Origin of the sequence: Neorhizobium sp. T25_13 (assembly GCF_002968675.1) — a bacterium.
Classification (GTDB): Bacteria; Pseudomonadota; Alphaproteobacteria; order Rhizobiales; family Rhizobiaceae; genus Neorhizobium; species Neorhizobium tomejilense.
The window spans coordinates 1-42,929 of record NZ_PVBI01000023.1 but is presented as its reverse complement, the minus strand read 5'-3'; the positions used below and the strand labels follow the sequence as shown (position 1 = coordinate 42,929).

Annotated in this window: 36 protein-coding genes, 1 tRNA gene and 1 pseudogene; 22 read left to right on the top strand and 16 right to left on the bottom strand. The window is 62.8% G+C overall.

All coding sequences use genetic code 11. The features are described from left to right. Positions 1-44 precede the first annotated feature (44 nt). The 3 genes and pseudogenes from C5J22_RS29215 to C5J22_RS29205 form a co-directional block, all read left to right on the top strand. Positions 45-194, top strand: a pseudogene (locus C5J22_RS29215) (cyclase family protein); the annotation flags it as partial. 65 nt (positions 195-259) lie between these two features. Next, positions 260-1,849, top strand: a complete 1,590-nt coding sequence (locus C5J22_RS29210) for an NAD(P)/FAD-dependent oxidoreductase (RefSeq protein WP_105441112.1) — start codon at positions 260-262, stop codon at positions 1,847-1,849. Positions 1,850-1,878: 29 nt separating this feature from the next. Then, the gene (locus tag C5J22_RS29205) at positions 1,879-2,388 is read left to right on the top strand and encodes a MarR family winged helix-turn-helix transcriptional regulator (protein ID WP_105441115.1); all 510 of its coding nucleotides are present in this window, start codon (positions 1,879-1,881) and stop codon (positions 2,386-2,388) included. 5 nt (positions 2,389-2,393) lie between these two features. Here the strand turns inward: C5J22_RS29205 and C5J22_RS29200 are convergent, their stop codons facing one another. From C5J22_RS29200 to C5J22_RS29185, 4 genes are all read right to left on the bottom strand, one after another. After that, a complete protein-coding gene (locus C5J22_RS29200; RefSeq protein WP_105441111.1) occupies positions 2,394-3,764 on the bottom strand; it encodes a virulence factor family protein in 1,371 nt (456 codons plus the stop codon). Continuing rightward, entirely contained in the window at positions 3,761-6,343 is a 2,583-nt protein-coding gene (gene mprF, locus C5J22_RS29195) for a bifunctional lysylphosphatidylglycerol flippase/synthetase MprF (RefSeq protein WP_105441110.1), read from the bottom strand. The genes C5J22_RS29200 and mprF overlap by 4 nt, the downstream gene beginning before the upstream one ends. 100 nt (positions 6,344-6,443) lie before the next feature. Continuing rightward, a complete protein-coding gene (locus C5J22_RS29190) occupies positions 6,444-7,991 on the bottom strand; it encodes an indolepyruvate oxidoreductase subunit beta family protein (protein WP_105441109.1) in 1,548 nt (515 codons plus the stop codon). 3 nt (positions 7,992-7,994) lie between these two features. After that, positions 7,995-10,151: an indolepyruvate ferredoxin oxidoreductase subunit alpha gene (locus C5J22_RS29185; protein WP_105441108.1), complete on the bottom strand. Its 2,157-nt coding sequence runs from the start codon at positions 10,149-10,151 to the stop codon at positions 7,995-7,997. A 297-nt stretch (positions 10,152-10,448) separates the two neighbouring features. On the opposite strand from C5J22_RS29185, the gene C5J22_RS29180 reads away from it, so the two are divergent. The 15 genes from C5J22_RS29180 to C5J22_RS29110 all read left to right on the top strand — a co-directional run bounded on the left by C5J22_RS29180 (position 10,449) and on the right by C5J22_RS29110 (position 27,364). After that, entirely contained in the window at positions 10,449-12,791 is a 2,343-nt protein-coding gene (locus C5J22_RS29180) for a bifunctional salicylyl-CoA 5-hydroxylase/oxidoreductase (RefSeq protein WP_105441107.1), read from the top strand. 10 nt (positions 12,792-12,801) lie between these two features. Further along, positions 12,802-13,614 carry an SDR family NAD(P)-dependent oxidoreductase gene (locus tag C5J22_RS29175; protein WP_105441114.1) on the top strand — a complete coding sequence of 271 codons (813 nt, stop codon included), beginning with the start codon at positions 12,802-12,804 and terminating at the stop codon, positions 13,612-13,614. A 43-nt stretch (positions 13,615-13,657) separates the two neighbouring features. Beyond that, a complete protein-coding gene (locus tag C5J22_RS29170; RefSeq protein WP_105405354.1) occupies positions 13,658-14,104 on the top strand; it encodes a cupin domain-containing protein in 447 nt (148 codons plus the stop codon). 59 nt (positions 14,105-14,163) lie between these two features. Further along, a complete protein-coding gene (locus tag C5J22_RS29165) occupies positions 14,164-15,006 on the top strand; it encodes an enoyl-CoA hydratase family protein (RefSeq protein WP_105441106.1) in 843 nt (280 codons plus the stop codon). Beyond that, positions 15,006-16,181: an acyl-CoA dehydrogenase family protein gene (locus tag C5J22_RS29160; protein ID WP_105441105.1), complete on the top strand. Its 1,176-nt coding sequence runs from the start codon at positions 15,006-15,008 to the stop codon at positions 16,179-16,181. Before C5J22_RS29165 ends, C5J22_RS29160 begins: the two co-directional genes overlap by 1 nt. An 8-nt stretch (positions 16,182-16,189) precedes the next feature. Next, a complete protein-coding gene (locus C5J22_RS29155; RefSeq protein ID WP_105441104.1) occupies positions 16,190-16,621 on the top strand; it encodes a thioesterase family protein in 432 nt (143 codons plus the stop codon). After that, positions 16,599-16,994, top strand: coding sequence for a RidA family protein (locus C5J22_RS29150; RefSeq protein WP_046637978.1), 396 nt, complete (start codon positions 16,599-16,601; stop codon positions 16,992-16,994). The genes C5J22_RS29155 and C5J22_RS29150 overlap by 23 nt, the downstream gene beginning before the upstream one ends. Positions 16,995-17,002: 8 nt before the next feature. Next, complete coding sequence (locus C5J22_RS29145; RefSeq protein WP_105441103.1) at positions 17,003-18,964, top strand: 3-hydroxyacyl-CoA dehydrogenase NAD-binding domain-containing protein; 1,962 nt, start codon at positions 17,003-17,005, stop codon at positions 18,962-18,964. Positions 18,965-19,287: 323 nt separating this feature from the next. Further along, complete coding sequence (locus C5J22_RS29140) at positions 19,288-20,892, top strand: ABC transporter substrate-binding protein (protein ID WP_172746817.1); 1,605 nt, start codon at positions 19,288-19,290, stop codon at positions 20,890-20,892. Then, entirely contained in the window at positions 20,892-22,046 is a 1,155-nt protein-coding gene (argE, locus tag C5J22_RS29135; RefSeq protein WP_105441101.1) for an acetylornithine deacetylase, read from the top strand. Before C5J22_RS29140 ends, argE begins: the two co-directional genes overlap by 1 nt. Positions 22,047-22,056: 10 nt before the next feature. Then, positions 22,057-23,028 (top strand): ABC transporter permease, encoded by a 972-nt coding sequence (locus C5J22_RS29130; RefSeq protein ID WP_046637975.1) that lies wholly within the window; start codon positions 22,057-22,059, stop codon positions 23,026-23,028. Further along, on the top strand, positions 23,025-23,969 hold the full coding sequence (locus C5J22_RS29125) for an ABC transporter permease (RefSeq protein ID WP_105441100.1): 945 nt from the start codon (positions 23,025-23,027) through the stop codon (positions 23,967-23,969). Before C5J22_RS29130 ends, C5J22_RS29125 begins: the two co-directional genes overlap by 4 nt. Beyond that, entirely contained in the window at positions 23,966-24,955 is a 990-nt protein-coding gene (locus C5J22_RS29120; RefSeq protein WP_105441099.1) for an ABC transporter ATP-binding protein, read from the top strand. The genes C5J22_RS29125 and C5J22_RS29120 overlap by 4 nt, the downstream gene beginning before the upstream one ends. Beyond that, positions 24,952-25,959, top strand: a complete 1,008-nt coding sequence (locus tag C5J22_RS29115) for an ABC transporter ATP-binding protein (protein ID WP_105441098.1) — start codon at positions 24,952-24,954, stop codon at positions 25,957-25,959. The genes C5J22_RS29120 and C5J22_RS29115 overlap by 4 nt, the downstream gene beginning before the upstream one ends. 16 nt (positions 25,960-25,975) lie before the next feature. Continuing rightward, positions 25,976-27,364 (top strand): M20 family metallopeptidase, encoded by a 1,389-nt coding sequence (locus C5J22_RS29110; RefSeq protein ID WP_105441097.1) that lies wholly within the window; start codon positions 25,976-25,978, stop codon positions 27,362-27,364. Between the two features lie 15 nt (positions 27,365-27,379). Here the strand turns inward: C5J22_RS29110 and C5J22_RS29105 are convergent, their stop codons facing one another. From C5J22_RS29105 to C5J22_RS29090, 4 genes are all read right to left on the bottom strand, one after another. Beyond that, complete coding sequence (locus C5J22_RS29105; protein WP_105441096.1) at positions 27,380-28,096, bottom strand: anti-sigma factor domain-containing protein; 717 nt, start codon at positions 28,094-28,096, stop codon at positions 27,380-27,382. Further along, positions 28,093-28,635, bottom strand: a complete 543-nt coding sequence (locus C5J22_RS29100; protein ID WP_105441095.1) for a sigma-70 family RNA polymerase sigma factor — start codon at positions 28,633-28,635, stop codon at positions 28,093-28,095. Before C5J22_RS29100 ends, C5J22_RS29105 begins: the two co-directional genes overlap by 4 nt. A gap of 146 nt (positions 28,636-28,781) precedes the next feature. After that, the gene (locus C5J22_RS29095) at positions 28,782-30,005 is read right to left on the bottom strand and encodes an MFS transporter (protein WP_105441094.1); all 1,224 of its coding nucleotides are present in this window, start codon (positions 30,003-30,005) and stop codon (positions 28,782-28,784) included. Between the two features lie 162 nt (positions 30,006-30,167). After that, positions 30,168-30,866, bottom strand: a complete 699-nt coding sequence (locus tag C5J22_RS29090; RefSeq protein WP_105441093.1) for a thioredoxin family protein — start codon at positions 30,864-30,866, stop codon at positions 30,168-30,170. 96 nt (positions 30,867-30,962) lie between these two features. Here C5J22_RS29090 and C5J22_RS29085 point away from each other — a divergent pair, with 96 nt between their 5' ends. Continuing rightward, positions 30,963-32,183, top strand: a complete 1,221-nt coding sequence (locus C5J22_RS29085; protein WP_105441092.1) for a helix-turn-helix domain-containing protein — start codon at positions 30,963-30,965, stop codon at positions 32,181-32,183. A gap of 9 nt (positions 32,184-32,192) precedes the next feature. Beyond that, complete coding sequence (locus tag C5J22_RS29080) at positions 32,193-32,825, top strand: PQQ-binding-like beta-propeller repeat protein (protein WP_105425723.1); 633 nt, start codon at positions 32,193-32,195, stop codon at positions 32,823-32,825. 60 nt (positions 32,826-32,885) lie between these two features. Here C5J22_RS29080 and C5J22_RS29075 read toward each other — a convergent pair whose 3' ends face one another. The 7 genes from C5J22_RS29075 to C5J22_RS29045 form a co-directional block, all read right to left on the bottom strand. Then, positions 32,886-33,854 (bottom strand): ABC transporter ATP-binding protein, encoded by a 969-nt coding sequence (locus tag C5J22_RS29075; RefSeq protein WP_105441091.1) that lies wholly within the window; start codon positions 33,852-33,854, stop codon positions 32,886-32,888. Between the two features lie 3 nt (positions 33,855-33,857). After that, the gene (locus C5J22_RS29070) at positions 33,858-34,868 is read right to left on the bottom strand and encodes an ABC transporter ATP-binding protein (protein WP_105405336.1); all 1,011 of its coding nucleotides are present in this window, start codon (positions 34,866-34,868) and stop codon (positions 33,858-33,860) included. 2 nt (positions 34,869-34,870) lie between these two features. Beyond that, positions 34,871-35,788, bottom strand: a complete 918-nt coding sequence (locus tag C5J22_RS29065; RefSeq protein WP_105441090.1) for a dihydrodipicolinate synthase family protein — start codon at positions 35,786-35,788, stop codon at positions 34,871-34,873. A gap of 10 nt (positions 35,789-35,798) precedes the next feature. Then, positions 35,799-36,710, bottom strand: a complete 912-nt coding sequence (locus C5J22_RS29060) for an ABC transporter permease (RefSeq protein WP_205837241.1) — start codon at positions 36,708-36,710, stop codon at positions 35,799-35,801. Beyond that, the gene (locus C5J22_RS29055; RefSeq protein ID WP_105441088.1) at positions 36,676-37,635 is read right to left on the bottom strand and encodes an ABC transporter permease; all 960 of its coding nucleotides are present in this window, start codon (positions 37,633-37,635) and stop codon (positions 36,676-36,678) included. The genes C5J22_RS29060 and C5J22_RS29055 overlap by 35 nt, the downstream gene beginning before the upstream one ends. Positions 37,636-37,708: 73 nt before the next feature. Then, a complete protein-coding gene (locus tag C5J22_RS29050; protein ID WP_105441087.1) occupies positions 37,709-39,295 on the bottom strand; it encodes an ABC transporter substrate-binding protein in 1,587 nt (528 codons plus the stop codon). Positions 39,296-39,326: 31 nt separating this feature from the next. Beyond that, positions 39,327-40,064 (bottom strand): FadR/GntR family transcriptional regulator, encoded by a 738-nt coding sequence (locus C5J22_RS29045; protein WP_205837240.1) that lies wholly within the window; start codon positions 40,062-40,064, stop codon positions 39,327-39,329. Positions 40,065-40,191: 127 nt separating this feature from the next. Here C5J22_RS29045 and C5J22_RS29040 point away from each other — a divergent pair, with 127 nt between their 5' ends. Together C5J22_RS29040 and C5J22_RS29035 are read left to right on the top strand one after the other, a co-directional pair. Then, entirely contained in the window at positions 40,192-41,145 is a 954-nt protein-coding gene (locus C5J22_RS29040) for a dihydrodipicolinate synthase family protein (RefSeq protein ID WP_245440579.1), read from the top strand. Positions 41,146-41,162: 17 nt separating this feature from the next. Further along, a complete protein-coding gene (locus C5J22_RS29035; protein WP_172746816.1) occupies positions 41,163-42,626 on the top strand; it encodes a sulfatase in 1,464 nt (487 codons plus the stop codon). 177 nt (positions 42,627-42,803) lie between these two features. Here the strand turns inward: C5J22_RS29035 and C5J22_RS29030 are convergent. Then, positions 42,804-42,880 (bottom strand) — tRNA-Met (locus tag C5J22_RS29030). Positions 42,881-42,929 lie beyond the last annotated feature (49 nt).

Here is a 42,929-nt window from a genome sequence, read left to right as displayed (position 1 = left end):
AGATGTAGCTCCGTCTCGTGGGCTCGGAGATGTGTATAAGAGAAAGCCTCATGCACGGCGCGGGCAAATACGGCCTCGCATCGCTGTCGAACCTCGACCAGCTGCCGCCGAAGGGCGCCGTGCTGATCGCCGCACCGCTGAAGCTCGTCAAGGGCACCGGCTCGCCGGTCCGCGCGCTGGCTCTGATCGCCTGATCAGATCGAAGGGCCGGACCCGGAAGGTTCCGGCCCTCTCCATATCCAGCAACAAGACGGGCGGCATGGCGGATTTCGACTACATCATCGTCGGCAGCGGCATCAATGCGCTGGTCGCCGCTGCCATGCTCGGCAAGAAGGGCAGGAAGGTCCTCGTCCTGGAGCGCAGCGACCGCATAGGCGGCTGCCTGCGCACGGAAGAGATCACCGAGCCGGGTTTCATCCACGACGTGATGGCCACCACCATGGTGCTGTTCCTCACGTCTCCCGCTTATGCCGCGCTCGGCAAGGACCTCGGAGCCCGAGGCCTGGAATTCGCCCATGCCGACCTGCCGACCGGGGTGCTGCGGCCGAACGGTTCTTCCGTCGTCTTCTCAAAAGATCGCCAGCGCAATATCGCCACCTTCGAGGCACTCGCGGCCGGCGACGGCAAGACGTTCGACAAGGAAATGAATGCGCTCGGCGCCGATGCCGCCTTCCTGTTTTCGCTGCTCGGCGGCGCGCTGTGGTCCGGCACCACATTGAAGACGGTCGCCCGGCAGGGGTGGGGCAAGGGTCTGCGCCAACTCGCCGCCTGGTTCGGCGATGCTCTCACGCCGGCGCGCGGCTACCTGGAAACCACCTACAAATCCGAGGCCGCGCACGCCCTCTGGGCACCCTGGGTCCTGCATTGCGGCCTGGCGCCGGAAAGCGCCTATTCGGCCGAAATGCTGAAAGTCATCGGTTTCGCGATCGAACTCGCCGGCTGCCCGATCGTCAAAGGCGGTGCTGCCAACCTCGTCGCGGCCTTCGAACGGCTGATCACGGATCAGGGCGGCGCGATCCGTACCGGTGCGGACGTCGAACGCATTGTTGCCGGCCCAGGCAACAGGGCTGCCGGGGTGAGGCTTGCAAGCGGCGAGACGATCGACGCCGCAGCCGGCGTGGTCTGCTCCACGACACCGAACCAGATCTATGACCGGCTGCTCAAGGACTGGCCACAGCCTGCACCGGCTGAAATCCGGAAAAGCGTCGCCCGCTATCGTTACGGCAAGGGCGACATGCAGATCCACTACGCCCTCTCCGCGCCGCCGCGCTGGAAGGGTGATCCGGACCTCGGCAAGGTGGCGCTGCTGCACCTGACATCCGGTCTCGACGGCGTCTCGCGCGCCACCAACGAATGCGAACGCGGGCTGCTGCCGGCCGAGCCGACCGTCTGCGTCGGCCAGCCCGCCAGCTTTGATCCTTCGCGCGCGCCGGACGGCAAGTCGATACTCTGGCTGCAGCTTCCCGAAGCGCCGCGCTTCATCAAGGGCGATGCGGCCGGTGAGATCGCCGCACCTGCCGACGGCCGCTGGACCGATGGGCTGCGCGAACTCTATGCCGACCGCGTCGAGGCTCTGCTTTCCCGCCACATCGAGAATTTTGCCGAAATCAAGCTCGCCCGACGCGCCTACTCGCCGGCCGATCTGGAGGCGATGAACATGAACCTCGTTGGTGGCGATCCCTATGGCGGCTTCTGCGGGCTTGACCAGTTTTTCCTCTGGCGGCCCTTCAAGTCGTCTGTTAACCACCGCACCCACGTGCCGGGCCTTTATCATATCGGCGCTTCGACCCATCCGGGACCGGGGCTTGCCGGCGGCTCCGGCTTTCTGCTCGCATCGTCGTTGCGTTGAAACGACGTGGTCTAGGAGACATGGATTTCATGGCAGAACGGTTTTCAGGCGTGGTGCTGCGCTGGCATCAGGAGGGCGATCAGGAAAATCGGCCGACCATGGGCGAGATCGGCCTCAACCATTTCGCACCCTACCTGATGAACCGCATCATCTCCCGCTGGAATTCCAACATGGCGGAGGAACTGCGCGAATACGACCTGTCGACCGCCAAGATGCGCACGCTCGCCGTCCTCAGCGTCTCCGCTTCGCTCACCATCAACGAGCTTTCCGTGTTCGCCGTCATCGAACAGTCGACCATGAGCCGCACGCTCGATTCCCTCGAAGACCAGGGTTATATCCGCCGCACGCCGCGTGCCGAGGACATGCGCATCCGCGATGTGACGATCACCGAGGAAGGCCGCGCCGCGTTCGGGCGCTTCTGGCCGACCATGTACGGTTCATTGCTGCAGATGTTCGACGGCATCGACGAGGAGGAATACCGCGCCTTCACGGGCACGCTTCACAAGATCCTCCTCAACATCCGCAAGCACGAGATCTGATCTGCCTATTTCGTCAGCCGTGTCTGAAGGCTGTCGCGGATGCGCTTACCCAGCGCCTGGTAGTTCTCGTCGAAATGATGTCCACCCTCGATCGGCACGACTTCGACGCCCTTGTCCTTCAAGGTCGGGCAGGGATCGTCGTCCTCATCGGTGCCGTAGACGCATTGGATGAGCTTCGGATCGATCTTGACGATATCGGTCATCGGATCGCCGCCCTTGCCGTCGCCTGAAACGCCAAGCCAGCCGGTCACGGAAATCTCGTAGTCCACTTCGTGCGACAGGCCGAGCAGCGTGATCTGCTTGACGCGAGCCCGGTCCTCGGCCGGCAGGAGGTTGTAGGTGGCGGGCAGCACATCGGCGCCGAACGAATAACCGACCAGCAGCACGTTCTGAACGCCCCATTGCCGGCGATAATATTCGATGATCTTGGCCAGATCGTCCGCCGTCGCTTGGGGGGTGCGTTCGGACCAGAAATACCGCAGCGAATCCAGACCTATCGTCGGAACCCCCTGGGATTGCAGATAGCCCCCCACTTCGCTGTCGAGGTCTCGCCACCCGCCATCGCCGGAAAAGATCACCGCCATCGTGTTCATGGCCGGCTTGGCGTCAAGCACGTTCAGCGGCAGGTCGAGCGGCTGGTTGGTCCGGCCCGCGGCAGCGATCCGAGCGGCAAGCGCCTGGGAGAGCGCCACATCAGAAGTCTCGCTGGAATTGCTGAGTTCGACCTCGGGGTGATCCTGTTTCAGGCGAAGGCCATGTGCCTTGCCGGCGGTGTCGGCTGTCGCGGTGGAAATGATCGTCACGACGGACGGTAGGGCGCCGTCGTCGAAACCATAGACCGTCCGATCGCCGACCTTCTGTTTGGAAGCCGGCGTGCAGAGTTGCTTGGCAAGCGGGATGCCGGCCAGCGGATCGACGGCAATCGCCTCCTCGATCGTCGCATTCGGGCTCTGGGAGATCATCGCCAGCGCCAGCGCGCCACCTTCTCCGATGCCGGCGACGATCGGGTGGCGGTATTGGCTATTGCCGATCCGTCGCTGCACCTGCTGGGAGACGTCCTCGATATCGGAAACCATATAGATGCAGTCGCCGTCGTCGGCGGCCAGCGACTTGATGTAGGAGGGAAAATCGATGCCGACCACGGCGGCACCGGCGGCGAGCAGCTTCTGCGCCTCGGTGTCCTCCCGAGCCCCCCAGCCCTGCCCGCCTGAAATCAGGAAGACGATGCCTTCGAGCTCGCTGCCATTGTTCGGCACGAGGATGCGCGGCTGCGGGATAAGGCCCGTATGGTAATCCTGCTGATCCTGGGCAGCCGCCATCGGCACACCGGACAGCAGCGCCGCAAACACGACAGCAAGAAAACGCAGATACATCATTTACCAACCACTCCCCTCAAGCCGCCGCCGATCAGGAGCGTCGCGTCCATCATCACGATGGCGGGGCTGACGCCCCCTGCCACAGCGAGATAACGGGGCTCCCAGGCGGGATGAAACTTCGACTTGAAAGCCTTCAACCCTTTGAAATTGTAGAACCGTTCACCGTGCTCGAAAACAACGCTGCCGATCCTGTCCCAGGCGAGTGCCGCCTCGCGTGTGGACATGCCGGAAAGCGGCGCCATGCCGAGATTGAAATGTCCATAACCTGCATCGCGGAGATATTCCATAATCTTCACGAACAGGAAATCCATGGAGCCCTTCGGCGCGGCCGGCATGAAGCGCATCAGATCGACGGTGCCTTCGTATTTCGTGTCGGTGAGCGACAGCGTCGCGAAGGCGACGATACGATCCTCCTTCTTGAGCACCGCGACCGGTTGGGCGCTGACATAGTCATCCCGGAAAGCCCCGAGCGAGAAGGTTTTCTCGCGCGTGTTGTGATCTTCGAGCCAGGCATCCGAAACGCGCCGGAGGTCTTCGATATGCGCCATCACATCCGGCTGCTCGATGACCGAAAACTCCAGCCCCTCGCGCGCACCCTTGTTGACGGCCTGACGAAGCCCCGCCAGACGGCCGCCCTTGAGGTCGAAGCTGGACAGGTCGACGCTCGCCAATTCACCGAGCTTGAAGGCCCTCATGCCTGCATCGGCGCAGTGCGAAAGGAGACTGGGCGAAATCTGATAGAGCACGGCGCGGCCGCCTCGAGCCCGGGCTTCCTCGACGAAACGCCAGACGAGATCGGCTGTCTCCTCCTGCGGCCCGATCGGATCGAAAAGCGCGATCCAAGAGCGGCCCTGGATGCCGTACATGATGAAGGCATTGCCGCTCTCGGAGAACATCAGCCGCTTGTCGCCCATCCGGACGAGGTTGGCATCGGCATTGTCCTGCGCCATGACGAGCTGGATTGCCCGCTCGAGATCGGCCGCCGTGGACAGGGCCGAACGTCGGGCCGCCGGCCGCAACAGGCTGAACACCGAGATCGTCGCTGCAAAAATCGCAAGGCCAAGGACCGCGCGCAATCCGCGCGGCGCTTCCTCGGAAAACTCGAACTGCCACCAGAGTTCGCGGCTATAATCCACTTCGCGATAGACAAAGAGCAGCACCGTGATCGCCGCGGCCACGACGATGAACATGGCGGCGATCCAGCTCGGCGTCAGCACCTGACCGAACAGCGACGCCCGGCGTTTGAACTGCTTTGCACTGAGGAACAGGCTGACGAGCAGGATGATCAGGAACATCGCCTCGAAAAGCGCGATCGCCCGCATGAAGGCGAAAACCAGCGCCAGAGAGGTGCAGACCATCGCGGTCCACCACGCCCCGTCCAGCCGCTGGCCGATGCCGCGCGCCGCGACGAACAGCAGGAGGCCGAGGATGCTGGAAAGGAAATGCGCGCCTTCGAACACCGGCAGCGGCAGGTAGTTGCCAAGAAAATTGATGTCGGAATCCGGCGTCGGCGTCACGCTCGAGAAGATCAGCATTGCGCCGGCGATCATCGAGAAGGTCGCCAGAAGCGGCGGCGCCAGTCGGAATTCAAGCTTTCGAAGCGTCGATGCGATGGGGTGATGGGCAAGTTGGCGAATTTCGACGCCGATCACCACCAGCGTTGCGATGAGCAGCGGCAGGACATGATAGATGACGCGATACAGGACGAGGCTGCCGAGCACTTCATCGAGGCTGACCGTATTGCCGAGCGCCGCGACGATCACCGTCTCGAAGACGCCGAGACCGGCCGGCACATGGCTGAGGACACCGAGGCCGACGGCGGTCGCATAGATCGCCAGGAAGGACGGCCAGCCGATTTCCGTCTGCGGCAGAAGCACGTAGAGGACGGAGGCGGAGGCGGCGACATCAAGCGCCGTGATCAGGAATTGCTGCGAAGACGTGCGACTGTCCGGCAGGCGGATGCTCAGGCGTCCGAGGGATACCGTCCGTCCGCCTCGCCCGAGGATCAGAAGAGCGATGAGCACGAGGATGATCGCAATCGCGCCGGCGCGAACCCAGGTGCCGTCGATATCGAGGATTGCTCCGATCCTCGGTGCCGTGACCAGCGATGCGAGCGCAGTGACTGCTAGAAGCCCGATGCCAAATGCGAGCGTCACAAATGCGATGACGCGGCCGATGTCGTCGGGTGAAAGCCCAAGGCGCGAATAGGCGCGGAACCGGATCGCTCCGCCGCTGAGGGCTCCGAAACCGGCCGTATTGCCGACCGCATAGGCGCTGAAGGCGGTTACCGCCACAGGCACGAAAGGCAGCGTCCGGCCAATATAGGTGATCGCGTTGATGTCGTATCCGACCAGCGCCGCGAAACTCAATGCCGTGAAGAAAACCGCAAGGCCGATCGAAGACCAGCGCGTATTGCCGAGCGCCTCGATGACGTCGTCATAGTTGACCTCGTTGGTGAGGTTGTAGATGGCAAACGTCGTGAACGCGAAAACCGCCAGCGCCGCCAGGGCGATGAGGTAAGGACGGTACGTCTCAAGGATGTCTCGAAAGCGACTTGGCTGACGAACCGTGGATTCCATGTGGGCTGCCGGTGCTGGAAAAATTACGCATCTAGAGTTTGGTCAGATGTGCAGCAAAAGCAACGGGATCGCGGCTATAATGTGTCTTTATGCTTAAAACCTAAAGCGTAGAGACCGTCTTTAACGCACCGTCGAGAGCAATGCCGCTTTCGTCCAGAAGGGCCGCCTGACGCAGGCGTTTCATCCAGGCCGCGCCGTCTTCCCGATCTCTAAGCGTCGTCAGCGCCGACATCACCCGGTCGAACTTCGAGAGCCCGCGTGCATGGGTATCGGAGTAACCCTTCACCAGCCGGCGATTGTTGATCACTTCCACCGCGAGATCATAGTTCCGCGGGAGCAGGGAGGTTGCCGCGGCGAGCCAGGCCTCGCGATGCTCGGTTTCGCGTGAGTGACGCAGCGTGCCGCGACGGGTACGGCGCAAGGCTGCCAGCGTGTAGAGCGTCAGGAACCAGAACAGCGTGCCCGTCTGCACCCGGCGGCCCTTGTTGATGCGGCGGTCGAGCCAGGCGAAGACCTTTGGGCGGTTTTCGACCCAGAGACCGAGCCGCTTCGGCATGGTCCCGACGACCTCTTCCATGCGCGGATGCATGTATTCGGTCATGTAGAGGATCTGGTCCTGCTTGACGCCGACCTCCTTGGCGACCCGATTGAAGCGGGTGCCGCGGGTCTTGAGGTCCGCGACGCGGATGACATCGTCATAAGCCATGGCGACAGCGACATATTTCGCCGACTGGACGGTGAAAGCATAATCGCGATCCTCGCCGCCATTGGCACGGTCGAGGGCATGAAGTTTGCCGACCCGATCGAGATATTCGCCGGCATAGGCCGGATCCTGGAAATCCGTGAGCTTCTTGACGCCTGCAAACAGCAGCGGCCAGGCGACCTCCGGAAATTCGGCGCGCAGGCGGTGCACCAGCCGGTCGAGGTCCGGATGGCCGGCGGTTTCAGGCATCACGTCGAAACGTTTCGGCGCCATCGCGACCACTTCGTCGCGCGGCCTGGTTTTCGCCCGCTCATAGGCGGCATTGAAAGCCCTGAGGCTGGGCTCGATGCCCTTGCCGCCGCCGCGAATTATCGCCTCGAAGGCCTCCTTCGGAAAAGGCAGCACGTCGGCCGCCGCAAGCGCGCCGAACATCGAGGCGGAAATCACGCTGCCGTTTTTCGTCGCCAGCGTGTCCATGTCGAAGGCGATGGTGCGCCTGGCGGCGAAATCGGTCGCGCCAACCACCACCGTCGGATCGCCGATGCCGTCGCCCGGCTTCTCCTTCTCGCCGACCGCGAAGGAACGGTGCGTCGAGGCGATCAGCGTGGTCTTGTCCGGCGTCACCAGGCCGCGCAGCACGGAGCGGCCTGCCTCCATCAATTCGGCGGCCAGCACGACATCCACATCGCCCGGCGTCGGCATCAGCGAGAAGATCGGCGACACGCCGTCGCGGGCGGGCAGCATCTCGATGTAATAGATCGTCGCGCCGGTGCGCTGGGCAACGCCCGGCACCGAGGTGGACTGCGCCATCCAGCCTTGTTCTTCGGCAAGGCCGACGATCCAGTCGGCCAGCACGCCGCCGCCCTGGCCGCCCATGGCCATGATCGCCAGCGTCAGCGGCTTGTCGGAAGCATGGAGCGTCTTGAGGTTCACCGTCTCGTTCATCGATCAAGCCTCCGCGAAAACGACACGGCCGGCGGCGCGGCGGGCCTGCAGCCAGCCGATCACCGAGGCGCGGAATTTCGAGAGGAACTTGTCCCAACCGGTGGGGTTCATGATCACATCGGCGCGATAGAACGAAGGACAGAGAACGGCAGCCTCGGAAACCTCGCCGCAATTGCCGCAGCCGACGCAGCTATTGTCGATCGCAGCCACCGGATCGTCCTTCAGCGGATCGTCTGTGTGCTTCACCGACAGCGACGGGCAGCCGGAAAGCCGGATGCAGGCGTGATCGCCGGTGCAGACGTCCTCGTCCACCCCGAAACGCTCCTTCACCATCCGCTTGCCGTCCTTGACCGCCTGGTTGAACTGCGGTTTCACGCGGCGCTGCTTGTTCAGCATGCATTCGGAGGAGGCGACGATGATCTTCGGGCCTTTCTCCTTGCTCGTCAGCGCCTCCTTCAGCGTGTCGCGCATCTTGGCGACGTCATAGGTGCGGTCGATCTGGCGCACCCAGGTGGCGCCGATGCCCTTTACCGCGTTGACGATCGAATTGTTGGTCTTGCGGTTCGGGTTGACGGCCCGTGACGACAGGATGTCCTGCCCGCCGGTAGCCGCAGAATAGAAATTGTCGACGACGAGGATGACGCCGTCCTGCTTGTTGAACACCGCATTGCCGACCGAGGTCGCCAGACCGTTATGCCAGAAACCGCCATCGCCCATGACCGCGATCGAGCGCTTGTCCGCCTCGACATTGAAGGCGGAAGCGGAAGCCGGGCCGAGACCGTAACCCATCGTCGTGCCGCCGATATTGAACGGCGGCAGGATCGAGAACAGATGGCAGCCGATATCGGCCGAGACATGGTGTTCGCCGAGCTCCTTGTCAACCAGCTTCATGGCCGCAAAGATCGGCCGCTCCGGACAGCCGGTGCAGAAGCCGGCGGGACGCTGCGGCACGACTTCGGCCAGCGCCTTCACCTTCGGATCGTTGAGGACATCGCTCGGATCCGGCACCGGCGGCTGGTTGCCGAGCAGCAGCCGATCGTACATCTCGATGAAGGTCTTCAACCCCCTCATCATCACGGGCGCGGTATATTCGCCGCCAAGCGGCAGGATGTCCTTGCCGTGCAGGCGGGTCTGGATGTCGCGGCGCCGCATCAGCGTGTGGAGCGACTGCTCGACATATTCCGGCGCGCCCTCTTCCACCATGATCACGGCCTTCTTGCCGAGACAGAATTCGACCACTTCGTCGTCGATCGTCGGGTAGGCGACGTTCATCACATAGATCGGCACCGACGAATTGCCGTAGACATCGGCAAGGCCCAGCTGCTGCAGGCCGCGCATGACGCCATTGTAGAGACCGCCGAGCGTGATGATGCCGATCTCGCCTTCCTCGGGGCCGAAATGCTCGTTGAGCTTCTTTTCCTTGATGAAGTTGACGGCCGCCGGCCAGCGGCGCTCCAGCTTGTCTTTCTCCTGCGCAAAGTTCGCAGGCGGCAGGACGATGCGGTTAACGTCGCGGACCGGGTTTTCCAGCGCCTGCCGAAGCGTGAATTTTGGCCGCTGGTTATCCTTGGCAACGAACTGGCCATGCACATGGCAGGCGCGGATGCGCACTTCCAGCATGACAGGGGTGTTGGAGGCTTCCGAAAGCTGGAAGCCATCTTCCACGGCCTGGACCATCGACGGCAGGTTCGGCCGCGGATCGAGAAGCCACATCTGCGACTTCATCGCGAACGCATGGCTGCGTTCCTGCATGATCGACGAACCTTCGCCAAAGTCTTCGCCGAGAATGATCAGCGCACCACCGTTGACCCCGCCGGAAGACAGGTTGGAAAGCGCGTCGGAGGCGACATTGGTGCCAGCCGTGGATTTCCAGGTCACGGCGCCGCGTACCGGATACATCACCGAGGCAGAGAGCATCGCCGCCGCTGCGGCTTCAGAGGCCGAGGTCTCGAAATGAACGCCAAGATCCTCCATGATGTCCTTGGCGTCAGCCAATACGTCCATCAGATGCGAGATCGGTGAGCCCTGGTAACCGCCGACATAGGAAACGCCGGATTGCAGCAGCGCCTTGGTGATGGCGAGAATGCCTTCCCCACGAAAAATCTCGCCTTCTCCAAGCTTGAGATCCTCGACTTCGCGCGCAAAAGATCGCTCGGCCATGGCACTTCCCCTTCGCCTTGTCGGCTTCAATCCATAATCATTTGCAAAAGCATATTTTCGGCAGCCGGCATTTGTCAATTCACAAATGCCGACGGAACGGCAAGTTCCGCTTCAGCCAAGCATCGAACAGGACAAAGGGGCGAGCGACAGGCATCATTATATATGCTGATGCATATTATTTGGTCGATCCTGGACGAAAACTGCCGGAGCCGCCGCAAATCCGCTTGACGGGTCGATCAAACGCCATATAGTTTAAACTTAAAATAATGAGCGACTGAACGTCAGGAGGACTTGGATATGCGCATCGTCTGTATCGGTGGCGGCCCGGCCGGTCTCTATTTCGCGCTCCTGATGAAGAAGCTGCACCCCGAGCATTCCATTTCCGTCGTCGAACGCAACAAGCCTTACGACACGTTCGGATGGGGCGTGGTCTTCTCTGACGCCACCATGGTGTCGATGAAGGCGTGGGACCCGGAGAGTGCGGCCGAAATCGAGGATGCCTTCAATCATTGGGACGATATCGAACTGCTGTTCAAGGGCACGCGCCAGCGCACCTCCGGCCACGGCTTTGTCGGCATCGGCCGCAAGAAGCTCTTGAACATCCTGCAGCGCCGCTGCGAGGCGCTCGGCGTCGAGCTTGTTTTTGAAACCGATTCCAATGGCGATGTCGATTATCCGGATGCGGACCTGATCATTGCGTCGGACGGCTTCAACTCGAAGATCCGCAACCGTTATCCGGAGGTCTTCGAACCGGATCTCGTCGTGCGTCCGAACCGCTATATCTGGCTCGGCACCAACAAGCTGTTCGACGCCTTCACCTTCGACTTCCGCAAGACGGACCACGGCTGGTTCCAGGCGCATATCTACAAGTTCGACGAACAGACCTCGACCTTCATCGTCGAAACGACGGAAGAGGCTTACGAAAAGCACGGCCTCGGCCAGATGGACCAGCAGGGCTCGATCGATTTCTGCCAGGACCTGTTCTCGGAAGTCCTCGAAGGCTCCGAACTGATGACCAATGCCCGGCATCTGCGCGGCAGCGCCTGGCTCAACTTCAACCGCCTGATCTGCGGCAAGTGGAGCCATTTCAACGGCAATTCGCATGTCGTGCTGATGGGCGACGCCGCCCATACCGCCCATTTCGCCATCGGCTCCGGCACCAAGCTCGCGATCGACGATGCGATCGAGCTCAGCAACCAGTTCAACAAGCTCGGCCATTCCAAGGACAAGATCCCGGAAGTCCTCGAAACCTACGAGGAAATCCGCCGCGTCGACGTCGCCCGCATCCAGAATGCCGCCCGCAACGCCATGGAATGGTTCGAAGTGGTCGGCCAGCGTTATGCCGATACGCTGGAGCCTGAACAGTTCATGTATTCGATGCTGACCCGCTCGCAGCGCATCAGCCACGAAAACCTGCGCCTGCGCGATCCCAAATGGCTGGAAGGTTACGAGCGCTGGTTCGCCGGGAAAAACGGTATCGAGGTGACCGGCAACGGCCGCACGCTGCCGCCGATGTTCACGCCCTATTCGCTGCGCGAAACATATCTGCCGAACCGCATCGTCATGTCGCCGATGGCCATGTACTCCGCCAAGGACGGACTGCTGGACGATTTCCATCTGGTCCACCTCGGCTCCCGTGCGCTCGGCGGCGCCGGCCTCGTGTTTGGGGAAATGACCTGCGTCTCGCCCGACGCCCGCATCACGCCCGGCTGCCTCGGCCTCTGGAACGAAGAACAGGCGGCCGCCTGGAAACGCTTCGTCACCTTCGTGCATGACAATTCCGCCGCCAAGGTCGGCATCCAGCTGGGACACGCCGGCCGCAAGGGCTCGACCAAGATCGCCTGGGAAGGCATCGACCAGCCGGTCGAAGAAGGTGGCTGGCCGCTGATCTCGGCTTCGGCACTCCCCTACCTCAAGACCAGCCAGGTTCCGAAGGAAATGGACCGCGCCGACATGGATCGGGTGACGGCCGACCACGTCCGGGCGGCCCGATATGCGGCAGAAGCCGGCGCCGACTGGTTGGAGCTGCACTGCGCCCACGGTTATCTTCTGTCGAGCTTCCTTTCGCCGCTCACCAACATCCGCACAGACGAATACGGCGGCAGCCACGAAAACCGCGCGCGTTATCCGCTGGAAGTCTTCAAGGCGGTCCGCGAGGTCTGGCCGGCAAACAGGCCGATTTCCGTGCGTCTCTCCTGCCATGACTGGTTCGAAGGCGGAAACACGCCGGAAGACGCGGCGATCTACGCGCAGATGTTCAAGGATGCCGGCGCCGACCTGATCGACTGCTCGTCCGGGCAGGTGTGGAAGGAAGAAAAGCCGGTTTATGGCCGCCTCTTCCAGACACCCTTCTCCGACAAGATCCGCAACGAGATCGGCATCCCGACCATCGCCGTCGGCGCGATTTCGGAGGCCGATCATGCGAACTCGATCATTGCCGCCGGCCGCGCCGATCTCTGCGCCGTCGCCCGCCCGCATCTCGCGGATCCGGCCTGGGTTCTTCACGAGGCGGCCAAGATCGGCTTGACGGACATTCCCTGGCCGAAACAGTATTATTCCGGCAAGGCGCAATACGAAACCAACCTCGCGCGTGCTGCGGCCGCCGTTGCCCCTCCGGCTGTCGGCCCGGCGGCGAAATAAGGATCGCATCATGAGCGAAGCGCCCTCTGCCAGTCTTGCCAGTGCCAGCCTTGCCAACCGTCACGCCCTCGTCACCGGCGCGGGCTCGGGCATCGGCGCGGCGATCGCGACGGCGCTGGTGGAAGCCGGCGCGCGGGTGACCCTCGCCGGCCGGCGTGCCGAGCCTCTGGAGGCACTTGCCGCCGCGCTTGGCAGGGACAAGGTCTGCGTCGCGGACGGTTTCGACGTCACCGACGAGATGGCCATCGACAATGGCCTGAGGACGGCGCGAGCCGCGTTCGGTCCCGTCGATATCCTCGTCAACAATGCCGGCGAAGGCCCGAGCGCGCCCTTCGAAAAGACCTCGCTGGAGATGTGGAACCGGGTCATGTCGGTCGATCTCACCGGCGTATTCCTCGTGACCCAGGCCGTGCTGCCGGATCTCAAGGCTTTTGGCGCAGGCGCCCGCATCATCAACATCGCCTCGACTGCGGGGCTCACCGGTTATGCCTACGTCTCGGCCTACGTGGCCGCCAAACATGGCGTCGTCGGCCTCACCCGTTCTCTGGCGCTGGAGCTTGCGAGGAGCGGCATCACCGTCAACGCCGTCTGCCCCGGCTTCACGGACACGCCCCTGATCGCCCGTTCGATCGAGACGATCGTCGCAAAGACCGGACGGACGGAAGAACAGGCGCGACAGGAATTTACCAGGAGCAATCCGCAGGGGCGGCTGGTGAAGCCGGAGGAAGTTGCAGACACCGTTCTGTGGCTGGCATCGCCCGGAGCAGCGTCGATCAACGGACAGGCAATCGCGGTTGCCGGGGGAGAAGTCATGGCAGGCTAGCCGGCCTCGGCATGAACCAGAAAACGAAAACCGGGAGATCAATATGGAACTGGAAAAGGGCATAACCGAGAGCGGTAGCGGATATAACGGCACCAGCTGGAATATCCTCGGCCAGGTCTATTTCCCGAAGGCGGTCTGCGACGACACCTTCGCCTTTGAAACCAACAGCCTGCCGGGACAGTTCGTGCCTGTGCACGTCCACCCGACGCAGGACGAATTCATCCTCGTGCAGGAGGGTGAACTCGATCTGAAGCTCGACGGCCAATGGGTCAAGGCGAAGGCCGGAGATCTGGTGCGCATGCCGCGCGGCATACCTCACGGTTACTTCAACAAGTCCGACAAGCCGTGCCGGGCGCTCTTCTGGGTCTCCCCGGCCCGCAAGCTCCAACAGCTTTTCGAAGAGCTGCACGAAATGACCGACGTGGAGGAGATCGTGAAGGTTTCCGCCGCGCACGAGGTGGATTTCCTGCCGCCCTCCGCCAACGACTGACCCGGGAGAGGTCCTGCCACCCGGAAAGGGACGGTCGATGAAAAGGAGAGGAGACGAACATGAGTGACGTGATGAAGGACATGAAGCGCAGTTTTCGCGACTACCAGCCGAAACATTTCCTCTGGGAAGTGAGCGAAAACGGCCGCGTCGGGACGGTTCGCCTCAATCGTCCGGAGCGCAAGAACCCGCTGACCTTCGAAAGCTATGCGGAACTGCGCGATCTTTTTCGCGATCTCGTCTACGCCTCCGACATCCGCTCGATCGTCCTGACCGGCGCCGGCGGCAATTTCTCCTCCGGCGGCGACGTCTTCGAAATCATTGAGCCGCTGACCCATATGGCGATGCCGGACCTGCTCGCCTTCACCCGCATGACCGGCGATCTCGTCAAGGCGATGAAGAAATGCCCGCAGCCGATCGTGGCTGCGGTCGACGGCATCTGCATGGGCGCCGGCGCGATCCTCGCCATGGCTTCGGACATGCGGCTGGCGACGCCCGAAACCAAGACCGCCTTCCTCTTCACCCGCGTTGGCCTTGCTGGAGCCGACATGGGCGCCTGCGGAATCCTGCCGCGCATCATCGGCCAGGGCCGCGCCGCCGAACTGCTCTTCACCGGCCGTTCGATGAGCGCCGACGAAGGCCAGGCCTGGGGCTTCTTCAACGCCCTTCACCCGCAGGACGCGATCGAGGCAGAGGCCGTCAAGCTCGCCCATTCTCTGGCGGATGGTCCGTGGTTCGCACATACGATGACCAAGACCATGTTGAACCAGGAATGGGCGATGGGTATCGAAGAGATGATCGAATCCGAAGCCCAGGCGCAGGCGATCTGCATGGCAACCAAGGATTTCCGCCGCGCCTTCGAGGCTTTCGCCGAAAAGCGCAAGCCGGTCTTCGAGGGCGACTGATGGCCTATCCCACGAGCCTCAAAGGACCGGCACGCGATTTCCTCGACTGGCCGTTCTTCGACGGCAGCCACAAGTCGCTCGCCGAAAAACTGGATGCCTTCGCGGCCTCCGGTGCGCTGACCCATATCGACCATTCGGATACGGACGGCGCCTGCCGCGCGATCGTCAAAGCGCTCGGAAATGCCGGCCTTCTCGACGCGGCGACCGGCGCCGGCGGCAGCCAGCCGATCGACAGCCGCGCGGCATGCCTGACTCGTGAAACGCTTGCCTGGCATGACGGCCTTGCCGACTTCGCCTTCGCCATGCAGGGCCTCGGCACCGGCGCGATCGGCCTTTCCGGTTCTGAAGAGCTTCGCCGAACCGTCCTGCCGAAAGCGCAGTCCGGCGAATGGATTTCGGCCTTCGCGCTGTCGGAAAAGGAAGCCGGTTCGGATGTCGCCGCCATGGCCTGCGCTGCCCGAAAGGACGGTGACCACTATATCCTCGACGGCGAAAAGACCTGGATCTCCAACGGCGGCATCGCCGACGTCTACACCGTTTTCGTCCGCACCGGCGAGGCGCCCGGCACGCGCGGCATCTCCGCTTTCGTGGTGTTCGCCGACGATCCGGGCTTCTCGATCGCCGAGCGCATCGATGTGATCGCCCCGCATCCGCTGGCGACGATCCGCTTCGAGAACTGCCGCATCCCGGCTTCGCGCCTGCTGGGCGCGCCGGGTGAAGGCTTCAAGATCGCCATGCGGACACTGGACATTTTCCGAGCCTCCGTCGCCGCCGCCGCTCTCGGTTTCGCCAAGCGGGCGCTGGATGAGGCGCTCGCCTATGCCAAGGCGCGGCCGATGTTCGGCAGCCATCTTTCCGACCTGCAACTCACCCAGGCCGCTTTTGGCGACATGGCAGCTCAGATCGATGCAGGCGCGCTCCTCACCTACCGGGCCGCCTGGCGTCGCGACGTGCAGGGCCTGCCGACCACCAAGGAGGCCGCGATGGCAAAGATGGTCGCGACGGAGAATGCGCAAAGCGTCATCGACCGGGCGGTGCAGATCTTTGGCGGCCGCGGCGTGAAGAGCGGCGAGATCACCGAGAGCCTCTACCGGGAAATCCGGGCGCTGCGCATCTACGAAGGAGCGACCGAGGTCCAGAAGCTCATCATCGCCCGCGAACTGCTGAAGGCCTGAGGACGATCATGGCTTACACGACCTCTCGCCGATTGAACTTTGGAGACTGCGATCCTTCCGGCATCGCCTATTTCCCCTCCTATCTGAACATCATGGTCGGCGTTTGCGAGGAATTTTTCGGCGCGATCGGCTCGCCCTGGCCGGACATGATCGGCCGCCGCAAAATCGGCGTGCCGACCGTGACGCTGGACGTCGCGTTCAAGAGCCCCGGCTACCATGGCGATATGATGGATTTCACCATCAAGGTTATGCGGATCGGCAACAGTTCCGCCGATCTCGAATACGAGGTGCGGGCCGGCGACCGGCTCCTTTGGACCGCGAAACAGCGGTTGGTTGCGACCTCACACGAAACCCACAAGGCCCTACCCTGGCCCGACGATATGCGCTCAGCGCTGACACAGCATTTGGAGAAGAATAATGCACACCATCCTGCAGCCTGAAGGCTGGGCAAAACCGATCGGTTACGCCAACGGCGTCGCCGCCACCGGCCGGCAGGTCTTCGTCGGCGGGCAGATCGGCTGGAACGGCCAATGCCAGTTCGAAACCGACGATTTCGTCGGCCAGGTCAAGCAGACGCTGCAGAACGTCGTCGCCGTGCTGGCCGAGGCAGGCGCCGGGCCCGAGCATATCACCACCATGACCTGGTATTTCACCGATAAGGCCGAGTATCTCGGCAACCTCAAGGGCATCGGCCAGGTCTACCGGGAAATCATCGGCAAGCACTTTCCGGCCATGGCCGCCATGCAGGTCGTGGCGCTGGTGGAAGACCGCGCCAAGATCGAAATCCAGGCGACCGCCGTCATTCCGGCCTGAGGCAGATCATGAACGAGACGATCGAATTTTCCGCCACGGTATCAACCATGACCCGCAACGGAGTTCTGGTCGTCACGATCGACAATCCGCCGGTCAACGCCACCTCTGTTGATGTCCGCAGTGGGCTTGAGAAAGCGCTCGCCCACGCAGAAACGGCCCCAGATGTGACCGGTGTCGTCGTCACCGGCGCCGGAAAGACGTTCATCGGCGGCGCCGACATCAAGGAATTCGGCAAACCGGCCATGGAGCCGATCTTGCCTGATGTCATCGAGACGATCGAAGGCCTGTCGAAGCCGGTCGTTGCGGCGCTCAATGGCGCAGCGCTCGGCGGCGGTCTCGAAGTGGCACTCGCCTGCCACCATCGAGTGGCTTCGCCGGCTGCACAGGTCGGCCTGCCGGAAGTTAAACTCGGCATCGCGCCTGGCGCCGGCGGGACGCAACGCCTGCCGCGCCTGATCGGCATTCCGGCAGCACTCGACCTCATCACCTCCGGGCGATCGGTGAAGGCCGAGGAGGCACTGAAGCTCGGGATCGTCGACGAAGTAACCGCGGGCGATCTCGTCGAGGCCGCAATATCCGCGGCATTGGCGCTCGCCGGCAAACCTCTCCGCCGCACGGGCGAACTGAACATCGCCGCTGTCGATCCGGCCGAAATCGAAAAAGCTTCGGTCAAAATTATCGCCAAGGCGCGCGGCCAGAAGGCGCCGGTGGAAGCCGTTCGGCTGGTCACCGCGTCCAATCGCCCGCTCGTCGAAGGTCTGGCGGACGAACGTGCCACCTTCCTGGCACTGCGCGACAGCCGCGAGGCTGCAGCGCTGCGCCATGTCTTCTTTGCCGAGCGCGAATCCTCGAAGGTCGACGGACTGGAAGGCGTCAAATCTCGCTCGGTCGAGACGATCGGCATCTGCGGCCTTGGCCTGATGGGCAGTGGCATTGCCGTCGCCGCTCTTGGCGCCGGTTATTCGGTGATCGGCCTCGATCAAACGTCGGAAGCCGCTGAAAAGGGCCGCCAGCGCATCATCGGCCTGCTGGAACGCAATGTTGCCTCGGGCCGCCTCGACCAGGCCGGCTTCGAAGCCCAGAAGGCGCGCCTTTCCGTGACCGCGGAAGATGTCGATCTCGCTCCCTGCGATCTCGTCGTCGAAGCCGTGTTCGACGATCTCGCGGTCAAGACCGACCTCTTCCGGCGTCTCGACAAGGTCATCCGTTCCGATGCCGTGCTGGCGACCAATACCAGCTACCTGAACCCGGACGAGATCGCCGCCGCGACCAAGCATCCGGAACGGGTGCTCGGCCTGCATTTCTTTTCGCCCGCCCATGTAATGCGCCTCCTGGAAGTCGTTCGCTGCGCCAAGACGACTCCGGATGTGCTGGCGACCGGCCTTGCCGTTGCCAAGAAGCTGCGAAAACTGCCGGTCGTCACCGGCGTTACCGAAGGCTTCATCGGCAACCGCATCTTTTCCGCCTATCGCCGTGAAGCCGAATTTCTGCTGGAAGACGGCGCCCTGCCGCACGAGGTCGACGCTGCGCTGGAAGACTACGGTTTTCCCATGGGCCTGTTCGCCGTCTACGACATGGCCGGCCTCGAAATCGCCTGGGCCCGCCGCAGGCGGCAGGCGGCCACCCGCGATCCCTCGGCACGCTACGTCGAGATTGCCGACACGCTCTGCGAAACGGGTCGCCTGGGCCAGAAGGCAGGCCGCGGCTGGTACGCTTATCCGGAGGGCAAGCGCACCATCGACCCGGAGGTCACCGCAATCATAGAAGCCGCTCGGGGCCAAAAGGGCATCACCCCACGCGCATTCTCCAACGGAGAGATTGTCGAAAGGTTGCTTGCCGCGATGGCTCTGGAAGGCGAGGCGTTGCTGGCGGAAGGGATCGTCGCGCGAGCCAGCGATATCGACCTGGTGATGATCAATGGCTACGGCTTCCCGGCTCATAAGGGCGGCCCCATGTTTGCCAGGACTTGAGCGCCGCCAGGTGGCGTTTATGATCTAACGGGCTGAAATATATGCAGCATCTTGATCCGCCAAAGGCTGCGGAAACGCTTCCACGTGCCCGTGTTTTACCCATCCAAAAGAGTTACGCTCATTTGATCAAACATGCTTGCATGTTTCCTTAATTCGCCTATTGTTTGCCCAAGCCTCGCAAGTAGGCATCTCCAAACAACGACAGGGAACGCTGCATGCTCACACTTCCAGAGCTCACTCCGTCGAGATATTTTAATCATAAAATATCTACCGCATCGTTGTCCCGTATTCCGACTGTCTCGTGGCGCGCTTAGGAGATCATGATGCCTTTCCCGTTTTCTGCATTCAAACGTAAGATGCTGCTGGGTACCATCGCCGCAGCCGCGATCGCCGCTCCGCTTGGAAGCATGGCCCAGGCGGCGGACTTCAAGTTCGCTGGTCCGCTCGATGCCTATACGCTCGATCCCCATGCGGTTTCGAACACGCTGATCTTCGCTGTTCTTGCCAATGTCTACGAGCCGCTTGTGCGCCGTAACGCGGAGCAGAAGATCGAACCGGCGCTGGCAACCGAATGGAAGCAGACGGACGGCACGGCCTGGGAATTCAATCTCCGCAAGGACGTGAAATTTTCGAACGGCAACCCCTTTACCGCCGATGACGTCATCTTCTCGCTGACCCGCGGCCAGGCCGGCGGCATCAAGGCAAACCTGAATTCGATCGCCTCGATCGAGAAGGTCGACGACTACAAGATCCGCATCAAGACCCGCGCCATCAATCCGATCCTGCCGAACCAGATCACCAACTGGTACATCATGGACAAGGAATGGGCCGAAGCGAACAACACCGTGCAGCCGGGCGCCGCCAACAACGCCACCGAGACGTTTGCCAACCGCAATGCCATGGGCACCGGCCCCTACGTCATCAAGGAACGGGATCCGGGCGTGAAGACGGTCTTTGCGCCGAACCCGGGCTGGTGGGACAAGAAGACCGGCAATGTCGACAACGCGACGTTCTTCGTGATCCCCAACCCGTCGACCCGCGTATCCGCCCTCATCTCCGGCGAAGTCGACATGATCGACGGCGTACCGCCGCAGGATGCCGAGCGCATCGAGAACGACGCGAAGCTGCACATGCAGGCGGGTCCCGATCTTCGTACCATCTACATCCAGCCCGACGTCGCCCGCGACAGCCTGATCTTCGGCAGCGAAAAGACCAAGAACCCCTTCAAGGACCTGAAGGTCCGCCAGGCCATGGAACTGGCGATCGATACCGGCGCGATCCAGAAGCGTATCATGCGCAACTTCTCTGTCCCGGTCGGCCTGCCGATCGGCAAGGAAGTCAACGGTTTCGATGCAGCTCTCGGCGCGCCGGTAAAACCCGACGTCGACAAGGCCAAGGCGCTGATGAAGGAAGCCGGCTACGAAAACGGCTTCTCCGTCACGCTCGATTGCACCAGCGACCGCTTCATGAACGACGAAGCGACCTGCCTTGCTGTCGCCGCCTCGCTTGCCCGCATCAATATCAAGGTCGATCCGCGCGCCCAGCCGACCGCCAAGTGGGCGACCCAGGTCAACCCTCCGGAATACAATACCAGCATGGCGATGCTCGGTTATTCGCCGGCCACCTATGACGCGCACATCTTCCTGACCTCGATCGCCGCCACCCGCGATCCCAAGAGCGGCCTCGGCGCCTTCAACATCGGCGGCTACTCCAATCCGGAGGTCGACAAGCTGATCGACCTGATCGGCAAGGAGACGGACCAGGCCAAGCGCACCGGCTACATCACCCAGGCCTTCAAGCTCATGAAGGCAGATGCCGCCTTCATTCCGCTCCACCAGTTGAACATTCTCTGGGGCGTCAAGGACAACGTCACCGTCGTCCAGCCGGCCGACCTTGCCTACCCGCTGCGTTATTTCACGGTGAAGTAATGACCATTGCATCCGATATAACGAGGCAGCTTGCCAGCCTCGTGTCTTATCCCACGGTCAGCGCCGTTTCCAACCTCGACCTGCTCGAATACGTCGAAGCCCAGACCGCCCCCTTCGGCGGGCGTGTCCGGCGCTTTGCCAGCCCCGAGGGCGACAAGGCAAACGCGCTGATCACGATCGGTCCGGAAGCGCCCGGCGGCATCATCTTCAGCGGCCATACGGATGTGGTGCCGACCGAAGGCCAGGCCTGGACCGGCGATCCATGGACGCTCAGGGAGGCGAACGGCCGCCTGATCGGTCGCGGCGCCACCGACATGAAGGGCTTTCTCGCCTGCTGCCTGGCAGCCGTGCCAGGCATTGCCGCTAGGAACCTCAAGAAGCCCATCCACCTCGCCTTTTCCTATGACGAGGAGGTCGGCTGCACCGGCGTTGGCTCGATGGCCGAATGGGTGGGCCAGAGCGACCTGAAGCCGCGGCTTGCCGTCATCGGCGAAGCAACCAGCATGGACATGATCGCAGCCCACAAGGGCGGCCTGATCGGCTGGTGCCGCATCAAGGGCAAGCCCGGCCATTCCTCCCAGCCGGATCGCTATGTCAACGCCGTCATGGTCGCCGGCGACATGATCGCCGAAATCAACCGCATCCGAGAGGACATGCGCAACGGCCCGCAGTTCGAAGGGCTCGACCCGCCCTATTCGACCACCCAGGTCACCGTCATCAGGGGCGGCCTGCACGGCAATATCGTCTCGGAAAACTGCGAGTTCTTCTGGGAAATGCGCCTCATCCCAGGTCAGAATACCTATGAGGTTCTGGACCACATGAAGCGTTTTGCGGCCGAAAGGCTCGAGCCGGCCATGAAGGCGATCGATCCGTCCTGCGGCATCGTCTTCGACGTCCAGGCCAGTATCCCGGGCCTTAAACCCAATAACGATCCGACGCTCGATGCGGAACTGTTGGCGCTTCTCGGCCGCACCGAACCCCGCTATGTTTCTTATGGCACGGAAGCGGGCATCTTCCAGATCGCCGGCGTCCCCTCAGTCGTCATCGGTCCGGGCGATATCGCCGACGCCCATCAGCCGGATGAATCGGTTGCGATTTCCGAACTCGAGAAATGCGCCGTCTTCCTCGACCAGCTCGGGGATAGCTGCTGCTAAGGAATTTGTCGTGCTGAATTATGCCGCGTCACGGATCGTGCAGACGATCATCGTCCTGCTGGTGATCAGCTTCATCGCCTTCCTGCTGGTCGCCAATATCGGCGACCCGCTGGCGGCCCTCCTCTCCGCCGATGCGACCGTCAACGAGCGGCTGGAACTGATCGCCAAGCTCGGCCTCGACCAGCCCCTCTGGACGCGCTTCCTGCATTTCATCGGCAACATGCTGCAGGGCGATTTCGGCTTTTCCTATCGCACCCAGGACCCGGTCGCCAACCTGATCGCCGAACGCCTGCCGGCGACCGTCGAGCTCGCCTTCGTCAGCCTGCTGATCACCATCGTGGTGGGAGTGCCGGCCGGCATCTATTGCGGCGTCAACCCGAATTCGCTGTTCGGCCGCTTCATCATGCTGATCTCGACGGCCGGCATCACGCTTCCTAACTTCGTCGTGGGCATCCTCCTGATCGCGGTATTTTCCGTCCAACTCGGCCTGCTCCCGTCGTTCGGGCGCGGCACGGTGGTCGATCTCGGCTTCTGGAAGACCGGGCTTCTCACCGTCTCCGGCTGGCGGGCGATCCTCCTGCCGGCAGCGACGCTTTCCACCTTCCAGGTCGCTTTCATCATCCGCATGCTGCGCACCCAGCTGATGGAAGTCGGCCAGAGCGAGCACATCCGCTTTGCCCGTGCCCGCGGCCTGTCGGAAGCGCGCATCTGGTATGTCTACGCGATCAAGAACACGCTGCTGCCGGTCATCACCATGCTCGGCCTGCAGCTTGGCAACATCATCGCCTTTTCGGTGGTGACCGAAAACGTCTTCGCCTGGCCGGGCCTCGGCTCGCTGTTCCTGCAATCGATCCAGGGTGCCGACATTCCGGTCATCGCCATCTATCTCATCTTCGTCGGGCTGGTCTTCATGGTCATCAATCTGATCGTCGAACTGCTTTATCCGCTGATCGACGCCCGTGTGTTGAGGAGGCAATCATGACGCCAGTCGTCAACATCCCGGCAGCCGGCCCGGCTCGCCGCAGCAGGGGCGCCAAGCTTCTGCGCGCCATGCGCAGGGCGCCAGGCCCCACTTTCTGTGCCGTCACGATCTTGGCCCTGCTGGTCTATGCCTTCGTCGTGCCGCTGTTCTCGCTGAACCCGTTCGAATTCTCCGGCATGTCGGTGCTGGACAGTTTCATTCCGCCGGCGTGGATGGCGGACGGTTCTCCCGATTTCCCGCTCGGCACCGATGACCAGGGCCGCAACCTGATCACCGCCATGGCCTATGGCATGCGCACCTCGATCATCGTCGGCTTCCTGTCGGTCACCATCGGCCTGGTCCTCGGCGGCAGCCTCGGCCTGATCGCCGGTTTCGTCGGCGGCAAGGTGGATGCCTTCATCATGCGTGTCGCCGACGTGCAGCTTGCCTATCCGGCCCTGCTGCTCGCGATGATCATCGACGGTGCGGCCCGGGCAGCGCTCGGCACCGAGCGCAGCGTCGGCACCGCGATCGCCATCGTCGTGATGTCGATCGGCATCGCATTCTGGGTCCAGTATGCCCGCACCATCCGCTCCTCCGTGATGATCGAGCGCGACCAGGACTATGTCTCCGCCGCCCGCATCACCGGCCGCAGCAATGTCGCGATCATCGTCCTGCATATCCTGCCGAACGTCATGGCCCCGGTTCTGGTCATCGCCACCATCAATCTCGGCATCGCCATCATCACCGAGGCGACCTTGAGCTTCCTCGGCATCGGCATTCCGGTCACCTCGCCATCGCTCGGCACGTTGATCCGCAACGGCAACAATTTCCTCCAGTCGGGCGAATGGTGGATTTCGGTCTGGCCCTGCCTGATCCTCGTGCTCTTCGTCGTTTCGGTGAACATTCTCGGCGACCATCTGCGCGACGTCTACAATCCGCGCCTGCGGGGCCGCTCATGATCAACGTAGCCACTCCCCTCCTCGACGTCCGCGACCTCACCGTCACCATCAATCGCGATGGGCGACTGGTCACCGCGCTCGACAAGGTCTCCTTTTTCGTCAATCCCGGCGAAGTGCTCGGCATCGTCGGAGAATCCGGCGCCGGCAAGTCGATCACCGGCGCGGCGATCATCGACCTTCTCGTGCCGCCGCTGAAACGCACCGGCGGCACCATCACCCTTGCCGGGGAACGGCTCGACCAGCTTTCCCCAAAGGCGATGCGCGGCGTGCGCGGCGGCCGGATCGGTTTCGTTTTCCAGGACCCGATGACCAGCCTCAACCCGGTGATCACGATCGGCCAGCAGCTCTGCGACACCATCCAGGCGCATCTGAAGTTTGGCGGCAACCAGACGAGGAAAAGGGCACTGGACTGGCTCGACCGCGTCGGCCTGCCCGATCCGGACGTCCAATTCAAGCGTTTCCCTCACCAGCTTTCCGGTGGCATGCGGCAGCGCGTGGTGATCGCCCTGGCGCTCTGCGCCGACCCCGTGCTGGTCATCGCCGACGAGCCAACCACAGCCCTCGACGTCTCCGTGCAGGCGCATATCCTCGAACTGCTGCGCGACCTGCACCGCGAAAGCAATGTTAGCATGATGCTGATCACCCACGACCTTGGTGTCATCGCCAAGATGGCCGATCGTGTCGCGGTGCTTTATGCCGGTCGCGTCGCCGAGATCGGCCCGGTCGGCGAGCTCTTCAATGCGCCTAGACATCCCTATACGCGCGGCCTCATCCGCGCGACGCCGATGCCGTCCGCCACGGGCGAGATGCGGCTCGACCAGATCCCCGGTGCCATGCCGGGACTTGGTGCGGTTCCACCCGGCTGCGCCTTCAACCCGCGCTGCTTCAGGGCGGAGGGTGACTGTCGTGCGACAATACCGCCGCTCTATCGCCAGGAAAGCTCCGCCTTTTCCTGTTTCCATCCGCTGGAAAGGGTGCCCGCATGAGCGCTTCCGATTTCCTCGTCCTCAATCACGTCAGCAAGGTCTACCGCCGCAACCAGAGCCTTATCGAACGGCTGAAGAAGAGCGAGAGCGGCGGCACCAAGGCCGTCAGCGACGTCAGCCTCACCGTCCGCCATGGCGAGACCATGGGCCTGGTCGGCGAAAGCGGTTGCGGCAAGTCCACGCTCGCTCGCCTCGTCTCCGGCCTGATGGCGCCCACATCCGGCGAGATCAGCTTTCCGCCGAATGCATCCGGCAACAAGCCGCGCCTGCAGATGATCTTCCAGGATCCCTATTCCTCGCTCAACGGCCGCTGGACGATCGAGGACATCATCGCGGAGCCCATCCGGGTGCATAAGCTCCGCCAGGGCCGCGCCGCGATCCGCGCCCGCGTCGACGAACTGCTGGTCCAGGTTGGCCTTTCCGCAGCGGACGCGGAAAAATACCCGCAGGAATTTTCAGGCGGCCAACGGCAGCGTATCTGCATCGCCCGGGCGCTTGCCGGAGAACCGGACTTCCTGGTTCTCGACGAACCGACTTCGGCGCTCGACGTTTCGGTGCAGGCGCAGATTCTCAATCTGCTCCGCGACCTGCAGGAGAACCTCCATCTCACCAGCCTGTTCATTACTCACAATCTCTCGGTCGTACGCATCATGGCCGACCGGATCGGCGTCATGTATCTCGGCGAACTGGTCGAGGAGGCGACGTCGGAAGAGCTGTTCCGCAAGCCGCGCCATCCCTATACCCGCCTGCTGATCGATGCCGCGCCGGACATGGATACCAGCGACCGCTCGCTGCACCCGATTGCCGGCGAGCTGCCGAACCCGGCCTTCCCGCCCGCCGGCTGCCGTTTCCACACCCGCTGTCCGTTCGCGCAGGAGATCTGCCGCAACACCTCGCCGCCTCAGAAAGCGACCGAGAGCGGCGGCATGTTCCGCTGTCATTTCGACCTTGATCTGTCGAACGCGACGGTCTTTCCGCCAGCCGCACAGGTCAAGATGGCCTGAATTTCAAGGATGCCCCATGACGACCGTCTCCCGCCAAGCAACGATAGACAACGCCCTCGGCTATCTCGATGACGGTTCGTTCGAAGAAACCTTGCGCCGGCGCGTGGCGATCCCGTCCGCGAGCCGTGTCGCGGCCAACAAACCGGACCTCTGGCGCTACGTCACCGATGACATGCAGCCCTTTTTCGAGCGGCTGGGCTTCACGACGAAGATCTATGAAAACGATAGAGCTCCCGGCCCCTTCCTGCTGGCCGAACGCATCGAGGACCCGCGCTTCACCACCGTCCTGCAATACGGCCACGGCGATGTCGTCACAGGTCTCGACGGCCAATGGGAGACGGGTCTCTCGCCCTTCGAGATGACGGAGAGGAACGGCGCCTGGTATGGCCGCGGCACCGCGGACAACAAGGGCCAGCACGCGGTGAACCTTGCCGCCGTCGAGGCGCTGCTCGCGACGAAGGGTTCGCTCGGCTTCAACCTCAAATACCTGATCGAGATGGGCGAAGAGTCCGGGTCACTGGGACTGGAGGAAATGTGCGCGGCACATCGGGACGAGCTGAAGGCCGACGTCTTCATCGCCTCGGACGGCCCGCGCCTCGCGCTCGACCGCCCGACCATCTTCCTCGGCGCCCGCGGCGGCATGTCCTTCCATCTGGAGATCGATGCCCGCGAAAGTTTTCAGCATTCCGGCAACTGGGGCGGCATCCTCTCCAACCCGGGCATAGAACTCTGCCACGCGATCACCGCGCTGGTCGGCCGCACCGGCCAGATCAAGGTGCCCGAGATGACGCCGGGTTCGATCCCGGAAAACGTCCGTGCCGCACTGAAGCATTGCCACATCACGCCCGCCGCCGGCGATCCGCCGATCGAGCCCTGGTGGGGCGAGCCGGGCCTGACGCCGGAGGAGAAAGTGTTTGCCTGGAGTTCCTTCGAGGTGATGGAGATGGAATGCGGCAACCTCGCCCAGCCGCTCTACGCCATCCCACCGAAAGCTCGCGCCCGCATGCAGCTTCGTTTCCCTGTCGGCGTCGATCCGAATGCCGTTGTCCCGGCCGTCCGCAAAGCGCTGAAGGATGCAGGTTACGACCGCGTCGTGGTCAAGGATCCGACGGACGCGATTTTCCCCGCCAGCCGTCTCGATCCCGATCATCCATGGGTCAGGCACGTTGCCGCTTCGATTGAAAAAACCGTCGGCGCCCCGCCGGCGATCCTGCCCAATCTCGGCGGCTCGCTGCCGAACAACATTTTCTCGGATCTGCTCGGCCTCCCGACCATCTGGATCCCCCACTCCTATCCGGGCTGCCTGCAGCACGCGCCGAACGAACACCTGCCGATCTCGATCGTCCGCGAGGGGCTCGCGATGATGGCCGGGCTCTATTGGGATATCGGCGAGACTACGGCGTGACCTTCAGCTTCGGCGTCAAGGCCTGCGGGTAGCGCCGCTCGCCACCACCGGACCGGTCGGCAGACCGGTCGGCGAGCCGCCGAACGGTTCGAAGCTGACGGCAAGCGTCGCGCCCTCGGTCAGGTTGCGACGCAGATCCGCAGGTATCACGAGCTCTCCTGCCTGATCCGGCTCAAAGACGCCGAGAGACAGCGGGTCGCCGCTTCCGGGCACCAGCCAGAGCTCCAGCGACTTCTCTTCGCGTCCGCCGGCCGCGACCGGTACGATCCGCAAACGCCCGTTTCCAGCATCGTAGGAGGCAAGCAGGTTGATCTGGCTATCGGTCGAGGACAATTCCGCCACCAGCGGCGCATATCCCTGCGGACGTGGGATCACGCCCGATGCATAGACGACGGCAGCCACCGCAACCGCCGTCGTGGCGAATGAGAGCCGTCGCCAGAACAGCGCGGAATTCCACAGACTCCATGAGGACGGAGCAGCCCGGGCGGGGCCGAAGAGCCGCGTTTCGATCCGGCCGAAAATCGCAGGATTCGGCGCCACGTCCTCGTAGTCTTCGTTGAATGAGGCAAGGTCCGCCTGCCATCGTTCGACGATCCGGGCAAAAGCGCGGTCATTGGCGATCCGCTGCTCCACGGCGCGGCGGGCCTCGAGCGACAGGACGCCGAGCACATACTCGCCGGCCAGGATCTCGTCCTGTGGCCGCCTGCCCTGACTTTGTTCGCCCGACGTCATCGCTCCATGCACTCTCTCAATTTCAGAAGGCTCCGGCGCAGCCACGTGCGCACCGTATTCAACGGCACCTTCAAATCTTCCGCCAGTTCAAGATAACTTAAACCTTCCACATAGGCACGTCGAACCGCACGCGCATGCACCGAGTCGAGCTCCTCCATGCACCTGTCGATGCGCCGGCCTTCATCCGCATTGGCCACCTGCTGTTCGGGATCGAGCGTGCCGTCGTCGGCAAGGTCGTAAGCATCGTCAAGGTTCTCCGTGACAGGCTTCCTGGCCCGGAGGATGTCGATCGCGTGGTTGCGCGCGATCGCCGCCAACCAAGCAAGGGGCGAACCGGTATCCACGGCAAAAGTCCTGGAGCGCTGCCATACCCTGACATAGATTTCCTGGAGCGCTTCTTCCGCGTCGGCCCTGTCTTTCAAGATACGCAGGCAGATCGAAAATAGTTTCGGGCTCGTCGCATTATACAACAACGCGAACGCTTTGCGATCACCCATCGCCACGCGATTGACCAGAGCCGCGATCTCATTGCTTTGCATTCGGAAAAAACCTCGCCGTCCTCATCTATAGAGAACGCCGATCGCAAAAAACAAGGCGCCTTCGTCGCAAAGGGTCTTCCATCTCCTCGCAGCCGATATCCCGCGCTGCCTTTGCCTCGTCGGGATCAATGCTGCTCGCCGGGGTATCAGGCGGCGTCGAGGGCCGGCACCGCCTGTCGACCCTTCGGAAAAGGCTTGAAGGTCAAGGCGATCAGGAAGGCGCCGATCCCGATCCCCCAGGAACCGACATAGAGCCAGGTGTAGCTGGCGAGCGTGTCGTAGATCAGTCCTCCGGCCAGGGGGCCGGTCGCCATGCCCAGACCGCCGGCCATTGCCGTTCCGCCGATCACCGTGCCCATCATCCGCATCGGGAAGTTCTCGCGGGCGATCACCGCGTAGAGCGGCATGACGCCGGCATAGATGAAGCCGAACAGCGCGGCGACCGTATAAAACGATCCGAGCCCCTGCGCGAAAACATAGGCCAGCGCCCCGAAAGCCTGGACCAGCAGGCCGAGAACGAGAACCTGCTTGGCGCCGAACCGGTCTCCAAGAATGCCGAAGACGACACGCCCGCCCATGCCCGCCAGTCCTTCGATACTATAGATCGACACGGCCGCTATCATCGGAATGCCGCAGGTCACCGCATAGCTCACGGTGTGGAAGATCGGGCCCGAATGGGTGGCGCAGCAGAAGAAATTGGTAAGCAGCAGGATGATGAACTGCGGCGATCTCAACACCTGCGCCGTCGACATGGACGACTGAAGTTCGCCGTCGGCGGGGGCAGCGGCATCGCCTTCTTTCGGAACTGGGGCACGCCTGACGAGGAAAGAAACCGGGATCATCACGACGGCCACCAGTATGGCGATGATCTGCAGGGATGTTCTCCAGTCGTAGATCGACACGAGCCACGCCGCGAAGGGCGACATGGTCATCGGCGCCATTCCCATGCCGGCCGAAACCAGCGAGACCGCGAGGCTTCTATGCGTGTCGAACCAGCCGGTGACGCAGGCCATCATCGGTGCGAAGATTGCCGCGATCGCCGTGCCGACGGCGAGCCCGAAGATGAGCTGGAAGGCCACCAGCGATGTCGTCAGGCTTGCCGATGCGAGACTGGCGGCAAGCAGGACCGAGCCGGCAAAAACGATGGGACGCGGCCCCCACCGATCGAACAGGCTGCCCCATGCAATGCTGGCGAATGCCATCGCGACAAATCCTATGGTCATCGCGCTCGAGACGCCGGTGACCGACCATCCGGTGTCGCGCGCGATGGGCAGGAGGAAAACGGGCAGGGAAAACATCGCTCCGATGGCGAGGCAGCCAAGCAGGCCGCCAGCCGCCACGATTACCCATCGATATTGAAGATTGGTCATGTTCGTCTCCGTTTGTGGCACCCGGCAGTCAGCCATCGCGTCAACGATGTTGACCGCGCTGCCCGGAAATTCCGGTTTGTCAGAAAGTTCTATTGTCCGGACAGGTCCGCGATGGCCGGCTCCGGTTCCGATCGAAGCCTGCCTGTTCTTCCGAGGCCTGCCTCAGTACTGATCGTGCCGGCGCACCCAGGCCATCGGGTAATCAAGGTCGTCCTCATCGCGGCCCTTCGGCACGAGATCCAGAAAATGGTAGGCGCCGTTGAGCATGTCGACGCCGCGCGAGTAACAGGAATAGGTGTGGAACACCTCGCCGCTCTCATCCCGGTAGAAGACGCTGATGCCCACTTCTTCGGATGCGTTGCTCGGCTGGACCTTGTAATTGTAATAGGCCACGCCCTTGGGGAGATCTTCCGGCCTCACCGACACCTGATAGTCGAAATTGAAATCGCTGCCATGTGAAGAGAACCACGGGAAGTTCCAACCCATGCGCTTCTTGTAGGCGTCGAGCTTGGCAAGCGGAGCCCGCGAGACGGCGACGAAGGTCACGTCGCGGTGGTTGAGATGAACCGGGATGCCGTTGAAATTGTCGGCCCAGAAGGAGCATGACTTGCATGCCTCCTGCCAATCGGGGCCGAACATGAAATGATAGACGATCAGTTGCGAGCGGCCGTCGAAAAGATCCGCCAGCGAAAGCTCGCCATCCGGTCCCTCGAACCGGTAGGGTTTTGCGACCCTTTCCCATGGCATCGCCATCCGGCGGCGCGTCAGCGCATCCCGTTGGCGGGTGAATTCCTTCTCCGCAGCGAGCAGATCAAGGCGAGCCTTCAACCATTCTTTCGGCGAAACGACTTGATTTTGCATATCAACCTCCTGTTTGTTGGAATGCAGCTTGATGGTCGAGGGATAGACTAGGGCCGGATATCGAATGGTGAGAGTGACAAGTGTGACGGGATTCCGATGGACTCGCTGATCACCGCCGCGGCGCGTGCGCTCGCCTCGGGTGATCCCCTTGGCGCCTTGAAACGGGTGGCGCTACGCGACGATGCGGCTGCGCTCGCCCTCAGAGGCATCGCCATGGCGCAGCTCGGCGATCTCGTCCGAGCAAAGGCCCTGCTCAAGCGCGCCACTCGTGCGTTCGGCCCCAAGGAGACGATGGCGCGCGCAAGATGTGTTGTTGCCGAGGCGGAGATCGCGCTCGTCTCCCGCGATCTTGCCTGGCCTGTAAAGGCCCTCGACGCCGCGCGGGCAACACTCGAAGCGCATGGCGACAGGGTAAACGCCGCACATGCGTTCACTCTGGAGATCCGGCGCCTGCTGCTGATCGGCCGTCTCGATGAGGCCGAGCACAGGCTCGCCGCCTTCGACCCACCTCCGCTTCCGCCCGCATCGAGAGCTGCGTATGAACTGGTCGTTGCAGGCGTCGCGCTCCGGCGGCTGCGGATAAAGGTGGCCCGCGCCGCGCTCGCGCGCGCAGGGCAGGCAGCGCGGGAAGCCGACATCCCCCCGCTGACCGCAGAGGTCGAAGGCGCGGCGCTTGTCTTGGAAACGTCTGCGGCGCGGCTGGTGGCGCGGGGGATCGAACGTCCGATCCTGCTGGAGGAAGTCGAAACGATCCTCGCCTCGGGCGCGCTCGTGGTGGATGCATGCCGCAACGTCGTGCGGATCGGCGACACGCAGGTAGCGCTCTCGTCGCGGCCGATATTGTTCGCGCTTGCCCGCGCCCTGGGTGAGGCCTGGCCGGGCGACGTACCGAGAACCACGCTGCTCTACCGCGCCTTTCGAGCCAGGCACGCGGATGAATCGCATCGCGCCCGGCTGCGGGTGGAAATTGGCCGGCTGCGCCTCGAGCTTCAGACGCTGGCGAATGTCACGGCGACGAAGAGAGGTTTTACGCTGTCGCCGCGCGGAGATGGAGCAGTCGTCGTACTGGCGCCGCCTGTGGACGAGCAGCATGCGGCGGTGCTCGCATTTCTTGCGGACGGCGAGGCCTGGTCCAGTTCGGCTCTGGCGATCGCGCTTGGAGCCAGTTCCCGCACCGTGCAGCGGGCGCTGGACCAGCTTTTGGCAGCCGGCAAGGTGCAATGGTTCGGCCAGGGGCGGGCGCGTCGGTGGATGGCTCCCTCCGTGCCGGGGTTCCCGACAATCTTGTTACTCCCAAGTCCGCTCCCGAACGATTAGGATGAGCGCATGAAAAAATCTCAAGCCGAAATAATCCGAGAATACGGGCCCTTCCCTGGGATAAATGACGTGCATGGCGTCACCTTCGATGGCCGGCACGTCTGGTTTGCCTCGGGGGACAAGCTGAACGCCCTCGACCCGGCGAGCGGCGAGACGGTGCGCTCGATCGACGCCGCCGCGCATGCGGGGACTGCCTTCGACGGCGAGCACCTGTTTCAGATCGCCGAGGATCGTATCCAGAAGATCGACCCGAAGACGGGCCGCGTGCTCGCGACGATACCGGCACCCGGGAATGGCGGCGATTCCGGGCTCGCCTGGGCCGAAGGAACCCTCTGGGTCGGCGAATATCGGGGCCGAAAGATCCACCAGGTCGATCCCGATACGGGCAAGATCCTTCGTACCATCGAGTCCAATCGCGTCGTCACCGGCGTCACCTGGGTCGACGGCGAACTCTGGCATGGCGTCTGGGAAGGCGACGAGGGCGAAGTGAGGCGCATCGATCCGCAAACGGGAAACATGCTGGAAACGCTCGAAATGCCGCTGGGACTAGGGGTGTCGGGTCTGGAATCCGATGGCGCCGGCCAATTTTTCTGCGGCGGCGGCAGCAGTGGCAAGGTGCGCGCGGTGCGGCGGCCCGGATAGGGCTTACGGCCAGTTCGAAAGCATGCTTTTCATCGCACGCAGCAACGTCGTTCTGCCGGATCAACCCAAATCGTCCCGGATGCAGGCCTTGAAGTGTCCTTTCGTCCCTTCCCTGAGTGGCGGCACGACGCCCGCACAGGCTTCGATCGCAACCGGGCAACGGGTACGAAAGACGCAGCCGCTTGGGGGATTGGCGGGGCTTGGGATGTCGCCTTTGAGGATCTGCCGGTTCGCGTGCCGCGAGGGGTCGGGCGACGGAACAGCCGAAAGCAGGGCGCGCGTGTATGGATGCTGCGGGCTGGCATAAAGCTCGCGGCTCGGCGCCATTTCCATGATCCGCCCGAGATAGAGCACGATTACCGTATCGGCGACATATTCGACCACCGCGAGATCGTGCGCGATGAACAGCATGGTCAGGCCGAGCCGCATCTGCAGATCGCGCAGCAGATTGACGATCTGCGCCTGGATCGACACGTCGAGCGCCGACACCGGTTCATCGGCGACGATCAGCTCGGGCGCAAGCGTCAGCGCCCGGGCGATGCCGATGCGCTGGCGCTGGCCGCCGGAAAACTCGTGCGGGTAGCGGGAAATCGCATCCGGCGGCAGATCTACCGAGGCGAGGGCCTGGGCAGCTTTTGCGGCCCGCTCCGATCTGCTGCCGATCCGCTGGATATCCAGCCCTTCCGTGAGGATCTCGCCGATCGTCATCCGAGGCGAGAGGCTGGCGAAGGGATCCTGGAAAATATACTGGACCCGCGCATGCAGGCTGCGGAGTTCGCGGCGCGTCAGGCTCGTCGTTTCCGAACCTTCAAAACGGATACTGCCGGAGGTAGGTTCGATCAGTTGCGCGACCATGCGGCCGATGGTGGTCTTGCCGCTGCCGGATTCTCCAACCAGTCCGACGACTTCGCCGCGTTTGATGTTGAAGGAGACATCCTGGACGGCGCGGACGACCGGTCCGCGGGCAAATGCCACCGGGGCAAAATCCTTGCCCAGCCGGTTCACTTCGAGGAGAAATTCCTGTGACATCGGTCAGATCTCCTGCCATCGAATGCAGCGGCTGAACTGGCCCTCGCCGGCGTCTGCCAACGCCGGGTAGGCTTCCGAGCAGGCCTCTATGCGGTAGGGACAGCGGGGAGCGAAAGGACAGCCTGACGGCAGGTCCATGAGGCTCGGAACCGATCCTGCGATGGTCGGCAGCGGGGTGCCCGCCTCCCTGAGAAGCGTCGCGGTTCCAAGCTGCGGCACCGAACGCATCAGCCCCTTGGTATAGGGATGACGCGGATGGGAGAAGACCCGCGCCACGCTGCCGGTCTCGACAAGCGAACCGGCATACATGACGGCCACGCGGTCGGCGATCTCGGCAACGACCCCGAGATTGTGGGTGACGAACAACATGCCCATGCCGCGCTCCTTCTGCAGCCGTCCGAGCAGGTCGAGGATCTGCGCCTGGATGGTGACATCGAGGGCCGTCGTGGGTTCGTCGGCAATCAGCAGCGTCGGATTGCAAGCAAGCGCCATCGCAATGGTCGCTCGTTGCCGCATGCCGCCGGAGAGTTCGTGCGGATATTGCCGGGCACGTCGGCGCGGATCGGGAATGCCGACATCCTCCAGCCGCTGGATCGCGTCCGACAAGGCCTCCCGATGGGATTTGCCCATATGGATACGGATCGGTTCGGCAATCTGTTCGCCAATCGTAAAAACCGGATTGAGGCTGGTCAGCGGCTCCTGAAAGACGATGCCGATATCATTGCCGCGCACCCGGCGCAGGGTGTCGCCGCCAATAGTCTGCAGTTCGACGACCTCGCCGGTCTTGCGCTTCAACCGGAGCGTACCCGCAGCGATACGGCCAACGCCGCGCGGCAGAAGACCCATGATCGACAAACTGGTCACCGACTTCCCCGAGCCGGATTCGCCAACCAGCGCCACAGTTTCTCCCGTCGCCACGGCAAGGCTGAGGTCCCGCACGGCGACGATCTCCCGATCGCCGATGCGGAACACCGTCTTGAGCCCGGAAATTTCGAGGATCGGCTGTGCACTCATCGTCAATCCAGAAGGCCGGTTTGCCGCAGGATGCCGTCGATGACGGCCGCCTCTTCGTCGTTCAGGGATCGTTGCGGGCGGGCCATGACATTGGTGTCGATGACCCCAAGCCTGCGCATCGCGGTCTTGAAGGCTCCCACTCCGGCCGAGCCCGCACTGGTCCGGCCCAGGCTGACCCAGACCATCTCGAAAAGCCGGCACAGCCGTTCCTGCTCCAGCCGCGCACCTGCAAAATCACCCGCCTGGCAGAGGTTCCACAGGCGGACATAACCGTGCGGGTCGACATTCCCGAGGCCCGGCACGATGCCGTGCGCGCCCATGCTCACGACGCTGTCGGCGACGATCTCGGATCCCGTCATGACGAAGAAATCCGGCAGATCGGCCGTGTCTGCCATGACATAACGAAGATTGCCGTCATCGCCGCTCGAGTCCTTGACGCCAACGATCGTGCCTTCACGGGCAAGCGTCACGGTGGTCCGGCGTTCGAGCTTGGTGTGGACGCAGACAGGGATGTCATAGGCGATAACCGGCATGTCGACCGCCTCCCGGATATAGCGGAAGTGATCGATGGTCTCGGCCTGGTTTGTCCGAGCATAGAATGGCGCCGTGACGACAACCGCGTCGGCACCCGCCGACTGCGCCACCTTTGCATGAGCGATCACGCGCTCGGTTGTGGGGTCGATCACGCCGACCAGGACGGGCACGCGGCCGCGCACCTGTTCGACGGCATGTTCGATGACGCTGCGGCGCGTGGCTTCGTCATGGAACACAACTTCGCTGGTGGACCCGAGAACGAACAGGCCATGCACGCCACCATCGAGCAGATGGTCTATGACGCGCGTGAAGGAAGGATAATCCACCCCGAAAGTCGTGGTGAGCGGGGTGACGACGGGCGGAATGACGCCGGTGAAGAGAGGCATGTTCAACCTTTCACTTGAGTTCGGAGCGTGGATCGAAGGCATCGCGAAGCCCATCGCCCACGAAGTTGATGGCGAGAACGGTCAAGACGAGCGCTCCGCCCGGAAACATCCATTGCCAGGGGTAATTTTCGAGCACATGCGTGGCGCGGGCAGCATTGAGCATATTGCCCCAGCTCGCTTCCGGGGGCGTGACCCCAAGACCCAGGAATGAGAGACCGGCCTCCAGCAGGATCCCGCTTGCCACCTGCAGGGTGGCGTAGACCACGAGAATATCGATCGTATTGGGCAGACCATGCCGGATCAGCAGGTGCCAGAGGCCGGCACCCATGCCCCGGGATGCCACGACGAAGTCGCGTTCGCGCAGTTCCAGCAACCGGGCCCGTACCATGCGGGCCAGAACCGGCCACGACAGCAGCGAAATCACGAAGATGGTCGGCATTATGCCGCTGCCGACGATCGAGGCGAGAACCAGGAGGAAAATGACCGGCGGCAAGGTCATCGCGAGATCTACGAACCGCATCGTGGCGCCATCCACGAAACGTCCGGCAAAGCCGGCGATGGCCCCGAGGAAGAAACCGAGGAACGTGGAGATCGCCATCGATACCGTCGCCACCAGAAGCGAAATCCGCCCGCCCTGCAGCAGCCGCGCCATGATATCGCGCCCTACGCCGTCGCTGCCGAGCCAATGGGCCGCCGACGGCCCCTGGTTCATCGCCAGCAGGTCGATGTCGTTGGGCTTGTAGAGCCACCAGAGATCGTAAGTGAGCGTCAGGACCAGGATCGGGATCAGGATGGCCAAACCGACCACGGCCGCGCCGTTCTCGAAAAAGCGGGAAAGTGCGCGTCGGATGGGACCGGCGGAGCCGGCATGTGTCAAGCTCGCCATCTTATGCCACCTTGATGCGCGGATCGACAGCGGCATAGGCGATGTCGGTGAGCAGGTTGACCAGGATGACGCAGGCGCCGGTCAGCAGCGTAGCGCACATGATGACCGGGTAATCCCGCCTGACGACGGCGTTGACCATCAGCAGGCCCATGCCCGGCCAGTCGAACACGCTCTCGATGAAGATCGCCCCCCCGATGGCCATGCCGATCGTGGAGCCGATCAGGGTGATCACCGGCAGCAAGGCGTTGCGGACCGCATGTTTGACGATGACCCAGAACTCCCGGACGCCCTTGGCGCGCGCCGTGCGCACATAGTCCTGCGACAGAACTTCGAGCAGGGAGGAGCGCATGTAGCGCATGATCAATGCGCCATGGCCGATCGAAAGCAGGGCGGCGGGCAGGATGAGGTGCGCCAGCAAGTCTCCGACGGAGAAAGGCGCGCCCGGCGTCGACATGCCGCCGGCCGGCACCCAGCGCAGATTGACCGCGAATACGTAGAGCCCGAGCAGGGCCGTCAGGAAAGCCGGACTTGAAATTCCGACGAAAGCCACCGTCGAAAGTGAAAGATCGGCCAGCTTGTTGCGGCGGACGGCCGCAAAGATTCCGGTTGTGATGCCGACGACCACTGAGATGACAAGCCCACTGAACATCAGCAGGATCGTCGGACCGATGCGGCTCAAGACAAGCGGCAGCACCGCTTCGCCGTTATACTGGATGGAATAGCCGAAATCCCCCGTCAGGGCCGCGCCGAGCCAGGCGAAATATTGCACAGGCAGCGGCCGCTCGAGACCGAGCCGGGTGCGCAGCATCTCCAGATCGGACGCGGAAATCGGGACAGACGGATTGATGTAGGCATCGATCGGATCGCCGGGCGTCAGCCGCAGCAACATGAAGATGAGAACCGTCAGGGCCAGCAACATCAGCAGGCCGACAGCCGTACGGCGAAGGATGTATTGCAGCATGTTTTCACCAACAGGGTCCGCAGGAGATGCGGTCGGGCTTGTTCACCAGACCGCATCCCGGCTCACGGGCGCATCAAGGAGCGAAATCCCATTTTTCAGGGTGGGAGACGAACGGGCCGCCACCTGGAGCGGGCGTCCAGAAGAAGTCCTTGAGCTTGCTGGACACGACCCCGTAGCGGCTCGCAACCCACATCGGCCCCCAGGGAAGCGCGGCATTCATTTCCTTGCAGACCTTCTGCCACCTGCCGTCGGCCTTGGCCGGATCGGTTTCCCCCATCGCCGCATTCAACCCATCGGTCAGCGGAGGCATTTCGACGCGCATGATATTGTTGCCGGACGGAGGTATCTGTGCGGCATTCAGCCCGACATTGAGCGATCCCGGATTGGGGCCGTTCTGCAGCCCCGCATAGACCAGCGGAAAATCCTGCCACTTTTCGCTTCGCACGATGCCGTTGTAGCTCGGAACGTCGAGCGCGCGCGGAACCACGTTGACACCGACCTGCGCCAGCATGGCCTGCACCGCCGCCATGACGTTGGCGACCTGCGGCGTATTGTAGTAGGTCAGCCACGGGATCGGCTTGCTGCCGTTGATCTTCTCCCAGCCCGCCTCCGCCAGCAGGTCCTTTGCCTTTTGCGGATTGTAGGCATAATCGGCCATATCCTTCGCAAGAAGCTGCGGCGCGACATAACCGCAGTTGGCGAGTTTGGCTGCACCCCCGTACAGGCTTGAGACGATGGCGTTTCGGTCGATAGCGTGCATGACCGCCTGACGAACGCGAAGGTCACTCCAGATTCCGGCGCGGTGATTGAAGCCGATATAGTTCACCACATAGGAATCGCCCTCGATGACCCGGAAACCGCCATTGCCCTTGAAGGTCTTGGCGTCGTCGGGTTCGGCAAAGGTGAACTGGATCTCCCCTGCCCTGAGGGCCGCGACGGCCGCCGCCGGATTGGCGAAATAGCGGTTGATCAGCCGATCCGCCTTCGGCTTTCCGCCCCGATAGCCATCATAGGCAGCCAGTTCGACATACTGATCGCTGACATGCTTCACGAACTTGAACGGACCGGTTCCGGCCGGCTTGGTGGACCACCACGCGCTCTTGGCGACCTCCTTGACGTTCACAGACGACAGCGCATGTTGCGGCAGCATCATCAGCTGCGACAGAACGGAAAGGAATGCCGAGTTCGGCTTGCTGAGCTTGACGACTGCCGTGCGCGCATCCGGCGTCTCGACCGATGCGATATCGGCAAGCCGCGCGGCAAAAATGCTGCCGCTCTCGGCATTCTTGGCAAGCTCGAGGGTGAACTTGACGTCGGCCGAGGTGAAAGGCGTGCCATCATGCCAGTTCGTCTGGGCGAGCTTGAACGTGTATGTCAGGTTGTCCTGACCGAGGGCGAACTCAGAAGCCAGAGCGCCGGTAAGCTTCGACAGATCGGATGTGTAGATGACCAGCGGCTCGAAATAGGTATTAAGCCAGGTGAAGCCGGCTGTTGCAGTCAGCGGGTTGAAATTACCCTGGAAACCGCCTGGACCCACGTCGAACCCGCCGACAATGGTCTTGCCCGTCTGCGCCTGGGCCGTCGCGGGCACCATTGCGGCAGTCGTGGCAAAAAGCAAAGCTCCCGCCGCCAGAAGGCGACCTAAATTCCGTCGATGCATGCTCTCCTCCTCCTTTATATTTCGACTATCGCTAAACCGGATCGACCTCCTCGGGCCGGTTGATCGCGATGACTTTCCGGATGCCGGAATAGTGTGCGCTCAGGCGCTTGCGGCCCGCTTCGACATCTCTCGCCGCCACGGCTTCCGCGATCTCGTGGTGATCCTGCCAGGTCGCCAGGGGCGTGGGACTTGCGAGATTTGCGAAGCCCGAAGCCTTGTAGAAGGCAGACCAGAAGATATCGATCAGTGCGCTCAGCATCTTGTTGTTCTGGCAACGGAACAGAAGCTGATGAAATTGCTGGTCCTCCTCGGCGAAGCTTTCGCCGCGCTCAGCGCGCTGGCGCATGCGATCGGAAAGGCGTCGAAGCTCGGCCACGTCCTCGTCGCTGATCATTTCGATGGTCTTGTCGATGAGGCCCGTCTCCAGTACGCGACGGATCTCCAGCAATTCCTCCACATCACGCAGCGACGCCTGCAGCCCATAGGCGAGATTGTCCAGAAGCGGCGCGAACGAGAATTCCTTGACGAAAACGCCAATGCCGCGCCGCGTTTCGAGGATACCGACGGATTCCAGCGCCTTGATCGCTTCGCGAACCGAATTGCGCCCCACGCCCAATTGCTGCGCCAGGAAAGTCTCCGGCGGCAGAGCCGCGCCGGCCGTCAGGTCATTGTCCTCGATATAGCTGCGCAGGCTTTCCTGCACGCTGACATGCAGAAGCGGCGGGCGCTCCAGAGGTTTTATGGGCTTGGCCAACACTGCTCCATGCATATTTCGACAATCAACATGATTGAGGTATATCGACTTATAGGATATCTTGCAAGTCGATAAATTCCAGATAGCGATTGAACGGGTCCCGCTGGGATGGATTCGGCTTCAGAAAAAGGGGAGGTAGAGTGTGGCAACCACGAAGTTTGAGCGGCGGAATGACCGCTGGGGCCGCATTCGCGGAAATTGGGCGACGCTCTTGCTGCCGATCAATGAAGACGATTCCATCGATTTCCCGCGTCTGGCCAATGCGATCGACCGACTGATTGCCGACAGGGTGGACGGCATCTACTCGAACGGCACCGCCGGCGAATTCCACAACCAGACGGAAGCGGAGTTCGACCGGATTCAACAAGTGTTGGCAGACCGCTGCAGTGCTGCAGCGATGCCATTCGTCATCGGTGCATGTCAGCCCGATCCCCGCATATCGCTGGACCGGGTGCGCCGGGCGGCGGCGCTTGAGCCGGAGGCAATCCAGGTGATCCTTCCCGACTGGTGGCCGGTGACGGCGGGGGAGGCAACCGATTTCCTGCAGATGGCCGCTGGCGCCGCCGGTCCGGTGCCGCTGGTGCTTTACCAGCCGCCGCATGCCAAGCGCGTCTTTGCCCCGGAGGAACTGGCGGCAATCCTTTCAGGCGTACCGCAAGTCGTGGGTATCAAGCTTGGGGATGGCGATGCGTCCTGGTACGATCAGGCCCGCAAGCATCTCGATGCGTGGGGAATTTATGTCCCGGGGCATCATCTTGCGACAGGCGTCCAGCAGGGCGTTGCGGTCGGGGCATTCTCCAACGTTGCCTGCCTGAGCCCGTCCGGAGCACAACGATGGACCGCGTCGATGGCTGGCGATATCGACCGGGCGCTTGATATCGAGCAGCGGCTGCGCACCTTCCTGGATGACCACATAGCGCCATTTGCCAGGGTGCACGGATATTCCAACGCGGCGTTGGACAAGCTCCTGGCTGCAATCGGGGGATGGGCGGAGATCGGCACCCGGCTGCGTCGGCCTTATCGCTGGATCGATCCGTCGGTCGTTTCCGCACTGCGTGAGAAGGCCAGGATCGCCCTTCCCGAGATCATGCTCTGAAACGTCGAGGTGGCATCGTGACACGACCCAACATCCTGATGATCATGACCGACCAGCAGCGTCGCGACACGCTCGGCATCTATGGCTGCGACTGGATTCCGACACCTCACCTCGACCGGCTGGGCCGAGCCGGAGCGGTATTCGAGCACTGCACGGTCGACAACCCGATCTGCACGCCTTCCCGGGCGAGCATCTTCACCGGCAAGCCCGTGCCGGATCATGCGGTCCAGCGGGTGCATGACAACCTGCCGCCGGACGAAGTGCTGTTTACCGAACGGCTGCGGCGGGAGGCCGGCTATCGGACCGCGCTTTTCGGCAAACTGCATGTCAGCAGCCGTATTCAGGAAGAACGGCAACGCCATCCGCATGACGGTTTCGACATCTACGAATGGTGTATCGAGCCATCGGTTTCGATCGGGAGCCCCTTCAACGGCTATGCGGCCTGGCTTCGCGAGACGGCGCCGGATTTCCTCGCCGCCCTCCGGCGCAACGGCCGAAAGGAACTTCATCACCCCGAAGCGCAACACATGAGCAAGTGGGCGGCTGACCGGACCATTGCCTTCATCCAGTCGATGAAAGCAGAGAAGCAGCCCTTCTTCTGCCTGATGAGCCTGTTCGACCCTCACGACCCCTATGAGGATTACCCCCTCGCCTTCGGAAATTGCATAGATGCGGCGAGGATTCCCGAGCCGGTCGTTTCGCGCACGATACAGCCCGGATGTGTCCGCCAGGAGCAGCAGGGTTCCTATCTCGGACGTTTCTCAGACTTCTCTCCGGAGGAGATCCGCCGGATCCGTCTCGGTTATGCCGCTTCCATTGCCTTCCTCGATGTACAGGTCGGCCGCGTTCTGGCGGCATTGGACGAAGCCGAGATGGCCGACGACACGCTGGTCGTATTCATATCCGACCATGGCGACCAGCTTGGCGATCACGGGCTTTTCGTCAAGGGAGTCGCACTCTACGAACCTACCGTCGGAGTGCCGCTATTGTTGCGTTGGCCGGGCCACGTCAACGCCGGCACCCGATCTACCGCGCTTGCGCAAGGCCGCGACGTGGCAGCCACGTGCCTCGCAGCAGCGGGCCTCGATACGCAATCCTGCCCGGAAAGCGAGGATCTGGTGGTCATGGCATCACGGAATGCGGCGCGGCGCAGCAGCGCGATCTGCGCCTACCGCAACTCCGGTGTCAACGACAGCGGCAGTTTCTGGGATCCGCCGATGCGGGCGACCATGGCGCGGGACCAGCGCTTCAAGCTGACGCTCTATACCAGCGGAGGAGCGAGCGAGCGGGAGTTGTTCGACCTTCAGACCGACCCGCAGGAGACCGTCAATCTATCGGGGGATCCAGCCCACGCCGCGACCGAACTCATGCTGCTTGCCGAAATCGCCACGTTCCTACAGGCGGAAGCCGCGGCAGCCCCACCCCGCGCAACATCGTCCACGCCGAACGCTGCCCAGCGGCTACAGAACAGGATCAAGTAGGCATCAGCATACAATCCCGCGCCAATTCTTCTCCGGTTGCCGTATCGCGGTTGGTCGCGGGTTTGAGGAACGCGATCGATAGTTGGGCGGGCATTTGCCGTGCGAACTGAGGCTTTTGTAGGCTTAAAACGCAAAAGGCCCCACGAGGGGGCTTTGGTGTGGGTCGCAGGAATTGTTTGGTTGCGGGGGCAGGATTTGAACCTGCGGCCTTCAGGTTATGAGCCTGACGAGCTACCGGGCTGCTCCACCCCGCGTTAAGCGTAAATCCCTGCGGGATTTATCGCGGTGCGTAAACTGCTTGGC

What these genes read in the sequence shown, in the direction of transcription:
- C5J22_RS29120 (WP_105441099.1), top strand. Translation starts at nt 23,966, where the DNA reads ATGATCAACGTAGCCACTCCCCTCCTCGACGTCCGCGACCTCACCGTC.
- C5J22_RS29105 (WP_105441096.1), bottom strand. Translation starts at nt 28,096, where the DNA reads ATGACGTCGGGCGAACAAAGTCAGGGCAGGCGGCCACAGGACGAGATC.
- C5J22_RS29095 (WP_105441094.1), bottom strand. Translation starts at nt 30,005, where the DNA reads ATGACCAATCTTCAATATCGATGGGTAATCGTGGCGGCTGGCGGCCTG.
- C5J22_RS29165 (WP_105441106.1), top strand. Translation starts at nt 14,164, where the DNA reads ATGAGTGACGTGATGAAGGACATGAAGCGCAGTTTTCGCGACTACCAG.
- argE (WP_105441101.1), top strand. Translation starts at nt 20,892, where the DNA reads ATGACCATTGCATCCGATATAACGAGGCAGCTTGCCAGCCTCGTGTCT.
- C5J22_RS29140 (WP_172746817.1), top strand. Translation starts at nt 19,288, where the DNA reads ATGCCTTTCCCGTTTTCTGCATTCAAACGTAAGATGCTGCTGGGTACC.
- C5J22_RS29210 (WP_105441112.1), top strand. Translation starts at nt 260, where the DNA reads ATGGCGGATTTCGACTACATCATCGTCGGCAGCGGCATCAATGCGCTG.
- C5J22_RS29125 (WP_105441100.1), top strand. Translation starts at nt 23,025, where the DNA reads ATGACGCCAGTCGTCAACATCCCGGCAGCCGGCCCGGCTCGCCGCAGC.
- C5J22_RS29200 (WP_105441111.1), bottom strand. Translation starts at nt 3,764, where the DNA reads ATGATGTATCTGCGTTTTCTTGCTGTCGTGTTTGCGGCGCTGCTGTCC.
- C5J22_RS29060 (WP_205837241.1), bottom strand. Translation starts at nt 36,710, where the DNA reads ATGCCGCTGTCGATCCGCGCATCAAGGTGGCATAAGATGGCGAGCTTG.
- C5J22_RS29155 (WP_105441104.1), top strand. Translation starts at nt 16,190, where the DNA reads ATGGCTTACACGACCTCTCGCCGATTGAACTTTGGAGACTGCGATCCT.
- C5J22_RS29150 (WP_046637978.1), top strand. Translation starts at nt 16,599, where the DNA reads ATGCACACCATCCTGCAGCCTGAAGGCTGGGCAAAACCGATCGGTTAC.
- C5J22_RS29110 (WP_105441097.1), top strand. Translation starts at nt 25,976, where the DNA reads ATGACGACCGTCTCCCGCCAAGCAACGATAGACAACGCCCTCGGCTAT.
- C5J22_RS29075 (WP_105441091.1), bottom strand. Translation starts at nt 33,854, where the DNA reads ATGTCACAGGAATTTCTCCTCGAAGTGAACCGGCTGGGCAAGGATTTT.
- C5J22_RS29045 (WP_205837240.1), bottom strand. Translation starts at nt 40,064, where the DNA reads ATGCATGGAGCAGTGTTGGCCAAGCCCATAAAACCTCTGGAGCGCCCG.
- C5J22_RS29175 (WP_105441114.1), top strand. Translation starts at nt 12,802, where the DNA reads ATGAGCGAAGCGCCCTCTGCCAGTCTTGCCAGTGCCAGCCTTGCCAAC.
- C5J22_RS29080 (WP_105425723.1), top strand. Translation starts at nt 32,193, where the DNA reads ATGAAAAAATCTCAAGCCGAAATAATCCGAGAATACGGGCCCTTCCCT.
- C5J22_RS29190 (WP_105441109.1), bottom strand. Translation starts at nt 7,991, where the DNA reads ATGAACGAGACGGTGAACCTCAAGACGCTCCATGCTTCCGACAAGCCG.
- C5J22_RS29070 (WP_105405336.1), bottom strand. Translation starts at nt 34,868, where the DNA reads ATGAGTGCACAGCCGATCCTCGAAATTTCCGGGCTCAAGACGGTGTTC.
- C5J22_RS29085 (WP_105441092.1), top strand. Translation starts at nt 30,963, where the DNA reads ATGGACTCGCTGATCACCGCCGCGGCGCGTGCGCTCGCCTCGGGTGAT.
- C5J22_RS29050 (WP_105441087.1), bottom strand. Translation starts at nt 39,295, where the DNA reads ATGCATCGACGGAATTTAGGTCGCCTTCTGGCGGCGGGAGCTTTGCTT.
- C5J22_RS29115 (WP_105441098.1), top strand. Translation starts at nt 24,952, where the DNA reads ATGAGCGCTTCCGATTTCCTCGTCCTCAATCACGTCAGCAAGGTCTAC.
- C5J22_RS29100 (WP_105441095.1), bottom strand. Translation starts at nt 28,635, where the DNA reads ATGCAAAGCAATGAGATCGCGGCTCTGGTCAATCGCGTGGCGATGGGT.
- C5J22_RS29205 (WP_105441115.1), top strand. Translation starts at nt 1,879, where the DNA reads ATGGCAGAACGGTTTTCAGGCGTGGTGCTGCGCTGGCATCAGGAGGGC.
- C5J22_RS29065 (WP_105441090.1), bottom strand. Translation starts at nt 35,788, where the DNA reads ATGCCTCTCTTCACCGGCGTCATTCCGCCCGTCGTCACCCCGCTCACC.
- mprF (WP_105441110.1), bottom strand. Translation starts at nt 6,343, where the DNA reads ATGGAATCCACGGTTCGTCAGCCAAGTCGCTTTCGAGACATCCTTGAG.
- C5J22_RS29145 (WP_105441103.1), top strand. Translation starts at nt 17,003, where the DNA reads ATGAACGAGACGATCGAATTTTCCGCCACGGTATCAACCATGACCCGC.
- C5J22_RS29170 (WP_105405354.1), top strand. Translation starts at nt 13,658, where the DNA reads ATGGAACTGGAAAAGGGCATAACCGAGAGCGGTAGCGGATATAACGGC.
- C5J22_RS29090 (WP_105441093.1), bottom strand. Translation starts at nt 30,866, where the DNA reads ATGCAAAATCAAGTCGTTTCGCCGAAAGAATGGTTGAAGGCTCGCCTT.
- C5J22_RS29180 (WP_105441107.1), top strand. Translation starts at nt 10,449, where the DNA reads ATGCGCATCGTCTGTATCGGTGGCGGCCCGGCCGGTCTCTATTTCGCG.
- C5J22_RS29160 (WP_105441105.1), top strand. Translation starts at nt 15,006, where the DNA reads ATGGCCTATCCCACGAGCCTCAAAGGACCGGCACGCGATTTCCTCGAC.
- C5J22_RS29185 (WP_105441108.1), bottom strand. Translation starts at nt 10,151, where the DNA reads ATGGCCGAGCGATCTTTTGCGCGCGAAGTCGAGGATCTCAAGCTTGGA.
- C5J22_RS29055 (WP_105441088.1), bottom strand. Translation starts at nt 37,635, where the DNA reads ATGCTGCAATACATCCTTCGCCGTACGGCTGTCGGCCTGCTGATGTTG.